Genomic DNA, 53,970 nt, shown 5'->3' with positions numbered 1-53,970 from the left:
CATCATCCACGATTGAAAAAAATAAGAGTACAACTTAAATAAGCAACTTGAAAAGGAGAAAGAGTTTATGAAAGAACACGGATTATCTGAACGACAACTATTCAGCCTAACACGCAAAAACTTGGAAAAACGCATCAATCACTATTATCACGATACGAATGACGGCAATGGCGCGATCGAATTGTTGGTAGCGCTTCAGGTACGAGATGAACTATGCGAAAAGGATTTTTCTTTTATGCTGCCTGAATTGGTGAAGCACATCTTTATGCACACACGTTCAACCGCTGTGTTACGGGAGCTTTACATGTATTTCGCGGAGTATTTCGAGAAGAAAGAATGGCGGTTATTGCAAATTAAGCTATTCCCAGCGAAAACTTATTCGGCGATCACTGAAAAACTGAAGGGGCTGTTTACCCAATTTATCGAGGTACCGTTAACAGGATTGGCTGGCTCGCTCCAGTGAGTTGAATAGGGAAAAATACGAAAGAAAGGAAGGAATTCTATGAAAGTCACAGCATCAGCACTGGCACTCGATGCCGAATTCGGCAGAAGCGATGGCAGAGCCCATCATTTGCGCTTCAAAGATTTTGATCCGACGAAAGACGTGGATGAAATCAAAGCCTCATTATCGAAATTGACCAAGCTGAGTATTTTCGATAAGAATGATATCAGCCTATTTGATAAAGTCCGTCATGCGACGGTGATCGAAAAGAAGGAAAGAATAATTTTTGACAAAAAAAAATCAGCGAAGAAGGGCGTAAATCAAACGCCAATCACTTCGTTTGTGGTGGAAGAACCAACACCCGTGCAAGTAGTACATGAAAAATCAGACCCAATTGAAGCAAGTCCCATTCCACAGGTGCAAGAGCCTGTTAATTATATAGAATACACAGAAGCGATCGAAGATATTCACGGTCCAGAAGAATTGAACATTACGAACGAGTTTCCGAAACCGGGCTGGTTGATCCAGACCATTGAATTGCCAGCGAATGTCCATTCGTGGGATTTAAGTAAAGAGTATGTTGTTCTCCTGTTGAACGCTTGTTTACCCGCGCGTACGACACTGGAGGATATTGAAGCGGATGATCAATCCGTTCCAGCAAAGCTGATTGTTTCTGCAACAATTGAAGAAGCGTCAGCAAAAATAGAACAGGTGGATGTTCCAAACAAGGAATCGCCACCAGTAAATCCTAAGAAAAAACGTAAGCGGCTGCTAGAACGCGTCCGGAAACGCGAGTAGCGAGCTGAGTCTGTTTGATCAGAAATCCAACGTTGGTATGATACGGATCAGCAGGCAATTCAATTGAATATTTTTTAAGCCCGTTTAACCAGCGGGCTATTTGGCTTGTTCCAATATAGAGAAACGCTGTAGACGTAAGGAACACGTTACGATTGACCGGCGATCATACTAATTGACAGCTCCTCCAACAAGCTATTAGAATTCGATTATCACGTTATCGAATTTTTTGAAAAAACTGGGGGATTTTGAAATGGAATTAGGCTTATCAGGAAAACCAGCGTTGGTCACTGGTTCAACTAAAGGAATCGGCAAGGCCATAGCATGGGAGCTGGCAAAAGAAGGGGCGAATGTCATCGTAAACGGGCGACATGGTCAGGCGGTCGATGAAGTCGTGTCAGAAATAAAATCGGTATTTCCACAAACAACCCCGCAAGCCGCCGCTTACGATCTATCCAAGGAAGGTGAGCGGGAAAAGCTGTTTGAGGCTTATCCAACAGTTGATATTTTGATCAACAATATGGGGATCTTTCAGCCGACAGATTATTTTGACCTCACGGATGAGGTTTGGCAGCATTTTATTGATGTGAACTTTTATTCGGGAAATGCCCTCGCTAAATTTTATTTGCCAACGATGCTGGAGGAAGATTTTGGTCGGATTATCTTTATCGCCAGTGAAGAGGCGATCATGCCTTCGGGTGAGATGCCGCAATACAGCATGACAAAAACGATGAATCTTTCGTTGGCGAAAAGTTTGTCTAAGTTAACAAAGGGCACTAATGTAACGATCAACACAATCATGCCGGGCTCTACCTTAACTGAGGGTGTGCAGCAGATGCTGGTGGACATGTATAGCGAGACCGATATCCCAGAAAGCGAATGGGAAAGTGACTTCATGAAAAATCACCGCCCGCTTTCGCAAATCCAGCGTTTGATCCGCCCAGAAGAGATCGGACGCTTCGCTGCTTTTGTCTCAAGTCCCTATGCGCGATCCTTTTCTGGAGCGGCATTACGTTTGGATGGCGGATTAGTTCCAACGATATTTTAATAGTAAAAACGAATTGCCAGCTTATGGGTCGGCAGTTCGTTTTTTTGTAGCCTATAAAAGAGTTTTGATAAGGATTCACTTTTTTCATCCTATTGACAAATCGGGTGAATACGATTAGTTTTACACTATAGTGGATTTTATCCAAGATAGTAATTTGGAGGTTTCAATGATTTCAGCAAATGAAATGATCAGTCGCAATATCAAACGAATTCGGCAGGAACGAAATTTAACGTTGGATGATTTGGCGCGTTTGTCGGGCGTGAGTAAAAGCATGCTGAGTGAGATCGAGCGCTGCACCAAGAGTCCAACAATCTCAATGCTGGAGAAAATTTGTACTGGGACCAATATTCCATTAGCGCAGTTGACGTATATGGAGACGCCTGAAGTCTCGGTGATCAAAAAAAGTACGACGAAGCATTATTCGACTTCGGAGGGTTTTGATACCTACAATTTATTCGAGTTTGATCCGGATAAAAGGTTTGAGATTTTGCGCCATGTGATCGCGCCGCATTCAGAGCGGATGTCGGAATATCATGAAGCGGGGATTCGGGAATACATTATCTGTACGCAGGGAGTATTAGATATTCAAGTTGGGGAAAAAAGTTTTGTGCTGGAGGAAGGCGAAGCGATCCAATTTTTAGCGAATTGCAATCACAAGTATATGAATACGACGGATGAAGAGACGAGAATCTTGATGCTGATGTTTAGAGAATAGAAAGAAGGGGTCAAATGAAAGGGTATAGTGTTCGGCTGGTGAGGCTGATATTCGGGTTGTTTTTATTTGCGTTAGGGTCGTTTTTGACGATTCAGGCAAATATTGGTTTGGCTTCTTGGGAGGCCTTTAGTATGGGGGTCGCGAATCTGACAAATCAAACGTACGGAAATATTTTGATTATCAGTGGTCTATTTATTTTAGTTATCGATGTTTTGTTAAAGGAAAAGATCGGCTTCGGCACGATTCTCAACACGATCTTGATCGGGGTATTTGTCGATATGATCCAAGCCTTCGATATTATTCCCCAGATGAACAATTTCTTTTCGGGGGTATTCATGCTTCTGCTGGGTCAGGTGTCGATCTGTGTCGGCAGCTACTTTTATATCGGAGCATCAATGGGTTGCGGTCCGCGGGATGCGCTGATGGTGGCACTGGGCAAACGACTGCCGAATGTACCGATTGGGATCGTTCGCGGGGCCATCGAAGGGACTGTCCTGTTGATCGGCTGGCTGCTTGGTGCGAGGGTGGGGATCGGAACGGTTATTTCGGTCTTCGGCATCAGCTTTATTTTGGAAACGACCTTCAAGTTGCTGCACTTTGATGTGACAAATGTAGAGCATGAAAGTGTTGTTGATACGGTGAAGAATTTTCAGCTTTTAGCTGGAAAGAAAAGTGAATCCTCAAAATAGTTTCATGTAGGTTCAATCCGAACGCTCAACAGTTTCTTGTTGGGTGTTTTTTTCAATTATCGTTTCCGATTATACGGCAGAAAACTGGATGAAACGTAAAGGAAAATAACTAAATAACCGACAAGACCAAAACAAATCTTTCGTTTTGGTCTTATTTCTTTTTCTTTCAACTCCATTAATTTTATGGGCTTAGACTATTGTTATTTAGTCAATTCTTGGATTCTTTTCCTTTAAAATAAAAATAAGAGGAATTGTATGTTGGAAACTGGGCCATTAATGGGGGAATACATATGAAAAAAACGTGGAAAAAGAAAATATTTCAGGGGTGTTTCAGTACAAAAAACGGCAGTCGTCGATGGTTTTGTTTTATACTTTTAGTTGTTTTATTATTGGGGAATTATCTGGTGGTTCCTATGATGGCTTTTGCGGAAGATACGGCAGCTTCAACCATTGAAAAATCGGGAGAAATAGACACGACCTTAACCACTATTTCAGACGAACCAAGAGTTCAATCCGATTCAAAAACCACAGGTGCTTCTCTTAGAAACGAAACTTCTTCATCAGAAAAATCAGTTCCTAAAACAGAGGATTCGTCAGTTAAAAGAAATAAAGACGATCAAACGGATTTGCCAGCAAATTCTGGTGATTGGACTGGGGTTGTTTTTGAGGGCAGAGTGCAGCTTACTGCATATTCAGGTGATCCGACACATATTAAGGTTCCGGCTAAATACAATAATATGCCCGTTCAGATTGACTTAGAGGACGTACTCGGTGATCATCTACAAAAAACAACTGAGACATTTGAGATTGAGCAAGCAGAATCTGGCGAACTTCCTGTGAAAATCACGGGTACTTTTCACGGATTGTTTGCTAAGGTAAATATCTATGATGAAGTAGAGGGGGTTGCCCCGATTGAGTCGGTTTCTTTTGGCGATGCGGATACTTCGGCGATTACGGATATGAGTTACATGTTTGCGCAATGTGATTCGTTAGAAACATTGGATATTCGCTCTTTAGATACTCAAAATGTGACCACTATGTATCAAATGTTTAGTACCTGTAAAGGATTGACGGGGTTAAATCTGACGAACTTTGTTACGGATAATGTAACGACGATGGCTCGGATGTTTGAAAACTCTAACAGTCTAGTGTCTATTGATATGTCAAGCTTCAATACAGAAAAGGTAACGGATTTTTCCTATATGTTTAGAAATTGTTTGAGCGTTTTATCGTTAGATCTTACACATTTCAACACTGCGAAGGCTGAAACGATGCGAAACATGTTTGATCGCTGTCATGCGATGACTACCTTGGATTTATCGAGTTTTGATACGAGTAATGTGACGACGATGGAGTATATGTTTGGCAATTGTAAAGAACTTACGACGATTAATATGAAACAGTTTGATACGTCGAAGGTCACAACCATGTATTTTATGTTTGCCAACTGTTCTAAACTAGCTTCTTTAGATCTTTCGAACTTTGATACGAGTAATGTGACGACCATGTCCTATATGTTTGCCGGTTGTAAGTTATTGTCAGAGGTAAAAATCAGTCATTTCGATACTAAAAAGGTTACGAATGTTTCCTACATGTTTCATCAGTGTTTAGCGCTTACAACTTTGGATCTGGCAAGTTTTGATACTTCCAGTGTTCCTAAGTACTATGGCTCCTACATGTTTGCAGGATGCAATAATCTGAATCGTTTAAGGATCAGCAACGCCTTTAAATTTCAGACAGATTTTGGATTGTTAGAGCTTCCTGCTTCTAGTAATGAAGGAAAAACACTCTCTCATTGGATTCGAGATGATGGGGAAGAGAGATACGATTCAACAACGGCTTTTATTGCGGCGCATAACGAGCTGGCTCAAACAGCCGTTCACATTTATTCGATTCAGAAGAGTCATCTTGTCAGCTTTGACTTGGCAGGCGGCAGCGGCGATCCGATTTCAAATCAAAGAGTATTGGAAACGAAGACTGTTGTTAATCCGAATTATCAGGGAACAAAAGCACATCATCAGTTCAACGGCTGGACTTTAGGAGGTGAGCCATTCGATTTTCAAACGAAGGTATCTGCACCGTTGGAATTGACGGCGGATTGGCTAATAAACACTTATGAGGTTCGATTTCATGGGAATACAGGGCAAGGTGCAATGTCTAATCAATCATTTGACTATGACGAAGAAAAAACACTATCTCCAAACCTCTTTTCAAAAGTAGGCTATACCTTTAAAGCGTGGAATTCTAAAGCGAATGGGACAGGAGAGCATACCTATCAAGATGGACAATTAGTAAAGAATCTTTCTATTGTAGATGGGGATATAATTGATCTTTACGCACAATGGCAACCCAACAGCTATCAGATACTTTTTGATACGAATGGTGGAATAGGAGACATGGCTCCATTAGAAATGACTTATGACAAAGAGGTCATTCTGCCAGAGAACATATTTACTAGAAAAGGCTATCAATTCCAGGAATGGAACACAGATCAGGCAGGTGGGGGAAATGGGTACAAGGATCAGGCGCCAGTAAAAAATTTGACTGCGATGAATAATAGTACCGTTTCGTTATTTGCACAATGGCGACAAATCAACTATACAGTGACATTTGATAGTCAAGGCGGCGACGCGATTTCTGATCAAACGTATACAGTGGAACAAGGGATAAAAACCTTCCCTATACCAAGTAAGCAAGGCTTCACGTTCCTTGGGTGGTATGAGGGTGAGACGAAAATCGAGACCATCTTGGATGGCGAAATCGGGGATCGAAAGCTGAAAGCGAAATGGAAAGCAATCGAGTACAACGTTGATTATGATAGTGACGGTGGTTCTACTATTGATTCGCAAAAGTATACGATTGAACGGGGAATCGATTCTTTACCTACACCAAGCAGATTAGGCTATTCCTTCGATGGCTGGTACGAGGGCGAGAAAAAAATTGAGCGTATCTCTGTTGGTGAAGTGGGGAATCGTTTGTTGAAGGCAAGGTGGACGCTTGTTGACTATCGAATTACTTTTGACGACCCAACACTCTCAGCGATTACCTATACAGTGGAGTCAGATACGATTAAACTGCCGATCAGAACAAGGACTGGCTACACTTTCTTAGGCTGGCTGATAGCAGAGGACACCATTGCCGGAGTGCTTAGTGAGCAACCAATGATTGTACAGGAAATCAAATCAGGTACAACTGGGAATCTTAAACTTAGTGCTCAATGGAAAGCCAATCAATACACGATCACCTTTGATCCAAATGGTGGAAGCGGTGAACTGTCGCCACAAACATTGAACTATGACGAATCAGTGAAGCTGTCTGCGAACAAGTATACTCGCGTCGAGCATGCGTTCACAGGTTGGAACACGCAAGCAGATGGCAAAGGGGCAGACTTTGCTGATCAACAGGAAGTCAAAAATCTACTTGCGGAGGCAAATGGCAATCTCACCTTGTTCGCGCAATGGAAGAAGACGAAGTCAGCGTTGGAGGAACTCGTCAACAAAGAAACCGGAGCGAAGCGCAACAAAAATGACTACACCCAAGAGAGCTGGAAAAAGTATGAGGAAGCCTTGAAAAAAGCACAAGAAGTGATCGCAAACCCGAACGCGACTGAAGACGAAGTCAAAACAGTATTGTCTGAGTTGCAAGCAGCGATCGCGAATTTGAAACCGATCAAGAACAACGATCAGATCGCGCCAACTAGTACACGCAAAGCTTATCCGACAAGCGCAGCCAAGAGTTATCCGAGGACAGGTATGCTGGCAGGTTTTGGGTTAATGATTCTAGGAGTCGCTTCAGTCGGAACGGCGCTGGCTGGTTGGCTGAAACGAAACGGAAAATAATTGATTCAAGCAGATCCCAAAATACGTATAGGAAGCAATGAAGACCAAAACGAGTTCGTTCGTTTTGGTCTTTTTTCTAAGCACGCAATAATTGAAGGAAACGAAGTGATTCTTTTACGGTCATTCGATATTCAGGGAAATTGTCATCGTTTCTTTTTTGCAGTGCTCATCTTTTGATGCCTCTATTGATGATTATCTATTGAGAAGGGTGATTTGACTTGTTTACTAACAAGTTTAACAGAAAAGTTATTTGTAATTTAAGCGTTAATTAATTTTACATAACTTATCCTCAATATAATGTCAAACAGGACGCTTAAATAATGTGAATTTGGATATTATGAGCAAAATGTTGTGAAAATAATACAAAGGGCGTTAGGATATAATTAGAAAGTGAGGAAGATAATTTATGAAACCAATTTTAAAAGATCCTAGAGAACTATTTTACGGAGGGACCTTTGCGAAACAGGATCAGAAAACTCCCGCACTGCAAACCGAAATGAAGCCGCAACCCGATTGTGGCGAAGAAAGCTATGTTGGTAGTGGAAAATTAGAAAATCGTCGTGTATTAATTACTGGAGGAGATTCTGGTATTGGTCGTGCGGCAGCGATTGCCTATGCACGAGAGGGAGCAGATGTCGCTATCCAATTTTTCCCTGGTGAAGAAGAGGATGCACAAGAAGTCGCAGAACTGATCGAAGCAGCAGGAAGAAAGGCATTATTACTGGCTTATGATCTACGCCATGATGATGCGCCGCAGGAAATGGTGAAACGTACGGTCGAAGCGTTTGATGGGTTAGATACCTTAGTGTTGAATTCAGCGCAACAGATTTCTCAGGAATCGATTGAAGAGTTACCGATTAAACAAGTAGAGGACACCTTTAAGGTGAACATTATTTCGATGTTTGCACTTGTTCAGAAAGCTTTGCCACATCTACCTGCTGGAAGCAGCATTATCACAACAACTTCTGTTCAGGCGTTTAATCCTAGTGATCATCTAATGGATTACGCAGCGACAAAAGCCGCGATCGCGAACTTTACTGTTGGCTTGGCACAACAATTGGCGAAAAAAGGGATTCGGGTAAACGGCGTTGCACCAGGTCCTATCTGGACACCATTGCAATTGGATCAAGGTCAACCGAAAGATGCACTGCCTGAATTTGGACAAGATTCACTTCTTGGCAGAGCGGGTCAACCGGCAGAATTAGCTCCAGTATATGTCTTCTTAGCGTCAAATGATGCAAGTTATGTTACTGCACAAATTTATGGTGTTACTGGTGGAGAAGCAATTAATCTCTAAGGAGGGATTGTCAATGATCCATTTGATCGAAGCACTTGGTATTTCATTAATCATCAATATGGTTGCTCTGGTGTTTAAAAAGCGGCAACCAGCTGCTGCAATGGCACGTGTGAAAAACCGTTAACAGCTTATCACAGCTGCTAACGAGATGTCCTTTAAAGGAGGTGCACCTATGAACCGTGGAGTAAAAACCATCGGAATCGTTCTTTCCCTGATTTTGATGTCTGTTCTATTAGTCATTATCGCATTTACTTCGCCTTATTTAAATTTACCGTTTGGCATCGGTCGAGGAGAGTTTTTACGAAGTACGCTAACCAATTATATGTTTCGGCAATACCTGTTTTGGGTAGCGCTCGTCTTTGCGGTTGTCCTTTTGATTGGTATTTTGGTTCTAATCTTCTATCCAAAGGTCAAACAAACTTTTGTTTTAAAGGAAGAAAAGGGACGACTATCTTTAGATAAAAGAGCCATCGAAGGGTTTGTTCGTTCGAAATTACAAGGGATGGGCTTCGTAGCATCACCCAACGTTAAGGTACGAGCAACAAAAAGACAGATAAAAGTGAAAGTGAAGGGTCAATTGACTCGGACCTCTTCATTAATCGGGAAAACGAATGCCTTGATGGCAGAGATCCAGCAGGAGCTGCAGGAGATTCTAGGCAGTCAAGAAAAGGTAAAAGTAAACGTTGCGTATACGTCTTATGAGGAAGACAAAGAGCCAACAGAAAATCGCTCACGAGTGGAATAGGAGGGAGTCCCATGAAGGATTTATATCATCAATACAAGCTCCCGATTATTTTCGGGGCATTAGGCTTGATTCTAGCGATATTGTTTGTGTCGATCGGTTTTTTTAAAACACTGTTAATCGTTTTATTGACAGGTCTAGGCACAGCACTTGGTTATTATTTTGAACAAACAGGCATGCTGGATGAACTTTTTAGTGATAGAAAGAACTATTAAAGGTTTTTTCCGCAGAAGAGAACGAACAACTATTTTTATACAATCAGGAGGATTTTACTATGGAAAACAATTTTGAAAACAAAAACTTTAATGAGAAGGCAGTTACACCAAACTCAAATCAAACAAACACAAATGCTGATGAAACAGTCAAAGGTGATTTAGTTTATGATGACAAAGTGATCCAAAAAATTATCGGTGTCGCGATTGAAAAAATCGATGGGCTCCTAAGAGTTGACGGCGGATTTTTCTCAAACGCAAAAGAAAAATTGGTCAATACAGACGATGTGACTGCTGGGATCGAAACAGAAGTTGGCAAAAAACAAGTTGCAGTTGATATGGATATCGTGGTGGAATATGGCAAAGATATCGAAGAAGTTGCGAATAAAATCAGAAAAGTGATTCGCGATGAAGTTCAAAAGATGACTCATCTGGACGTGATCGAAGTAAATATTCGTGTGGTAGATATCAAAACCAAAGAAGAATTTGAAGCAGACAGCGAAACCGTGCAGGACAAAGTAACCAGTGCAGCGAAAACGACTGGCGAATTTGCCTCAAAACAAACAAACAAAGCTAAAGATGCGATGAGTAATGGCGCAGATAAGGCACAAGAAAAAATCGAAGAAAATCAAGAATCACGCGTAAAATAATTACACAAACATTTACAACATAGGAGGAATTTATCATGGGTTTATTATGGTCATTAATTATCGGAGCAGTCATCGGTGCAATCGCCGGAGCAATTACAGGTAAAGGAAGCAGCATGGGATGGATCGCGAATATCGTAGCCGGACTAGTTGGTTCAGCATTGGGACAAGCATTGTTAGGTTCTTGGGGACCTTCATTAGCCGGTATGGCGCTAGTGCCTTCAATTATCGGTGCAATCATCCTAGTCTTGATCGTTTCATTCTTCTTGGGCAGATCAAATAGGTAAGCACGATGCTAGTGATTGTGGATATGCAAAAACGTATCTTGGACGAAAAGGATGAGAACTTCGTTGCAGGTGCAAATACGATCATTCCAAAGATACAGCAGCGTCTGAAAAAGGCGCGCGCATCTGACGAGCTGATCCTTTTCACCAGAGATATTCCGATCGAGCATAAAAATGAATCCGAAGAACTGGAGAGGCTGCAGATCGTTGAGGACTTGACTCCTTTACCAGAGGAATACGTCTTCAAAAAGAACTATTACGCCTTGCCGCCGGAATCTTTGATCCGTGTTCGAGGATTAATAGAAGAACGAAAAGAAGAAAAAAGCCGCATCGAAGTCGTTGGCGTGGAATTAAGCTTATGTGTGTTAGCCAATACCTTGGCATTGCAGGGAGCTCTTCCAGAAGCCAACTTCTACGTGGACTCAGAGCTTGTCGCAAGCAACCAATTGCACGAAGCGACCTTAAATCTGATGCGTAGCTTTAATATTGAAATCGAGTAATCATTGACTCTAACTTTGTGGCTAAAGTTAGAGTTTTTTTGTGATTAAATTGGCGTTTTGGTGAAGTTGTCAATAGATTTATTTTTTCTAAATAATTAGTTTTTTTTACTATTGTGTTTTCTCTAGTCAGCCGGCTTTGACGCCCTTATACTAATAGAAGAAATCTGCAGTAAAAAGTGCGAAGCGTCATACAAAATTATGAAAGCGGTTGGATTGCTTTTTCTACTATTGAAATAGACAGATTGAAGTGGGAGATTGATAGATGAAGATAAAATATGTAAAGAATAAGCACCCTTTTGGCGAGTATCGTGCGACTCGGGTCGTTTGGATCACGACATTAGATAATCAATCATTGTTCAAATGCGATGTTGTGGATAAGGAGGGCAATATCCTTTATCGGATCTTAGAATTGCCAGATGAGGAGGAATTTGAAATTTTCGATAATGATCTGACAGTAGAGGAACTCAAAGAAATCACAGCATTTATAATGGAAGGGGACGGCGAGCTTGAGGAGGAATGGCAAGATTATTTTGATTACGAGAATGAAAAAGATATGTCTATCGTGCTAGGATATTTTTCTTATAGACTGGCTACATGCCATTCATTGGCGCGTAAAAGTAATAAAACTGAGGATGTCATTATAAAATTCGGTTTTGATTCCAGTAAAGGATTAGATGGCGAGAATTTTTCTGAAACAGTCCATTTTAAAAAGGATGCGACCGAAGATTATGTGATTGAGGACTACTTACTACCAAAGCTTCTTGAACGGGAGGATTGTGACCGGTTCCGTGTATATATAGCTAAAGCTGGTGTGGTCAATAGTTATTTAGTGACGATCCAGGAATGAGTCTTAAAAAAAGGGATTTACTGACTAAAGCTTGAAAATATTGGAATTAGCAAAGCTTGTTGGAGGAGTTTTTGCAGCTCCTTTTTTACGAAACGCGCGAAGTGGTCAATTGATTTGTTTTTTATAAATAAAAAGCGTTTTTCTTACGAGTCCTTCTCTAGGCAGATGGCGTACTTTAAATTATACTGAGAAAAAGGACGAAGGTTTGGGAGGTGGTCAGTATGAGAGTCAAGTATCAAAAAAGACGCCAGCTATTCGGGGAGTATCAAGCGAGTCACGTGATTTGGATCAATACGCTGAAGGACGAGGTATTGATCAAGTTCAATATTTTGGATCAGGCGGGGAACCTGCTCTACAAAATAATGGAGCCGCCAGAAAGTGACAATTATGAGTTGACCCAAGCGAACATCAGCGCGGAACAGATCAATGAGATCCAGCAGCTTTTAATGAAAAATGATCCTGATTTCGATTGGCAATACGATGCAGATGTTGCGTTGATACTAGGCAGTTTTGGCGAAAGTCTGGCCAGACGTCATTGGCTAATTAGAGACAGCAAAAAAGAAAGCGATGTCATCGTAGATTATATATTTGAGTCTGACGCTGAACACGCGAATGAAGAAATCTTTCAGACCGATTATTTCGAGAAGGGGATCACCGAAGAGGAAGTAATCGAACAATATTTACTGCCGAAAATGATCGAACGTAAAGATGTCGATACCGTTCAGGTTAATATCGCAGAAGCCGGAGTGGTCAACAGCTATCGGGTGACGATTCAGGAGTGTGATTGAGGGTTATTATTGAGGAGCTCGAATTCGGGCTTCTTTTTGAAACAATGTATACGAGTTATTAAAAAAATGCTTATAAAGCCAAACAACCAAATACCATTCAAAATCAACTGCACCTCAAAAGTTAGATTTTTTCGGAGTAGAGAAATCTACTCCGTTTTTTGTTGTTAAATTAAACGATTATGCCGCTTCCTGTGCTGTTTTTCGAAACTGAACAGGGCTTTTTCAGTTCCGTTTCTGTTTCATCCGATGATTGTTGTAAAAGTAGATAAAATCAGCAACCGCGTAGCTTATCTATAGATTCGTACTGTTTTTTTATATTAAGATGAGAAGATGCTGCAAATCTTTTTGAAAACATGAGAAAATCTAACTGTGAGTTATACCTATATTTCAAAGTGTAATATTATAAGTCTAAATAAAAAAATAATTTCACAAACTATTCTGAGTCTTTCTCAAAATATTATTAGCATGAGTCTATTCATTACCAATATGAAAGATAGATTTGATTGCATTCAGAAAAAGCTCGGCTGCTGGAGAAAATATCTGATATTTTTTCCAAATAATATGTAATCCAGATTCTAACTTAGGTTCCAAAGGTCTGAATGTTAACTCGGAATTTGGCATCGTATTTATCATTTTATCGAAAGATACCAGATATCCAAGCCCCTCTCTGACCATAATTGCAGGATTAAAACCTAGTGAAAACGTTGTAACAACATTCAGGTGCTCGAAAGATTTTCCAAACCATTCGGAAAACTCATTTTTTGATAGGGTCTGTTGGCTGGCTTGTCTGGACAAAAGTAGAGGCACATCCAATAGATCTTTTACTGTAACAGATTGCTTCTCTGCTAGTGGGCTATCTTTGCGCATTACGACTCCCCAAGTATCTTTGTTTGGTAACGTTAAGTAATCATATTTTGATAAATCGACCGGATCAACGACGATTCCAAAGTCATCTAGCCCCCGATCAAGACGCTCCATCACATCTTGAGAATTCCCACTAAATAGGTGATAACACATATCAGGATATTCATTCTGTAAACTGACAGCAGCTTGGGCAAAAAACTTAAAAGCATCTGTTTCAGCACCGCCAATATAGACATCTCCGCCAGTCATGTGGTCCATTGTTAAAAACTCTGTTTTGGTTTTTTCAAACATTTCAATGATGTCTTCAGCTCTTTTTCTTAGGAGCATTCCTTCATCTGTCAATTTGACACTATAGTTACTACGCGTAAATAACTTTTTCCCTAACTCATTTTCCAATTCTTTCAGTTGTTTGGATAAGGTCGGTTGCGTAACGTGTAAAAATTTTGCGGCACCAGTCATGCTTCCTTCTCTTGCGACAGCTAAAAAATATTTCAGAACTCGAATATCCATCGTGACACCATCCTTTTTAAAATTATAATAGCACGATCAGATATTCCTTTCAAGAATACCTAGTTATAAGATATAAGTATTTGATATTTTTGTGTTCCTGAAATAGAATGAAAATGTAAACAAAAGTGATAGCTTACTTGAAGTATTGGAGAGAAAAAATCAATTAAGTTCAGAGGTTATTTCAATGGATGTTCTTGGGACTCAAGGTGGTGAAGGTATGGCGAAAGCGACAGATTTGAATGAACAGATAATTCAAAATCTTGAGGATTCTGGTATCAATTCTGAAATGATCACTCAGTTTTTTAAAGCTTTCCAGAATGGAGACATTGATAGTCAAAGGAATTTGCTGGTAAAACAAAAATGTCGATTAATCGATCAATTACATACAAAACAAAAGCAAATTGACAGTCTTGATTATTTAATCTTTAGATTGAAACTTTAAGATTAAAGTGAACTTAATCAAAAAGGAGAGACAGGAAATGGCAGTAACAGACAAAGTAGTTATTATTACAGGGGCATCATCTGGAATTGGTGAAGCAACAGCAAAGCTCTTAGCTTCAAAAGGGGCAAAAATCGTTTTGGGTGCTCGCCGAGAAGACAAACTTAAGCAAATTGCGAAAGATATTAAAAGTAATGGTGGAGAGGCTGTATACAGAGTTACTGATGTGGTGAACCGAGATGATAATTCAGCACTTGTCCAACTCGCAAAAGATACATTTGGGAAAGTCGACGTCATCTTTCTAAATGCTGGAATCATGCCGAACTCTCCTATGTCAAAACTGAAAGTCGATGAATGGGATGCCATGGTCGATATTAATATCAAGGGCGTTCTTAATGGAATCGCAGCAGTTTTGCCTATCTTTACTGAACAAAAGTCAGGCCAGATCATCGCGACTTCTTCTGTAGCCGGCTTAAAAAATTATCCCGGCGGTGCTGTATATGGTGCGACCAAATGGGCAGTACGCAACTTGATGGAAGTATTGAGAATGGAATCCGCTCAAGAAGGAACGAATATTCGTACAGCAACGATTTATCCAGCCGCTATTAATACGGAATTGCTAGATGCTATCACCGATGAAAATACTAAGATTGGCGCGACAGAATTATACAAACAATACGGAATTACTCCGGATCGAGTAGCGAATGTGATTGAATTTGCCATCAATCAACCTGAAGATACAAATGTCAATGAGTTTACCATTGGGCCTACTAGCCAGCCTTGGTAAAATAGGGTGAGTTTTTAGGATTTAGTTTTCCTAATTGAATAAAAATGAATGAACATTTCAATATTTATAGTTTCATTAGAACGTAATCAATGAGGGTCACTCTTCGGAGGCTTTACCACTGATACGATAAAGCCTCTTTGCTTTTTTGTATGGTGAAGCTTTCGGAGTTTTTTTACAGAATAACTGATAAGGGAATGATTAACATGTTTGGCTTTTTAAAAAAGAATGGATCTGAGGAACTCCTTTCTCCAGTTACTGGGAAAATGATTCCACTTGAAAAAGTGAAGGATGAAGTTTTTTCTTCTAAAATGATGGGAGAAGGAGTGGCCTTTGAACTTAGTGAGAATACGGTATGTTCTCCAGTGGATGGGGAAATCACCATGATTCCAGAATCGTTACACGCTTTTGGCGTAAAATCCGATCAAGGAGCGGAAGTATTGGTTCATGTTGGGTTGGATACAGTGAACTTGGGTGGTCGCGGATTTACTAAATTAGTCAATCAAGGCGCGAAAGTCAAAAAGGGCACACCTATTTTACAGGTCGATAGAGAGAGACTACTTGAGGAAAACATGACATTAACGACGCCGATGATTGTAATGAACACGAGTGATTTTGAGGTTGCTTTATTGGAAGCAGAAACCGTTTCGTCCGGTGAAACAAAGGTAATGATACTTAAAAAGAACTGAGGAGGGATGAACACCGTAGTGGGTAAATGCTCTGATTAAGTTTATCAGTATGTGAGAAAGTAGGGAGAAGAAGTGGAAGTAGTCAAGCATATTAACAATAATGCGGCAATGGCGAAAGATAATCATGGCAATGAAATTATTATTTTAGGTGCAGGAGTAGGCTTTAAAAAGATGCCGTATGAGCTGACAGATCTTTCAAAAATAGAACGGTCATTCTATGATGTCGATAATAAGTATGTAGATATGATTACAGCATTACCACAAGCAATCATTCTGGCGAGTGCAGATATTATCGAGCAAGCTGAAATAAATCTGGATTGTGATTTCAACCCTAACTTAACATTCACTTTAGCTGATCATATCAATTTTGCCATTGAAAGAATGAACAAAGGCTTAGATATTACGGTCCCGTTAGCATATGACGTACGGCATTTATATCCCGAAGAATACGAGCTAGGAGTCTTGGCATTAGATATTATTGAAGACTTTTCAAAGATCCGATTACCAGATAATGAAATCATTAATATTGCCTTGCATTTAATTACTGGTCAATTAGAAACAGGAGACATGCATTCAGCTATGCTAACAATGAAAACGATTTCTGAAGTAAAAGCAATTATTGAAGAAGAGCTCGATCTTGACATTGACGAAAATGGGCATCCTTATTCTAGACTAGCAACACATTTAAGGTATTTGATTCATCGTTTAGCCACCGGAAAACAGATCGAGCAGTCCAGTTCAAGCATGCTGCGATCGATGATGAGAGAATATCCATGTATATATGTCTGTGCCAACAAGGTTTCGGATTATTTCAAGGAAGAAAAAAATTGGATTTGCGGTGAAGACGAGCTGTTGTATCTGATGCTGCATATTAATCGATTGAAACAAAAAAATGAAGAATAGATTTTGCTAGCTGGAGTGTTACCCTTAATCGGAGCATTACCCACAGCAGACCGAATCCTAAAAGGGATTGGTTTGTCGTGGGTTTTTATTTACCTCAAAATCAGCTTTTTCCCATTATTGGAGGGATAGATATGGCGAATAAGGATTCATTATCGGAAATAACAGAGCTTTGTGGTGGTCCGAAAAATATTAAAACCGTAAAAGAAAATGGGAAGGTACTTAACATAACTATAAAGGATCGCAGTTTAGTCCAACTCAAGGATTTAGAACAGCTTGTGGATGTAAAGTTGGCGCAATTAAAAAATAGTCGGCTTAAAGTTACATTTATTAATCACGATATGGAGGAAAAGAAAATGGCAAAAGCGAAAAAGAGTTACACCAATATCGCACAAACAATTGTTGAAAATGTTGGGGGACAAGAAAATGTTTTGGGAATGAGACACTGTATCACGCGTGTACGATTTCGTTTAAGAGACGAAGCAATTGCAAATGATGACGTATTGAATAATACAGATGGGATTATTTCAGTCGTTAAAGCTGGCGGAGAATACATGGTCGTTATTGGTAATGAGGTAGGTGAGGTCTATGAGGCTGTGAGTAAACAACTTGGTCTAACGGATGATGGTGCCGTTGTTTCTGAGGATAAGAGTGAGAAGAAAGTTAACCCATTAGTTCGTGTATTGAATACAATCGTTGGCAGTATTAGTCCGGCTTTAAATTTCATTTGTGCGGGTGGGGTCTTGAAAGGGTTACTGACCGTTTTAACAATGACTGGGGTTTTGGCCGAAACTAGTGGACTATATATGTTAATGAATGCAATGGGGGATGCAGTATTTTATTTCCTCCCAGTGATTCTAGGCTATAACTTAGCCAGACACTTAGGTGGAGAACCATTTTTAGGTTTAGTCATTGGTGCAATTCTTTGTTATCCGACCGTGAACGCCGTGGATATTCCATTATTTGGGCAGGTTGTTAATGCAACTTATACTAGTTCATTTTTGCCTGTAGTGGCAATCACAGCGGTTGCAGTGCCATTATCAAAATTTCTGAAAAGATATATTCCAACAGCAGTCGAGGGATTCCTAGTACCAGTGATTACTTTGCTAATTGTTATTCCGCTAGGTTTCTTGATCATCGGCCCAGCAGTGACAGCCGTTGGGGGAGCTGTAAATAGTGGGATCACCTTCTTGTTAAACACGGTGCCACTAATTGCTGGTGTGGTCTTTAGTGGAGCCTATCAGATTATGGTTCTGTTCGGAGTTCATAGTGCTATGACTTCCTTTTCGTTCATGAACGTTTTAGCAGGAAATCCCGATCAAATCATGGCTTTGGCTATGTTTCCAAGTTTTGCACAAATCGGAGTTGTTTTAGCAGTGTATCTTAAGACAAAAGATAAGAAGCTAAAAAGTATTGCGTTGCCAGCATTTATCTCAGGTATTTTCGGAGTAACTGAGCCAGCCATTTATGGGGTAACTTTGCCTCGCATTAAAATGTTTGTCATTTCATGTATTGGAGCGATGACTTCTGCGATCGTAGTGATGCTCTCTGAGACGACTATGTACAATTTTACTGGAATGGGTGTAGTAGCCTTATTAGGCATGGTTTCACCTGAAAATCCAAATTTCTTTTATCCGATTTTAGCAGCAGTTGTTCCGTTCGTCGTGTCATTCATTATAGCATTTGTAGTATTTAAGGATAAAGAAGCGGAAGCTAAATAGGAGAGGTTGAGATAAATGAGTATATTTCCAAAGAATTTTTTATGGGGTGGAGCCACAGCCGCCAATCAAATAGAAGGGGCTTGGCAAGAAAAGGGAAAAGGTATTTCTACAGCGGATATCTGTACAGGAGGATCACATAAGCAAAGCAGAAGAATTACCACTATACTTGAAGAGCAAACATTCTATCCTTCACACGACGCCATCAATCATTACTATCATTACAAAGAGGATATTGCATTATTTGCTGAGATGGGTTTTAATGTGTACCGTTTTTCGATCGCATGGACACGTATTTTTCCAACCGGTGAAGAACTAGAACCGAATGAAGCTGGATTGAAATTTTATGATAAAGTGATAGACGAATGTTTGAGTCACGGGATTGAACCCTTGATTACCATTTCCCATTTTGAGATGCCTTTTCATTTGACTCAAAAATACAATGGGTGGGTGGATCGCCGATTAATCGAGCTGTTTGTTCGTTATGCGGAAGTGCTGTTTAAACGATACGCTGGAAAAGTGAAGTATTGGCTTACCTTTAATGAAATTAATTGTGCGACAATGGCGCAAGGAAACTTGCAAGGAACTGGTATCTTCAATGGAGAGTCAAATGACTTCATGAAGCAAGCAGATGATCCCCAACTTCGCTTTCAAGCGCTACATCATCAATTTTTAGCAAGTGCACTAGCTGTCAATTTGGGACATTCGATTGATCCAGATTATAAAATCGGGTGTATGCTGGCAAACTTTACGAGTTATCCATTAACTCCTAGTCCAGAAGATGTGCTGGAGAATCAAAGAGCTATGCGGATGTCCAATCATTTTTGCGGAGATATCCAAGTTCGTGGTGAATACCCTAGTTTTTCAAAGCGTTACTTTGATGAGCATAACATTCGCATCGATAAGCAGTCTCAGGACGATGAGATTCTAAAAGAAGGAACAGTCGATTATTACTCTTTTAGTTACTATACCTCTTTTTGTCAAACCACCGATCCTAAAGAATTAGCTGCTGGAAATGTTTTTGGCGGAGCACCAAATCCATACTTAAAAGCAAACGACTGGGGATGGCAGATTGACCCATCCGGACTACGTTTTGCCTTGAATGAGATTTACGATCGTTATCGGATTCCGTTGATGGTGGTAGAAAATGGATTAGGTGCTAAAGACATCGTAGAAGCAGATGGATCAATTAATGATGATTATAGAATCGACTATTTGAAACAGCATATTGAGGCGATGAGTGAAGCGATATTGGATGGCGTAGATCTGATTGGTTATACGCCTTGGGGCTGTATTGATTTAGTTTCTCTATCTACTGGTGAAATGGCTAAACGATACGGGTTCATATATGTTGATCGTCATGATGATGGAACGGGTGATTTTTCACGAAAACGTAAGAAGAGCTTTTATTGGTATAAAAAAGTAATTGAAACAAATGGAAGTGACTTATCGAACACTATTGAGGAAGTAGAAAGTAAATAGTGATTACCACACCTTGAAAGGAAATGGATTGAACTTAATGATGAAAAATAAGAAACAACTGATTATGTTGATTGTAGGAGTACTCATTATCAGTTTAGGAACAGTACTATGTAAAAAAACTTCTCTAGGGATTGATCCATTTAACGCCTTTTGCGTAGGAATTTCAGAAACAATCTCACTTAATCTAGGAACAACTACTTTGTTGATCAATGCCGCTCTGATCAGTGTAATTTTGCTGACGGGTCGTTCATTTATTGGAATAGGAACAGTTTTAACCATGGTTAGTATCGGCTATTTCATTAGCTTTTTTGACAGGATTCTTCCGAATGTAAGCTTTGATTTGTTCGCGATTCCTAATATTTTACTATTCGTAGTTGGGATGTTAATAATGTGTTTTGGTGTTTCTCTTTATATTGAAAGTCATTTAGGAATGGTTCCCTATGATTGTTTCTCATTTATAGTTTCTAAACGTTTTGGTGGGAAAACCTTTGTTTATCGAATCATGCTGGACAGTTTAACTTCTTTGATTGCTTTCATTTTCGGAGGACCAATCAGCGTTGGAACCATTATTTTAGCTGGCGGTCTTGGTCCTTTGATTGATTTTTTTAGAGAATTAATCCAGAAATATCGTGGACTGGAAGGAAATAGAAATCTTGAAAAAGTAGATTAATTTCGCAAAAGGTGTTCATTCAATGAACGCCTTTTCGAGCAAAAAAAAAGGATTCTATAAACATTTTGATATCAAATGGCAGTCCAAGACTGAATGGTGTGACTTCGACTATAGTTGATGTTTTGTAGAAGAAGCCAAACTGTTAGATCATACAGTTTCAAGCAACCAAATTGGACAAATGAATATTCGAGGATGTCAAAATTGTGATGCTTGTCGCGTGGTATTGAATGGAGATGTTGTTCATGCAGTCGATTCTTCCTCGGATGTGTGAATGTAAAATGTTGGTTATTGCATCGCCTATCTATTACGTTACATTAGTTAGGAAAATGCTTTGCTATTGAAAGAAATGTATTCCTTTGAACGACTCCCCAGGATCCAAGAGGACGCATTTTTTTTGACAGACGCAGGCGTAGTATTTAGCTCAGCGATTAAAAATTATCGCGAGGCAATTACTCTTCATATGGAGGCACAAGATATGGGAGTTATTCAGACAGTTGGACAACAATCAAGAAGCCATTCTGTTCAAGAAAAGGTAGGTAAGATCGCAAGAAAACTCTAAAAAAGGGTGAGATACAATGAAAATAAAAATAGTATTGTTGTCGCTTGTTACTTTATTCCTAGTTACTGCTTGTGGAACTTTGAAACAGGATACTTCTCAAAATTTTAGAGATTCATTCTCAGGGGAAAAACATACAGACAGTCTCGACTCAAGAAAGGAACAAGATAAAAAGATGAAGAAAAGAATATTTGATTTTGATAGCAAAACAGTACTGCTGAATAGTGGTTACAAAATACCGTTAAATGGGCTTGGAACATACAGTTTATTGGATGATACGTGTGTGAAATCAGTGTCCGAAGCTTTAGATAGAGGTGTTCGGCTGATTGATACAGCATTTATGTATAATAACGAAGAAAGTGTTGGCAAAGCAGTTCGGGATTTAGGAATTCCGAGGGATGAACTATTTGTTATCACGAAACTTTATCCTAATCAGTTTGATAATCCAGAAGCGGCTATCAAAGAAGCACTAGAAAAGTTGGATATTGAGTATATTGATCTGATGCTACTGCACCATCCAGGAAAGGGTGATGTTCAAGCATATAAAGCAATGGAAAAAGCTGTCGAACAAGGGAATATACGTTCTATTGGTCTATCGAATTGGTACATTAAAGAACTTAAATCATTTTTGCCGCAAGTAGACACCATTCCGGCACTCGTTCAAAATGAGATCCATCCTTATTATCAAGATACTGATGTGATCGAATATATTCAAGGTCTAGGGATAGTTGTCCAGGGCTGGTATCCACTTGGTGGAAGAGGGCACACCGCTGAATTACTAGGAAACGAAGTAATAATGGAAATCGCAAATAATCACGGGAAGTCTGCAGCTCAAGTAATTCTTCGATGGAATCTGCAAAAAGGAGTCATAATAATTCCTGGATCTAGTAATCCTAAGCATATCCAAGAGAATACTGAGTTGTATGATTTTGAGCTTTCTCAAGAAGAAATGGAGAAAATTAATGCGCTTGATCGAAATGAAAAGCATGATTGGTATTAGCAATTAAATATTTCGAGAAAGAGTAAAGAGTCTGAGTGGAGTGTAAAGGTCTTAGAAGAAAAAACGTCATTTATATATTAGCAAACTAGATATTAAAAACTTGAAATGAAATACTATCATTCTTTTCTGTTCATTTTTGGATCGGCAGTGGACCAATGAATTTCTTTTAGATTTGGAGCTCAAAACTTCAATGTCGCCGTTGTCGACCATGGATTACGTGAAGAGCTGAATGATGAAAAATTATTCGATTTTTTGAAGGTGGCGGCACATTTTATCATTATCGAAAGAAAAGCGATGATTTTGCGGACATGAGTGATCCTTCTCCAAAGAAAACATCGATTTAGCCGTTCAAACTTTCGCCGTAATAACCCATGATCGAAGTAGAGAGAACATAAAACAGGGCAGCTATTATTTTGATGAAGCCTTCAGTTCGCAATATGAGAAATCCTTCTATCATTTAATTCAGAGATTGGAGTTTCTGACTGAATAGTTGAAGGTATAAACGCATAATGGAAACAGCAGTCGATGAGCGGCTGCTGTTTTTTTGCTGTCTTGCGAGTGAAATCCATTTTCATTATCTATCACTGATTTTGAAAGCGCTAACCTTTCTGCTGGTTATTCATCGAAACAGGGATACTTAGGTGATATGGTTGACCTGTACCAATCAGCTGATGGTTTTCGTTGGTTTGTTACTGCAGAAACAGCTAGCGGATGAATAAACTGTTGAAATAGGAGGGAACGGGTATGTTAGTCATTGCCTATATTGGTTTTGGGAACAGTGTTTGCCAATATCATTTGCCGTATGTAGAAGCACGAAAAGACAGAATGAAAGTAAAATATATCTATCGCCGCGAAGAGGATCGCGTGGGCGATTTGGAACGAGAAAGCTGGTATCCGGAGATTCAGTTTACTTCAATGATTGAAGAAGTGATGCAAGACACAGAAGTGAATCTGATCGTGGTCAATACACCAGACCAGTTCCACGTTGCCTATACCAAAATGGCGCTTGAATGTGGAAAGAATGTTCTGACGGAAAAACCGTTTGCCATGACTAGTGAAGAAGCAAAAGAAGTTTTTGCTTTAGCTAAAGAAAAAGAATTGTTAGCGATGGCGAATCAGAATCGCCGTTTTGATGCCGATATGCGAACGGTGCGCAAAGTGATCGAGTCAGGTGTTTTAGGCGAGCTGATCGAAGTGGAGTCTCATTATGATTATTATCGTCCGGGTATTGCGGAACACAAGGGAATGGGTGTGCTTTATGGCTTAGCGGTTCATCCGGTGGATCAAATTATCGGCGAGTTCGGTGTTCCCGAGAAACTGGTCTATGATGTGCGCAGTATCGATAATCCGGGGATTTCAGATGATTATTATGACATCGACTTTTTCTATCCAAATGGACTGAAGGCGATTGTAAAGACCAGCTATTATGTGAAGCTGGATTATCCTAGTTTTACGGTTCATGGCAGAAAAGGGAGTTTTTTGATGCCCTCTCTTGGACACAATTCGTCTAAAGCAAAACCAAATGGGCCATATCCATTACCAACAGAAGAATATCCAGAAGAACTGTGGGGAACCTTGTCTTACTTGGATGAAGAAGGACAAGAAGTGGACATGAAGGTTCCAGTAGAAAAGGGCGATTACGGATTGATCTATGACAACATTGCCGAAGTTCTAGCTGGAAAAGCCGAAAAAATTGTTAAGGATGAAGAAGTAGTCGCTGTTCTGGAAATTATTGAAGCCGCGATGAATGTCGCGAAGGAGGCGAAGGTATGAAAGTAGGGTTATTAGGAGCGGGGATGATCGTTCATGATCTGTTAAGTTTTGCCAATGAGGTTGCTGATATGGAGCTGGAGGCAATCTGTGCGACACCTGACGAAGAAACGGTGATCCAGAAATTGGCAGAAGAGCATGGAATCAAAAATTGTTACACCGATTTTGAGGCGATGTTGGAAAATCCTGAGATCGACACGATTTACGTAGGTGTGCCAAATCATCTGCATTATACATTTACTAAGAAAGCTTTATTAGCGGATAAGCATGTGATTTGTGAGAAGCCATTTACTTCAAATTATCTTGAAGCTGTCGAACTAGCTAAGTTGGCGCAGGAACGCAATTTGATTACCTTGGAGGCTGTATCAACGCGCTTTTTACCAAATGTGTTGAAGATCAAAGAACTATTGCCAACTTTAGGGGAGATTAAAATCGTTTCAGCTAATTACTCACAGTACTCTTCCAGATATGATGCCTTCAAACAAGGCGTGGTTCAGCCGGCTTTTGATCCAGAAAAATCCGGCGGAGCACTGATGGATCTTAATATCTACAACATTAATCTGATGGTCACCTTGTTCGGAGCGACGGATAAGGTCAACTATCAAGCGAATATTCAAAAGGGGATTGACACTTCCGGCATTTTGAATCTGGATTATGGTGATTTCAAAGCGGTTTGTATCGCGGCCAAGGATTGCAAAGCACCGATCGTTACCTCGATCCAAGGAGACAAGGGCTGCATCGTGATTGAAGATTCCGCCAATGTCGTTGCGAAGTTCAAAGTGTTAATGAATGATTCAGCGACTGAACAGGTTTATGAGTTAAATCAGGGCAAACACAGAATGTATCATGAATTTGTCGTCTTTCGCGATATTATCGACAATCGGAAAATCGAAGTGGCGAATGAGTTAATGAACGTCTCGCTAGAAACGATGAAAATCCAGACACAGGCTAGAAAAACGGCTGAAGTGATTTTCCCAGCTGATGTCATCGCCAGCAGCAAGTAATATACCGTAGTTAATTAGGGATTACGAACAAAGAAGTACGTGATCCCTGAGAACGACTACTAAAAATAGGAGGGTCTAAAATGGATAAACAGAAAAAAAGCATCATGGATCGAGTAATGGATTTTACGACGAAGATTTCCGGACCGCTGGGCAGATTTGCGAATACTGATATTATTTCATCCGTTGTTTCTGGTCTAGTGTCAGCGATGCCGATTATTATGATTGGCTCGATCTTTCTGATCTTGTATGTATTGGGTTCACCAGATATTGGCACCAGCGGAAAACCTTTGATTGGTTTCTTAGCACCTTTGGCTGCAAAATTTGCTTGGATGAATAGCTTGACCATGAACATGATGTCCTTATATTGTGCGATTTCGATTCCTTACCATTATGCACAAAAGAAAAAAATGAACACCTTGACCTGCAGCATGTTGGGCCTAGCCACATTTTTGATTTTTACTATCAATGGCTATGATGAAGCCGGCGGTATTTCAGTGGCTTCCTTCAGTGCCAGCGGATTATTTGTCTGTATCGTTACGAGTATCGTGGGTGTTCAAATTTTGAAATTCTTCTTAGATCGCAATATCACGATCAAGATGCCGGATTCTGTACCGCCGAATATTGGGAATGCCTTTGGGGCTTTACTGCCATATGCGACCGTTTTTTCTTTAGCGTGGATCATTCGAACAATTCTTGATTTCGATATGGTTACTTGGTTGAATACGTTATTAGAACCGATCATTACCTCTTCGGATAGTCTTTGGATGGCGATGTTGGTGACGTTTGTTTGTCTATTACTTTGGAGTGTCGGTCTTCACGGCGACAATATGTTTTTAGCTTTATTCACACCATTTGGCCTAACGTGGGTTGATCAAAATGCAAGCGTTTTAGCGAATGGTGCTTCAAATGTAGATTTGCCGAATATTTTAGCCGGACTTGGAAATACTGGGCTTCTTCGATTAACCATTTGGACCGCAGCGGTTTGGCCATTGCTGCTTTTGATGCTCATTTCCAAGAAAAAACAATTTCGTACGATCGGTGTTACCGCACTGGTACCTGGGATCTTTACAATCGTTGAACCGGTAATCTATGGACTGCCAATCGCACTGAATCCTTACTTGATGATTCCATTTATTTTAAGCGGAACAATTTCGACTGGCGTTGGTTATCTTTTGATGTCAACCAGCTTCATTGGTAAATTTTATGCGGTCGTCCCTTGGGCAACACCACCGTTTCTATTAGGACCACTAGGAACTGGCGATATTAAGACAGCGCTGATTCCAATTATTTCCTTTGCCATTGGATTGGTCATCTATCTGCCGTTCTGGAAAGTCTATAATCAAAGCTTGGATGTGGAAGAAGAGCAAAAAGCGGAGGAAGCAGCCTCTGTGGAAATGATCCAAGCGAATGAAGCGTAGATAGGCCATCATATAGATGGAAATTTTCAAAAGCAAGCGATTTTTCTCAGACTAGGATGCTATAATTAATAAAATGGATCCGGTTTCATGGAAAATGATCCGGATCCATTGCACTTTACAATGATGGGTGCGGCGATCATCCTAAACTGAGGAGTGAAAACATGATTATTCAGCAACTAAAAAAGGGGACAAACTTTACCCATCAAGAACAAGCCATTGTTCAATACATTTTAGAAAATCAAGAATCTGTCTTGGATAAACCGGCGAAAGAGTTAGCGCTGCTGACCTTGACTAGCCCAGCGACCATCAACCGTTTGTGTAAGAAGTTGGGGTTTACAAGCTATCATGAGTTTCAATTGCAGTATGTCAGCGAGCATGCACAAAATAAGAAAAATGATCGGACAAAGCTGGATGTCACGGCTTCAAATATCGAATTATCAACCACCGTCGAGGGGCTGTACCAAGAAACAGTCCGCCATACGCAGCAAATGATCAAAAAGGATTCCTTGAATCGGATCATCAATCGATTGGTTCATTCAAAAAGGATCGATTTTTATGCCAGCGATATGAATTACACCCGCGCACAAGGAATCTGTTTAAAGCTGAGCAGTTTAGGAATCAACACACAGGTCTTTAATACCTATAACGATTTTTATATTGGGACATTATCGGATAACGACAGCATCGCGATCATCATAAGTCATACAGGGAAGAATCCAGTGATGGTCAACGCGGCCATGGAACTGCGCCGCAAAAATATCTATACGATTGCTTTGACCGGTAATCTAGATCGCAAGCTGGATTTGTTATGCAATGACAGTCTTTATATTTATTCTGGTACCTATGAACTGACCTCGCTGCAATATGGTGTCTCTGTTGATTATTTGTTGGATGTGATATTCACTTGTCTGGTTGCCCGAAAACGCAAAGACCCTTTTGATTATGTGTAGTTCGTGAACAGTCCGGTTTAAAAAGAAAGGAAAAAAGAAAATGAAAACGATCATGTTAGTCTGTGCCGCTGGAATGAGTACCAGCCTATTGGTCACAAAAATGGAAAAAGCTGCGGAAGCGCAAGGAATAGAAGCGAAGATTTTTGCTTTATCTGCCTCGGAAGCCGATCCTGAGATTGAAAAAGGTGAAATTGATGTCATTTTATTAGGGCCGCAAGTCCGTTTCATGTTGAAGCAATTTGAAGAAAAGGCCGCGAGCATCAATGTACCGGTAGAAGTCATCAACATGCAGGATTACGGCATGATGAATGGCGAGAAGGTCTTTGCGACAGCACTTAAGCTGATCGAAGAAGGAGCTTAAGTGAGTGGATTACCGGAGTTAGATAGTCAGTAATCAATCCAGAAGAACTGAGCTAATCGCTGAATCGACTCTATAATCGGTATTAACTCCCGCTGTTTATCGTAGAAAATGGCTTTGGTGCGATCGATGACCTAGAAGAAGACGGCTCTGTTCACGATGAAACGTTAGTAAGAAGGATTCCTTTGGCTGGGTAAAAGAAGTTCATTGGAGCTGTAGTAAAGCGAAAAGAAAATCTCTGAAGATCCGTTAGACGATCATTGGAGATTTTTTTGTTCGGAAAAAAATCTCTTGCCTTGAAGCGAACTCCAAGGTGTATGATTTAAACATCGGGAGTGATCGCAGTGATTCCAAAATCAGACCGAACTGGTCAGAAAAACAGGTTAAGAAAGGGTGAAACGAATGAATATCAAAGAAGTCAGTGAAAAATACGAGCTTTCGCCAGATACCTTGCGCTATTACGAGCGCATCGGCGTGATCCCGCCAATCACTCGGGACAAAAACGGCTATCGGGATTTTTCTGAAAAGGATTTGAACTGGGTTTATTTTGCCAAAGTTTTAAGAAACGCTGGTGTCTCGATTGAAGGACTGATCGATTATGCTAGTCTTTCACGGGAAGGCGGCGAAACTTTAGGGGCACGCAAAGCGATCTTGCAGGAACACTTGGACGATGCCGAAGAAAAGATTAAAGCTTTAGAGGAAGCGCGGGATTATTTGAAATACAAATTAGATAATTTTGATACCCATATGGTCAATTACGAAAAGGAAAAATTGCTGATCGATAATGAGTTGAAGGAAGAGTGAAGATCTAGCCAACCTGGGAAGGTGGAAAACAAATGAAAAAACTATTCGGGATTTTAGCAGCCATTTTTACAATTACAGTATTGTCGGCTTGCGGCAATACGGAGAATGAGACACAAGCTTCAAGCTCTAGTGAAAGCAAGTCAGAAAGTTTGGCGCCGGTCGCCCCAGAGCCAGAGAAATTTAGAAAGTCCTTGGTGGTCTATTTTTCAATGCCGGAGACAGCTGATCCGGAAAACATGACCGAAGAAGAGGAAAACAGCGTGGTGGTAATTGATGGCAAAATGCTTGGCAATACTGAATATGTGGCACAAACGATTCAAGAGCGAGTCGGAGCGGATATTTTCCGAATCGAACCTGAAAATGCCTACCCAACTGATCACGAAGAGCTGGTTGATCTGGCTAGTAAAGAGCAAGAAGACGAGGCTCGGCCAGCACTGAAGGAAAAAATCGAAAACATCGATCAATACGAAACGATTTTTCTCGGCTATCCCAATTGGTGGGGCGATATACCCATGATTCTTTATAGCTTTTTGGATGAAACGGATCTGACTGGGAAGACGATCATTCCTTTTAATACCCATGGCGGCAGTGGTTTTTCCGATACGATCAATTCGATCAAGGAAGCAGAGCCTGATGCAAAAGTAATTGAAGACGGCTATTCCGTCAATCGTGATGACGCCGCCGACAGTAAAGAAGCGGTCATTGAATGGCTGAATGATTTGAAAATCTAAGAAGATTTGGTCGTTGCGGACACAACTTGCAGCGACCGACTTTTCATGAAACGGAGCGATAAAATGAAAACGATCTATTTGATGCGTCATGGGGAGACGCTGTTTAATCAACAGAAAAAGATTCAAGGCTGGAGCGATTCGCCGTTAACCGAACTAGGGAAGAAACAAGCGTTGGTCGCGCGGGATTATTTTGTCAGAAACAAGATTGAGCTGGATAGTGCCTACGCTTCTACCTCAGAAAGAGCCTGTGATACGTTGGAATTGGTGACGGACTTGGATTATTCACGCGTAAAGGGTCTAAAGGAATGGAATTTTGGCGATCTGGAGGCTGAACACGAGTACCTGAATCCGCCGTTGCCTTATGGCGAATTTTTCACTGCTTTTGGTGGCGAAGGAGAGCAGGAATTTCAAGATCGAATCGGTGAAACGATTTTAGAATTAGCCCAAGCGGATGAGGGGAAGAATATTCTGATCGTATCCCATGGGGCTGTCTGCGGACAATTTGTTAAACGCTGGGAACATACCAGCAAGGTGGAGCGCAAGGGGAGAATCAAGAATTGCTGTATCTTAAAATTCGCTTTTGAGAATGATCAATTCGAGCTACTGGAAATCATCAATCATGATTTCACTTGCATTATGTAAAGCCAAAAGGGATTCTACTTTCTGTTTGTTAAGTAGAATCCCTTTTTACTTTACTATTTTATTCTATTTTAGGATTATCCGATAAAATGCCGTTTTCGATCCATTTGTTTTTCTTCTTGAAATCAGCCAGGTTTTCTTGATAGTTTTTCGCATATAAAAGTGAAAAGAGTGTATCTAAAATATACTCAAAAGCAATCTGAGACGAGAAGGTACTGACTTTGATAAAGTCCAGTTCTTCTTGGCTGAATACGATCGACTGGGTAGCGAGGGGAATCAAGTTTGAAGAGCTATTGCCGGTCATTAAAATCGATGGCACATTTTCATTTAAAAAGTGCTTCAGCATCCGTTCGTATTGAGGCACGCGCGCACGATAAGTAATAAAGATGGCGCAATCTCTGCTGGTGAGACTGGCGGCATTCCAATCCTCATCCGCGTATTCATCGGCAATGATCAGGAATTTATTGATTTTCACCAGTTTATTTTGAAAGCTGCGGGCGCGAATCTGCGAATCTCCTTGAGCAAATAGAAAAATCCGCTCAGCATTTGCCAACAAAGCCGCCGCCTCATCAAGAATCTGATCATCCAATTGGGCATAGGTGCGTTGTACGGTATTGATCGTCAGATCCGCGATTTTCTTGGCGATCTCTTTGGTTGAATCCTGTGGCAAAAAAGGAAAATTCGCATCGACTGGATTCGAACGATACAAGTCACTGTGGGCGATCTCAGAAACAGCGACACGAAAATCACGAAAGCCCTCGTAGCCCATCTTTTGCGACAAACGGATCACCGAAGAGTGGGAAGTATAAGTATTCTTGGCGAGGTCCGCCACATTAATCGCCGGAATCTCCGCTAAATTCTCTAAAATATAGTCCGCGATTCGTTTTTCAGTATTGGTTAAATCCTGCTGCAAGCGCAGTTTGTCGATTAAAAGCATGTAATCAGCTCCTTCTTCATATTAATGTATTCATTTTTCTAGCTTGAATTGTCACATCAAGTGCAACACTTTACGAATGGAAAGTTTCTCGTGACATTTCTTTATGTTTTGAAAGTATTATTCGGATCAGCTTTATACTCTGCTAAAATTGAAAATACGTTCGACATCTTATCTATCATACCGTAATTTCACTGATTTCAGAAGAAATGTCCGCCTATTGGCCCATTTTCTGGTATAAATGTTCAGAAATCACGTCTGATGAAACGAATGCTTGGATCAAATGACCTGTTTTGCTGGAAAGGCTTCTCAATAAGATGGTGTCTTCTATAATAGAAGTATCAAAGAAAACTTGGAGGAATTTATTCATGTTAACTATCGCATATATCGGCAACGGAAAGAGCACCAATCGCTATCATTTACCCTTTTCAACAAAATTAACCGACAAAATCAAGGTTAAAACCATCTATTCACCCAGCGGCAAGATTACGTGGGAGAAGAATCCGGGCACACATTATACCTCTGATATCAACGATATTTACGCTGATCCAGAAATTCAGCTGGTTGTCGTAACGACACCAAGCCCGCTGCATTTCAAATTAGGCAAAGAAGTTCTGGAACACGGAAAAAATGTTCTGATCGAAAAGCCTTTCACAGAAACTTCCGCAGAGGCCAAGGAATTATACCGTTTGGCAGATGAAAAAGGCTTGTTTATTCAATGCTACCAAAATCGCCGCTACGATTCAGATTTCTTAACCGTGCAAAAGGTGATCGAAAGCGGTGTGCTGGGAGATTTGCTGGAGGTAGAGATGCACTATGATTATTTCCGTCCAGAAGTTCCTGAGAGTGTAGAGCATTTTTCGATTGGAACAAGTTATCTATACGGACATGCTTGTCACACCTTGGATCAGGTAATCTCATATTTCGGCGAGCCGGACGATGTGCATTATGAAGTGCGCCAGCTTTTAGGGGATGATCGGATGAACGATTATTTTGATTTGGATCTGTTTTATGGTCGCATGAAGGTTTCGGTGAAATCCAGCTATTTCCGTTTGAAGGAGCGTCCAAGCTTCGTGGTTTATGGCAAGAAGGGCGTCTTTGTCAAAGAAACCAAGGATCGTCAAGAAGAGCACTTGAAAATGTTCTATATGCCGGAAAACAAGGATTTCGGTATTGATTTGCCAGAGCACTATGGTACGCTAACTTATATAGACGATGAAGGCGTTTTTCATGAAGAAAAGGTTGTATCAGAGATTGGCGATTATAGTCGTGTCTACGAGGATATCTACGAAACGCTGATCAACGGCAAACCAAAATCCGTCAAAGATGAAGAAACGCTGCTGCAAATCGTGATGCTGGAAAAAGGCATCCAGCAGGTCGCAAAATAGCATAGAAAGAAGGAGTAGCAATGAAATTAGCCATTTTTGGTTCCGGCAAGATCGTACAGGAATTCTTGGCGATCACCAAAGATTTACCTGAGATTGAATTAAAGGCTATCTTGGGAACGAAGCGAAGTCAGGAAAAAACAGAGAAAATCCAAGCAGAATATGGGATCGAATCCTCTTACACAGATATTGATGAGTGCCTGCAAAGCGACGCTTTTGATACGGTTTATGTGGCGGTGCCGAATCACCTCCATTACAGCTTCGCGAAAAAAGCCTTGGAAGCTGGCAAGCACGTGATCTGTGAAAAGCCATTCACGTTGAGGGCCTCCGAATTGCTGGATTTGGAACAAATTGCTTTGGAAAAAGAGCTAGTATTGGTTGAAGCCATCACCAACCAATATATGCCAAACTATCAAGGGATCAAAGAAGCAGCACAAAAAATCGGCAAACTAAAAATCATTGAATGCAACTACTCACAATATTCTTCACGTTATGACGCCTTTAAAGAGGGCACGATTTTACCAGCCTTCAACCCGAAGATGGGCGGCGGGGCATTGATGGATATCAATATCTACAATATTCATTTGGTTGTCGGTTTGTTAGGAAAACCGGAACGTGTTCAATATTATGCGAACATCGAGCGGGATATTGATACATCTGGCATGCTGCTGCTGGATTATGGCGATGTCAAAGTCGTCTGCATCGGTGCGAAGGATTCAGAAGCGACGATCCGTTCAACGATCCAAGGAACAGAAGGCTCAGTGATTGTCAATGGACCGACCAATACTTTGGATAGCTACAGCACTCAAACGCTAGCGGGGGATATCGAAACCTTTGATCATAAGGACCATCCACATCGGATGTACGATGAATTCAAGCTTTTCAATCAAGTGATTGAAACCAAAGATATGGACTTTGTTAAGAAACAGCTCGATCACAGCAAGACCGTGATGGAGATTGTCGAAGCAGCGATCAAGGATGCAGGAATCGTATTAGGTTAACGAATAGAAAATAAAACCGGCAGAAACTTTATGAACGTAAAGTCTCTGCCGGTTTTTGCTTATTGAGCTAGTGATGAACATGGCATAGTGGCGATGGCACAATATCACTAAAAATACTTGTCTAACATAGGTCTTTTATTTTTTTGCAGGCTTTCTACTAAACTAACTTGACTTAAAGTACACTTCAACCCTTATGCTAGTACTAAAGCAAACGGAGGTGGAGAAAATGAAAAAGTTAATCTGGTTACTGGCTGCTGTAATCTTTTTAGGTGCCTGCGGATTGGGAAGTTCAAATTCTGATGAAACGAGTACCGACGAATCAGACAGTCAAGCAAGTGAACAGTCGGAGGCGAAAAAGGGTGAAGGAGTTGGAGACATGGGGAAATCGCTGATTGTGTATTATTCATTAACTGAGAACACGAAAGCAGTCGCTGAGGAAATTCAAAAACAAGTAGGCGGAGAGATATTAAGGATTGAAACGGTGGAACCTTATCCAGAGGTTTACGATGAAGTTTTAGATATTGTGCGTGATCAGAGGGAAGCAGATGAATTACCGGAAATTACGAAGCAAGAGGTTGATTTATCTGAGTATGACCATATTTTTCTTGGAACACCGATTTGGTTTGGTGAACCTGCTTTACCGGTAGACAAGTGGATCAGTGAAAATGATTTATCGAACAAGAGCATTTATCCATTTTTCACCAGCGGCAGCAGCTCCATCAATGAATCCATGAGTCATTATGGAGAACTGCTGGATCAATCGACACTTGGTGAGGGATTAGGCATCACCTCTTCGGATAGAAGCAACACATCGAAGCTGGTGAAAGATTGGTTAACGGAAATTGCCAACTAGAAAAAAAAATCAGAGAGTGCCGAACGACTTGGACTATCGTAATTTTGATAGAAAATTGCTCGTTCGGTTTCCTTTTGTTAAGTATTTTTTGAAGGGACTTTACGATCGGAAAGTTTTATCGCGATTCTCTATACATAGACACAGCTTAAAGTTCACTTTAAATCGATGGAAAAGCCTGCTAAAATTGATTTGAGTAGAAAAGGAGTGGAATTCATGAATATATCAGAGGTAGCAGCACAGTTTGAAATGACACCAGCGACCATCCGCTATTATGAAAGAGAAGGCTTGATTCCGCCGATCACTAGAAATGAATCTGGGACCAGAGATTTCCAAGAGGAGGACCTGAACTGGGTTGAGTTTATCAAGTGCATGCGGGATTCGGGACTATCAATCGATTCATTAGCAAAATATTCCGAGCTGTATCAACAGGGGGATGGCACTTTAGTTGAGCGCAAACAGATATTATTGGATGAGTATCAAAAGCTGTTGGAAAAGCAAAAGCTGATCAATGGAACGGTCGCTCGTTTAGAACAAAAACTCGACAACTATGACCAGATGATCCAAGAATGTGAGCAGCAAATGTTTTCCAGTAAAGCGGCGCCAGTGAAAGTGTCGGAAGAGGTGTGAGTCATGTATTTATTTCAAAGAATTGAGGAAGCGGCTTTCAAGCAAAATGATGCGCGGCGCACGATTGGCGAATTCATTTTGGAAAATCGCGATCAGCTGCAGGAGTTAAGCATGGATGAAATCGCCAAACGAACTTTTACTTCGAAGCCAACACTGGTTCGTTTTGCTAAATACTTTGACTATTCCGGCTGGAAGGAATTCATGTACGCTTTCTCCCATGAGGTTGCTTATTATGATGAGAATGCCTATGACGATGTTGATCCGAATTTTCCCTTTACCGCCGAAGATGATTCGCTGCAAATTATCGAGAACCTGATGACTTTGAAAATGCAGAGCATCAAGGATACGGTCTCCCACATAGCTGTGGAGGATCTGAATCAGGCCGCGGAACTTATCCAAAAGGCAGAGAACATCGTCATCTACGGAACCAGCCCGAATTATTATTATGGTGAATTATTCAAACGGAATCTATTAACGATCCAGAAGAAGGCATTCATGTCGAAGTCAGGGGAAAATGGACTGATTTCTCATTCCTTGACCAGTAAAGATTGTGCCGTCATAATTTCCTATTCAGGCAATAATCCCGACGAAAATCCTACCAGCAATGTGAAGCTTTTGAAGCGCTCGAGTGCGCCGATCATTAGTATTACCAGTGGCGGGAAGAACTACCTGCGTGATTATTCTGATGTGGTGCTGAATATTTCCAGTAAAGAAAAGCTTTATTCCAAGATCGCCAATTTCGCCACGCAGGAGTCAGTTTTGTTCTTATTAGATATTCTGTTTGCGAAAATCTATTCGCTTGATTATGAAGCCAATAAGAAAAATAAAATCGCCAATGCGAAGGTTTTAGAATCGAACAAACGGCAGACCACTCTCAAAGATTTATCAGAACAATTTTAACTAAGGACATTCATTGTGGAATGTTCTTTTTTTGTGAAATGTATTCCACAAATGCGGAGCCTAATTTTAGAAAAATCGGAATACGTTTTGAGCTGTTCACAAACTATTGGAAACGCTATCTAAGCATGGTAAGGTTCAGATACAAGCAAGACTTGATTAACCGGTTAGATCAAAAAAATCATCTTGTTCCGTTGAAAGGAGAATCCCATGAGTAAGAAATATGCAGGTTTGGCTCATGATATTGTTGAAAAGCTGGGTGGCAAAGAAAACATTACTGAAGGGTACCATTGTCAGACCCGTCTGCGTTTTAAGGTTGTTGATGAAGCAAAAATCGATGTCAAAGGATTAGAAGATCTAGACGGTGTCACGAAATATATTTTTAACGCAGGTGTCCATCAAGTTGTGATCGGTACCCATGTAAAGGATGTTTTTGAAGAAATCGAAAAAATTATCGAGCTTGATCCCAACAAGGAAGTGCAAACTGAAAAGAAAGGCATCTTGACTTCGATTATTGAGTTTGTCGCGGGAACCTTCCAGCCGGTTATTCCAGCGTTGTCTGGGGCAGGGATGGTCAAAGCGGTACTAGCCTTACTAATCGTTTTCCAAGTGATTTCCCCTGAATCACAGACGTATTATTTGTTAAATATGTTTGCGGATGGTGTTTTCTTCTTCCTGCCGATGATTTTGGCTTTTACAGAAGCGCAAAAATTACGCTGTAACCCGATTTTAGCCGCGTCTGTGGCGGCAATGATGATGCACCCAAACTGGGGAGCGTTAGTAACCGCAGGAGATCCAGTTCGATTTTTTGAAATTATTCCCTTCACTCTGGCTACTTATACTGGTTCGGTTATTCCGATTCTGTTAGTCATTTTCGCTCAGTCCTATGTTGAAAAATTCTTGAATCGCGTGATTCCTAAATCGGTCGAGCTCGTGTTCGTACCAATGCTGACCTTCTTAGTAATGGGAACCTTGGCATTTTCTATATTAGGTCCGATTGGCAGTATACTTGGCGGCTATTTAGCAACATTCTTCACCTTTTTAAGTGTTAACGCCAGCTGGGTGCCAGCTGTTCTGATCGGCGGCTTTTTACCGATTATGGTGATGTTCGGTCTGCACAATGGCGTGGCTCCGCTGGGTGTCATGCAGATGGCAGAGCTTGGTTATGATAGTATTTTTGGACCTGGCTGTGTTTGTTCAAATATCGCGCAGGCGACCGCATCAGCTGTTGTTGCCTTTAGAACAAAGGATAAAAAAATCCGCCAACTGGCAACCTCTGGTTCGATCACAGCTTACATGGGCATTACCGAACCAGCATTATATGGGGTGAACTTACCGAAAAAATACCCATTGATCTCTGCCATGATTGGTGGTGGCTTAGGTGGTCTATACGCTGGCTTGACCAATACTCATCGATTCGCGACCGGTTCATCGGGACTTCCCGCGATTCTGCTTTATATCGGTGATGATACCATGCGCTTTTTCTGGAATATCGTGATCGCGCTGATCATTTCGGCGGTATCGACTGCGATATTGACCTATATTTTAAGCTTCAAGTTTGAAAAGGAAGAAACGATTCCTGAAATAAAAGAAGTCATTTTAGAAGATACTTTGATGATCAGTCCAATTAGAGGACAAGTCATCCCATTGAAGGATGTCCATGACGAAGCCTTTGCTTCCGAGGCATTAGGGAAAGGCTTTGCGATTGAGCCAATCGAGGGAAAAGTTGTCGCACCTTTTGATGGTAAAGTCGTTGCGATTTTTCCAACGAAACACGCGATTGGTCTGGTGTCTGAATCGGGGGTAGAAATTCTGATCCATGTGGGCTTGAACACGGTCGAATTAAAGGGGCAGTATTTTGAAGCGTTAGTTAAAGCGGATGAGTCGGTCAAAAAAGGCCAGCCAATCTTGACCTTCGATTTAGCAAAAATTCAGGCTGCGGGCTATGAAACACAAGTACCAATCGTTGTGACCAATACACCGCAATATTCATCGATCGAGACGATCAGCGTCGGTCAAACTGATTGCGATCAAGATATTTTAGCTGTCAGAGTTTAGAAATTGGAGGAAAATCAACATGGCTTTAGATAAAAACTTTTTATGGGGCGGTGCGACCGCAGCCAATCAAACCGAAGGCGGTGTCCTGGAAGGCGGGCGGAAATTGGCTAATATCGACGTCCTGCCTTATGGTGAAGATCGAAAAAAAGTCGCAGCCGGCGATTTGGAAATGCTGGAATGGCAGGAGGGTTATTATTATCCCGCCAAAGAAGCGGTGGACATGTACCATCATTATATGGAAGATATCCAACTTTTTGCTGAGATGGGCTTCAAGGTCTATCGGATGTCCCTGTCATGGTCACGGATTTTTCCGAATGGCGATGATCAAGAACCGAATGAAGCAGGCTTGAAATTCTATGAAGATATTTTTCATGAATTAAAGAAGCATAATATCGAACCGCTGGTGACAATCACACATTTTGATATCCCGATTCATTTGGTCAAGGAATATGGTGGCTGGAGAAATCGGAAATTAGTCGAGTTTTATACCCGCTACGCGAGAACCGTTTTGACTCGTTATAAAGGCTTAGTCAAATATTGGCTGACCATCAACGAGATCAATATCCTGCTTCATCAGCCTTTTGTAGGCGGCGGGATCGTTTTTAAAGAGGGCGAAAATAAAGAAGAAATCAAGTATCAGGCAGCACATCATCAATTGGTCGCCAGTGCCTTGACCACAAAGATCGCCCACGAGGTTGATCCTGAAAATCAAGTCGGCTGTATGCTAGCGGGCGGTAGTCACTATCCTTATACTTGCCGCCCAGAGGATTATCAAGAAGCGATCAAGCGTGATCGGGAAGGCTATTTCTTCATTGATGTGCAAGCGAGAGGGAAGTATCCCAATTATGCGCTGAAGAAATTTGAACGGGAAGGCTTAACGATTCAGATGGAGCCGGAGGACAAAGAAATATTAGCCGCATCACCTGTCGATTTTGTGACCTTTTCTTATTATTGCTCACGAACCGTCAGCGCTCATCCCGAAGACTATCAGCAGGCAACCGGAAATCTCTTCGCTTCGATCAAAAATGACAATCTTCCTTCAACAGAATGGGGCTGGCAGATCGATCCATTAGGGTTGCGAAATTCCTTGAATCAGCTGTATGATCGCTATCAAAAACCGCTCTTTATCGTGGAAAATGGTCTGGGAGCTGTCGATATTCCCGATGAAAATGGCTATGTCGCCGATGATTATCGGATCGATTATTTGGAAAAACATGTGCAGGCCTTTATGGATGCGGTGGAGATCGACGGCGTCGAACTGATGGGTTACACCACCTGGGGCTGCATTGATCTGATCGCAGCCAGTACTGGACAAATGAGCAAACGTTATGGCTTTGTCTACGTCGATCGCGATGATCAAGGCAATGGTACGATGAAACGGACCAAGAAAAAATCCTTTGATTGGTATAAGCAAGTGATCGCATCCAATGGAGAACTAGTGAGGAAACAATTAGTTTCAAGCGCTAAATGATCGTAAAGTACTTTTGAATAATACTTAACAAACGTAAAGCCGAATGCCTATTTCACTTTCCGAAAAGAAAGTAAATAGTTATTCGGCTTTTTTAATTTGGATTGAATTAGTTGATTTTCTTCTTGATCAGATCAATCAACTCTGCACAGTGAAGACTATATTCCAGCGTCATGATTGGATTTTCGATTTCTTTTCTATTAAAAGAAGTGTGCATCGCTTCGATCTCTGAATAAAAATCATCATGATCGTAGGGCAGATCGAATTCTTTCGTCTCGTTTTCTGTAGTCAAAGTAAAGCTAGCTGCTCGATGGAAGTTCGGCATTGTAATCGTACCTTTTTTTCCAGTAATTACCGCGACAGTTTCAGTGTTTCGATCAAAACCGGTTTCGATGATCGCTTCGAACTGGTCATGAATCAGCGAAGCCTTAACATATAGATCGATTTGATTTTCATGAAGCTTGTATTCAATCGCACCAACTGTTAGATCAGCCGGACTGAAATCCTCGATCAATGAAAGATTATAGATTCCCATATCCAGCAGCGCGCCACCTTGTTTCGGCATGTAGTGATAGTGGGTCTGATCTTCGGGCATTTCCCGACAAAGCGAGGTGAATACTTTGGTGATTTCACCGATTTCTCCAGCCGTAATCAACTCCTGAGCTAGGCGATAAGCTGGGACAAAACGGCTTTTCATGGCTTCCATAAACAAAATATTTTGTGTTCGGGCGGTTTCCGCAACATCCTTCATCTCTGTTGCATTCATAGTAGCCGGTTTTTCACATAAAACACCTTTGCCCGCTTCCAAGGCCTTGATGATCCATTCGTGATGATAAAGGTGGGGCAAAGCGATATAAACCAAATCAATTTCAGAATCATCCAGCAGCAGCTGGTAATCATCAAAAATCTTCTCACAAGGATGATTGCTTTGAAACGCCGCTGCCTTTTCCATCGTACGACAAGCAACCCCATATAGCTGCGCCTCAGTAAAATTCGTTAAGCTTTCCGCAAAACGATTGGCAATGTTCCCAGCGCCAATAATTCCCCAGTTGATCATAAAAAAACTCCTCTTTTCCTTTGAATTTTCAATTTACTTCAGGATTCGCCAATATTCCGGTTTCCATGATATCGTGCTTCTTTTTCAGATTGACTAAGTTCTTTTGATACTCCTTGGCGTAAACAATCGAGAACAAGGTATTCAAAATATATTCAAACGCGACCTGCGATGAAAACGTACTGACCTTCAAAAAGTCCAATTCATCATGATTGAAGACGATCGGTTGGGTCGCTAATGAGGCCAAATTCGAATTTCCGTTTCCCGTTAATAAAATGGATGGTACATTTTCATTTAAAAACAGCTTCAGCATTCGCTCATACTGCGGCACTTTGGCGCGATAGGTAATGAAAATCGCACAATCCTTGCTCGTTAAGTTGGCCGCATTCCAATCACCATCGCCGTATTCATCGGCAATAATCAAAAATTTATTGATCTTTACCAGCTTATTTTGAAAGCTGCGGGCGCGAATTTGGGAATCACCGGTAGCAAATAAGAAAATCCGTTCTGATTTTGTCAGCAATCGCGCGGCTTCTTCCAATGCTTCATCACTTAGCTGCGCATAGGTCCGTTTCACCGTATCAATCGTCAAATCAGAGATTTTTTTAGCGATTTCGGTAGCGGTATCATTTGGATGAAAGGGAAAGTTGGCATCAACATCGTTTAATCGGTAGAGTTCGCTATGGGCAATTTCCGAGATGGCGATCCGAAAATCCCGGAATCCATCATAGCCCATTTTCCTAGCTAAGCGGCTAACAGACGAATGAGAAGTGTAGGTATTTTTTGCCAGTTCGTCCACATTAAGTGACGGGGCAGTGGTCAAATTATCCAATATGTAGTCCGCGATCCGTTTTTCTGTATTAGTCAGCCCTTGTTGCACTCGCAATTTATCAATTAAAAGCATTCAAATCACCTCATGATAATCATAACTTACTTCCAGTATAAGCAGAAGTGAATTTCAGTTTTGAGTCCGATTCTGGTAAAAACTTTCAGGATTTACATGTAAAAGGGTGATTAAGTGAAAAAAGTACCCGTTTTGATTGAGTTACTCTAGCTCAAAAAAGCCTTGCCTTGAAGTGAACTCCATAGTGTATGTTTAGGTTTAGATGAAAGATAGTACGAAAAACACTAACTATTGAGAGGAAGCCTACCAGATAATTCGTGTTGCTACGCAATTTAGGAGGGAATCAACGTGAAAACCAGACTGTTTAAAGAAAAAAACAAGCACAAGCTGTGTATCTTGATCTGTTTTGTTCCATTGCTATTGTTGCTTACATCCTGTAGTTCAGATAGTTCAACTAAAAACATTAATAGTTCAGAGCTCCCCAATACCAATAAAGCCAAAAATAAGGGAAATAGTACTCTGACAGAAAATTTAGCTCAAACGGGTACTACGATTTCTGTACCCTCGACGTATAGATTACCAGCGAAGCAGCAAGGAACAGTAGTACCTTTCGAGTATCAGACAAAAGAATATGCGGGAGATGGTTCTGCTACCGAAAAGACAGTCTACGTTTACCTTCCATATGGTTACGAAGAAAAGGATACCGAAACACGATACGATATTCTTTATCTGATGCATGGTTGGGGCGGTTCTGCGGGTGAGTATTTAACTGGTGGGAACGGACGGCTCAAAAATATGTTTGACCAGATGATTGAGCGTGGTGATCTCTCGCCTACGATCATTGTTTCAGCTACTTTCTATACGGAAAATAGTTCAAAAGATTTTAGCAGCTCTGTGGATGAGCTGCGGGAATTCCATCAGGATTTTGCCAATGATTTAATGCCTGCTGTTGAGAGTAAGTTTCACACCTATGCTAAGAGCACGTCTAAGGAAGATTTAACAGCTTCTCGTGATCATCGTGCATTTGGCGGTTTTTCGCTTGGATCAGTCACTACTTGGATGGAGTTTTGCTACGACTCTGATTATATCCGCTATTTCTTGCCTATGAGCGGCTCATGCTGGTATTACGGCGGTTATGGCGATTATTACCCAGAAAAGACGTGTGACTTTTTTGAAGAATTGATTGAGGAGAAGGACTTGAATGAGCGTGGGTACTTTATCTATGCGGCAACAGGTACGGAAGATGCAGTGCGGGATCAAGTGGAAGTACAAATGGAGGAAATGCTCAAGAGAAACGATGTGTTTACCTCTGACCATGTTGTTTACTATCAAAAAGAAGGTGGCAGACACGATTTTGAAGCGGTTGAGGAATACATCTATAATGCACTGCCGCTTTTCTTTTAAACAATTAGAGGAAGTGAGGGACCGATTATGAATGTAAAAATGAGAAGAAATTTGTGGCGTATGTTCCTCCTCTTTCTATTTTTTTCATTGGTTGGCTGTTCTAGCGATGGTGAAGATACAATGCAAAGATCAAATGAATCAGAGATAAATGAAGAGACGAATGTCCCTCAAAATTACACCTTAAAGACTAAAGTTGTTGATGTAATCAATGATCCAGCTTTTGAGGGTTACGGTCGATTGATATTTCCCGCTGATAAACAAATAGATGCGTCTCTAGCGCTGGAGGATGTGGGTGATATTCTCACATGGTACAACAATGTAAATCCAGACAGAACGGTAGAAATCGCAAATTATTTGAAAAGTCAGGTGCAAAAAGGTGAAAAAATCTTTTACGATATTTATACAGCAGAAGAAAAGCAGGAAGATCCAGATAAAGAAAATACAGGGTTATTCTTATTTCGCGGCAATCCAAATGAAAAATTTGCCGTATTAAATGCTGGTGGAGGATTCTCTTATGTTGCAGCTATGCATGATAGTTTTCCTCATGCGCTTGAGTTGTCTAAGAAAGGCTACAACGCATTTGCGTTAATTTATCGTCCAGAAGCTAGAAGTGCGGCGGAGGATCTGGCAAGAGCCATTGCCTTCCTTCACGAGAATGCAGAAGAGCTACAGGTTGATGTTTCAAATTATTCTCTTTGGGGCGGATCGGCAGGTGCAAGAATGGCTGCCTGATTAGGGGCAAATGGAACGGATAGATATGGAGAGAAGGATTATCCGCGACCGGCAGCTGTAATTATGCAGTACACTGGATTGTCAGAAATTACAGGAGATGAACCAGCGACCTATGCTAATGTCGGAACCAATGACGGGATTGCTTCTTATCAAACAGTAGAATCATATATTAATCGTATAAAAGCCCAAGGACAAGATACCGAAATTGACGTTTTTGATGGCCTGTCTCATGGGTTTGGATTAGGTGAGGGAACAGTTGCGGATGGCTGGATTGAAAACGCAATTGACTTTTGGGAAAGAAATACGTGATTTAGACTAAGTCATTAGATTCATGGATGAATTTATCTCTTCAGCCTAAATATATAGTGCTTCATCTTTCCTTTTTACTTTGTTATGATTGAGAAAATCGTCATTTGACTAAACAACTGTACTCAAGTTATTTAAGCAGTAGTAATAGTTGATTTGCTTATTGAGAAGGGAACGTATTATGGAAATTGATATCTTAAAGCAAAAAGATTTGGAGTCATATAAGGAACTGATTGATGAATGTTTTGGCACAAGCAATGATTTAGAGAAATATCAAAAGTATAGTGAAAATACAGCCTATCAAATTTTTGTTGTTAAAGTGGAGAATACAATTATTGCTAGTGCCACTCAATATTCGATTGATTTATTTACATTTGATTTTCAGCCCTGTCTTATGCTGTTTAATGTTGCAGTAAGGACTGATTATCGCGAAAAACAAATTGCGAAGGACCTTTTAACACATATTATTAAAAATGCAAGAAATGAAGGGTATCGTTCAATTTCATTAACATGTTTAGATACTGCTTATCCCGCACATAGGCTTTATGAAAGTGTCGGATTTAAAAAGGCAGATAGCATTAAATACGCACTGGTTCTATAATCGATATATCATCTAATCAGCAAATAGGTCGGTGATAAATTTCAATTTCTTAATTATAGAAAAACTGTGAGGTAACAGCCTATCTAGGATTGCTGTTAACCTCACAGTTAGTCTTATGTTCTCTTTGAGTTTATCTAAATATTCCTATTCGGTATACAAAACCAAAAACTAGTCACACCATTTGCAGAGGTTACTCCATAGGTCATATTATGCGCAGATAATATCGTACTGACGATGGCTAACCCAATACCAGTTCCTTCTTTATGTCCCCCTTGATGCTGCACGCGTTGATATCGTTCCCATATTTCATCGATTTGTTCGGGCGGTATATCTTGACCAGGATTCGTAATCGATACTCTGATAGAAGAATCCTCATTAACAATATCAACTAAAATCGTTTCACCGCCTGGGGTGTGGTTTATGGCATTGTTTAACAGATTTCGGAGTACTTGGCTCATTTTTAACGTATCCATTTCTAAGGGGATAGACGAACTGAAGCTGCGCAGGACAATCGAGATATCGTATCGTTGCCCAACTTCATTTGCGTATAACACGCAGGATTCAATGAGACTAAATAGATTTGATACTTCAAGGTTTAGATCTGAGTAGCCCGCCTGCATAATCGAATAATCCATAATATCATCGACCATTTGACTGAGCCGATTCGCTTCTGAGATGATCAGATCCATGTTGTTTCTTCTCTTTTCCTCGTCGCCACCTGTAACATCTCTTACCATTTCTCCATAACCAGTGATTAGTGCGAGAGGGGTTCTTAACTCATGGGAAATATTTGCGATAACTTCTTTTCTCAGGACTTCTACTCTTTGCAGCTCTTTACCAAGCTCATTCACCGATTCGGATAATTCACCCAATTCATCATTTCGTTTCACATCTGTCGTTGAATCAAGTTTGCCGAGAGTCATGTCAGTGACGGAGTTTTTAATCTTAGTAATCGGCTTTGAAAAGTAAATCGATAAAAGAAAAGAGATGATTGAAGCTACAAGCGTTAGGACGAGACTGAAAATAAGTAATTGCCTTCTGTTCAAACGTTGCAAACTATCCGTCTGTGTGATGGTGTTGTACATCAGTAAAGCGACTGGTTTTTCCTTAAATGAAGATTTGACGCCAACGATGATCGCGGAGGTTTTTGAAAATTTCTCTACAAAGGAAAGATTTGTTCCAGAAATGACCTCCGCTGACCGATCGGTAAGCCACGAATAATCATGTTCAAGTGCTGATGGCTCCATTTCACGGCCATTGTTGTAGGCATATAGAATATTTCCATCCTTATCAGTAAGGAAGACTAAACCGATGATCGTCTTGCTAAGAAACTTTATTGGATTATCGCTATCATTAGGGTCGATTTTATCTAGTTTCGATAAATCCTTGGCGTTTTGCTCTACCCGAACAGTTAGGTCCTTCATCGTGGTATCAACATAATTTGGCTCAAAAAGCCAAATTTGCATCACCCATAAAAAGGCAATCGCAACAATCACTAAAAACATGTTCGCCAGCCAAAATTTTAGTAGTAATTTACTTTTAAGGTATTTCCTTATGGATGTTTTCTTCGATGTATTCAAATTTATAGCCTACTCCCCATACTGTAGTAATAAGATCGCGACAGGATCCTAAGCGATCCCTTAATGACTTGATATGAGTGTCTACCGTTCTAGTGTCTCCGTAATAGTTATAGCCCCAAACATTCTTTAGGATCGTTTCCCGATCCAATACGATCTGATGATTCTTGGTTAAGTAGATCAGCAAATCAAATTCCTTTGGTGTCAGCACAATCGGAATTGAATCAACAGCTACAGAATGAGATTTTTCATTGATATGTAGATTACCAAAGGTGACTCCCGAACTGTTGGAAGTATTGCTTCTTTTCAGAACCGCTCTGATTCTAGCCATTAATTCTTTCGGACTAAAGGGCTTGCTCACATAATCGTCAGCTCCCAAATTGAAACCTAGCAGCTTATCATATTCCTCGGTACGTGCTGAAAGCATGATTACCGGAGCTTGCGTGTATTGCCGGATTTCGGCTAACCCCTCAAAGCCATCTTTTCCAGGCATCATAACATCAAGGATAATGATATCGAAATCGGTATTCTCAACCAGCTGCAACGCTTGCCCGCAATTTTTAGCTTCAGTGCAATTAAATCCCTCAATATCTGCGTACGTTTTAACCAACGCTCTAAGATGAAGATCATCATCAACGATTAATAGTTTTCTTATTTCATTCACCATAAACACCCCCAAAACCCGTTCTTTTTTTGCAGTATAGCATAATTATGAGTCATTTTTTTAAGTAATAGCCAATGTTCTGTAAAACCTGTTAAATCTATCACAAAAACCTCACAAATTCTTTCTAAGATTAAGTTACAAATGGATTCTACAACGAAGGAAAAGGAGATGGGAAATTATGAAGAAGGTTTTCGGTATTTTATGCGGGATATTATTTGCAGTAAGTTTAGGGGCATGCGGTTCCGATAATGAGGAGGGAGCGAGCTCCAGTTCGAACGCTTCATCGGCGCAAAATGTAAAAATTGAGGGAAAAACGCTAGTTGTCTATTTTTCAGAGCCAGAAAAATCAGGAACAGATGCCGTAGCTGGAGCCAGTCGAGTGGTGGAAAATGGCGAAGTCGTCGGAAACACCCAATTTCTGGCTGAAACGGTCAGTGAAGAAACCGAAGCAGAATTATTTAGAATCGAAACTGTCAAAGCTTATCCTTCTGACCACGATGAGCTAGTTGATTATGGCGAGCAGGAACAAAATGAAGAGGCTCGACCTGAATTGAAAGCCAAGGTCGATGATTTGGATGACTATGACACAATCTTTATCGGCTATCCAATTTGGTTCAGTGATTTGCCGATGCCGCTTTACACCTTCTTGGATGAACATGATTTTTCAGGAAAAACAATCATTCCATTTTCTACCAATGGAGGCAGCAGTATGTCAGGAACCATTACAACTATAACAGACATGGAACCCGGTGCCGAAGTATCTGACAATGGGATTTCCATTTCACGAGATAACATTTCAGGTTCGAAACAAGAGGTCATCGATTGGGTGAATGAGTTCAAATAGCTATAGAGAGTCTAACTAAGGAGGAAACTATGGTAAAGCCATATACAATTTGTCATATTCTATCGGCATTAGACGGAAAGATATCAGGCGATTTCTTTCAGACAGAATCTGGCAAAAGCGCCAGCGGAGAATACGCCAAGCTCAGAAACGAGTTCAATGCTGAAGCATGGTTATTTGGAACAACTACGACTAAAACCTTTACTCATTTCAAAAAGCCGGATTTGGCTACATTCCAAGATGATGGATCGAGCAAAGATCACCTAGCAGTGAATAGCGCCAAAATGTTCTATGTGTCTTTGGATACGAAAGGTGAGATTGGCTGGGATTCGGGAACATTTAAGAAAGAAGGCAGACCAGATGCCCATATTATTGAAATAATTCTAGAAACTACTGATCCTGCTTATCGAGCCTATTTAAAAGAGAGAGGTGTTTCCTACATAACTGCAGGGAAGGATTCATTGGACTGCAAGGTTGCAATGGAGAAGTTGTATCATCTGTTTGGCATTCAGAAAGTACTGATTTGTGGCGGTGGATTAGCAAATTGGTCCTTTCTATCACAAGGAGTCGTGGATCAATTGAGTATCGTATTAACACCTGCCGTTGATGGGAGTTCTGAGACACCGTCGATCTTTGAACGGGGAATCAGCAATGCATCACGTCCATTGGATAGTCTGACAAAAGAATTCAAGTTGGAGGATATTAATATTTTGACAGGTAACAGTATCTGGCTGAATTATTCTGTAAAAAATTAATAGGTAATCATTTGGCTGCAGACAAAGTTTCATGATTGTATCTGCAGCCTTTTTATATAGAAAGAAAAAAACAAAGGAGTCATTATGGAACGTATTCTGGTTGTTTGCCTTTCAGGCTATAGCGCCGGCTTATTATCTTCTAAAATGAAGAAAAATGTCACTGAAAGGAAGCTAAATGTAAGGATCTTTTATTGTGCTTTGTGCAACATTGAAGCTTCAATAAAAAAGTTCAATATAACAAAGGTCTTACTGGCACCACAAATTTCATGGAAATATGAACTAAGAGAGCAGTCTTCTTTTAAGAAAAAGGATGTGATAGTAATTCGGATGGCTGATTACGGAATAATGAATAGTGAAAAGATATTGATAGATTCGCTAAAAAAATAAATAAAAAAAGCAGATCACGTTTAACAATGGATAAGGGTGGTATCCATCATTATTGACATTGATCTGCTTCTTTGAAAAAGAGAATAAATAAAAAGGTTTTACTTGTTAGGGTACTTTTATAGTAAAGGGAAAAAGTGATGGATTTGTGAGGTATCAGTGCAAGTTTTGAAAAATGTCAAAGTAAAAGATCGAATCCAAAAAGGATATTTGAATAAATTTCTTTGTTGCTTAAACTTTGCTAGTTCTATCACAAGGCCAACACATTTTTCTTTTACCATAAACTACATAAAGATAAAGGAGTGTGTTATGAAGAAAATCTCAGCTTTGTTTATTGTGATCTTGACCGTTTTGCTATCCGCCTGCGGGACGACAACAGACAGGGGAAACGCAAATAATGCAGTCTCTTCAGAAGCAAGTACTGAAAGGAGTTCAACAGGAGCGAAGAGTTTACTTGTCTATTTTTCAATTCCAGAAACAACCAAAGCAGATACTGTTTCTGGCGCTAGTCAGGCTTCTGAAGATGATTTAACAACGGGAAATATTCAGTCTATTGCCGAAAAAATCGAGTCTATAACCCAGTCAGATATCCTGCGCTTAGAAGTCAAGGAGCCTTATCCAGAAGATTACGAGGAAACTGTGGCTCGTGCTAGAAAGGAGATAAATCAGGAAACGTTACCTGAACTAGAAACAAAACTTCCTGATCTTGCGCCTTACGACACAATCTACCTTGGTTATCCGGTATGGGTGACGACAGTTCCTCCTCCAATCAAAACGTTTCTAGATGAGACTGACTTAACGAACAAAACCGTTGCCTTGTTTGCAACTCATGCAGGCTATGGTCTAGGGGATAGCCAAGAGAGAATTGAAGAAATGATCCCAAATAATACCTTTGTGGATACATTAGCGATTGAAGATGAAGAAGTAAAGAATGCCGATGAAGTAGTCCAAAATTGGCTCTCAGAAAATGAGTTGATTAAGTAAATTTTTAAAATAATAATATGGAGGTTTTTTATGAAAAAAGGAAAGCTGCTGCTATCTGCATTATTGTTAGCAATTTTATTGGCTGGTTGTTCGCAAGAAAGTGAACAAGATGCTCAGCCTGCTCAAACACCAGAAATCACGAGTGGAACGGTTCCGAAACGAGCGACAGCAGGAACCGATGATCAGAAAAAGAGTAGTGGCGGAACGAATGGAAATGTCCTGATCGCGTATTTCTCTGTTCCAGAAGCGGTAGGAGTTGATGCGGTTGCGAGAGCAAGTCGTGTTGTCGAAGACGGCGAGGTCGTTGGAAATACCCAATTCGTAGCAGAAACGATTCAACAAGAAACTGGTGGAGAGATATTCCGCATTGAAACAGTTCAAGAGTATCCAGGAGATCATGATGAACTAGTAGATTTTGGTGAAAATGAATTAGCAGAAGATGCACGCCCAGATTTAAAAAATCAAATCGAAAACCTTGAAAATTATGATACAATTTTTATCGGATATCCTGTATGGGCGGGTGATTTACCAATGCCTCTTTACACATTACTCGAGTCTACTGATTTTTCAGGTAAGACGATAATACCTTTTTCAACTCATGGAGGAAGTGGTTTTTCCGGTACGATTGGTACACTAGAAGATTTACAACCCGATGCTACTATTAATACAAATGGACTTACAGTTTCTAGAGAAGATGTATCTGAGTCTAGAGAAGACATAGTTCAGTGGGTTAATAGTTTATCCGTAAAACAGTAAAAATATATAATTCTATACTAGAAGTCTTTTGGGAGAAATCTCAAAATGTCTTCTAGTTTTTTTGCGGATAATACTTGAAATAGACTGAACTCTAGGGTGTAAGATTAAAAATAAGAGAGGAGGAAATATTGTGACAAAGCCAATCGTTATTTGTCATATGTTGAGCGCTCTAGACGGAAAAATTTCAGGAGATTTTTTTCACTCTAGTTTAACTAGTAATGCTAGTACAGAGTACGGGAAAATTAGGAATGAATATACCGCTGATGCTTGGCTGTTTGGTACTACAACAACAAAAGAATTTGTAAATTTCAAAAAGCCTAATCTTGAGAATCACAAAATGAATAATGCATTCGCGGAAGATTTCATTGCTGAACATGATGCCAAACTATACTTCATTTCGGTAGATACGAAAGGAGAAATTTGGTGGGATTCAGGATGTTTCAAAAAGAAGGGTCGTCCCGATTCTCATATTATTGAAGTGCTTTTGGAAAATACATCTTCTTTGTATAAATCCTATCTCAGAGAAAAAGGTGTGTCTTATATAATAGCTGGTCATAATCAGCTCGATTGTAAGTTAGCCTTAGATAAATTAAAACAACTCTTTGGTATTCAAAAAGTTCTTCTTTGTGGTGGTGGATTGATTAATTGGACTTTTGTAAGTCAAGGTGTTGTGGATGAGTTAAGTCTGGTGCTTGCACCAGTTATTGATGGAAGTTCTGAGACTCCAACACTTTTTGAAAGAGGTATTAAATTAGATACGGACGGTATGGATACCAGTCTCATAGAATTCAGCTTGAAAAGTATAAGAATACTACAAAATAGCTCGATTTGGCTGAATTATTCAATTAAAAACTAGAAGGTAATAATAAAACTAGAGAAATTATTATCGATAAAAAGGAGAAGAAATGAATAAACGAAAACTTGGGCAAAATGATTTTACTACTTCAGAAATAGGATTCGGTTGTATGGGTTTAAACCATGATAGAGGTCCAGCAAAAGATAGACAACAGATGATACAACTTATTCACAGAGCAATCGATTTAGGTATCACAATGTTTGATACGGCGGAAGTTTATGGTCCCTATACAAATGAAGAATTAGTTGGTGACGCTTTAGAAGGAAAGAGAAAAAATGTAAAAATTGCTACAAAAGGTGGATTTGATATCTCTAGTCCTGAACTATCACTTGACAGTCGCCCAGAAAAACTAGTGCAATCTATTGAAGGATCACTAAAAAGATTGAAAACTGATTACATTGACCTTTACTATATTCACAGAATTGATCCTAAGGTTCCTATTGAAGAAGTTGCAGAAACAATTGGTAAGATGATCAAAGAAGGTAAAATTCTAAATTGGGGATTATCAGAAGCAGATGCTCAAACAATTCGTAAAGCTCATGCAGTACAACCCATTACAACAATTCAAAGTGAATACTCACTTTGGTGGAGAGAACAGGAAAAAGAAGTTTTTCCATTACTTGAGGAATTAGGAATAGGTTTTATAGCATACAGTCCTCTAGGAAGAGGCTACTTAACGGGAAAGTTGAATTTGGATACTGATTTTTCTCAGAATGATAATCGTGGTAATTTGCCTAGGTTCCAAAAAGAAGCGATGATTGAAAACCAAAAACTACTCGGATTTTTGAAGAAAATCGCTGAAGAAAAAGGGGCTACCTTAGCTCAAATATCACTTGCGTGGGTTTTAAGTCAAAAACCTTGGATTGTTCCTATACCAGGAACAACTAAGGAATTTCGATTAAGGGAAAATATTGAATCATCCTCCTTCACTTTTTCAGAATTAGAACTAAAGCAGATTAATGATAGCTTGAGTAAAATAGATATTTTCGGCGATAGATATTAAATAAAGAGAGAGGATCTTGATTCGATCCTCTCTTTTCTAACATATACTTTTAGATGAATATTTTTAAATCTTAACCTTTGATATTTTAGAATCCTTTCTCTTCTTACTTCTTTTCTTTGATAGTTTTTGTGTTAATAGGAAAAGATGATGACCTAATGCAATACCGCCAGATAAGATTAGTAAATAATCAATAAAAAATAGTATGGGGTGTTCATTGTAATCATGAAAGGGAAAGTCAATTTGCCAAAACATTTTTTGAAAGACTTGTCGTTTAGTACACAAGTAAACTGAAGTGATGATAAGAATTTTCGGCAAAAAACTTGAGATAAAGTGAGGGAAAGTAAACTTTTTCCGTTTTATTTTACTCATCACTAAATTCCAATGCATACCCATATGTGTAGCAATTAAGACAAATGCCCAGGATGAACCTAACATGTGTAGTTTTCTACCGAAATCTCTATGCGACAATCCAATATTACTAGCAGTTGAGGAGAGTAAGAACCCACTAAGTATCAATGTAAAAAAACTAAATAATAGCAGAAAATTGAGAACGATTTGAAGCTTTCTATTTAGGTTGTATTTCCCCTTTGGGAGTGATGTGAACCAATTTCTATTTAGAAATTGATGAAATAGAAAAAGCAAAATTAGAATTGTGCCTATAATTTTGTGTAGATCGATTCCAGTAATGGGTGCAGCCATGGTGATAAATAGAAAGACAGTCATTGCTATGTTAATAGCCCTTTTTTTCGATTTCATTTTGTCATCCTTTCGAATTCATTTCAATTATCTTTTAGGGGATACTCAAAGAATAAATGGACGTAAAACTTTAAAGCGTAAAAGTATTGTATTCGCTAATATACCAATTATAATTCCGGATAGAATACCAAGAAGAGATAGGACTGGTAGATAATTCATTACTGACCAAGATTGAGCGATTAGAGATGCTATTATGAGTTGCCCTACATTGTGCAAGAAACCACCTATTGCACTAATGCCAATACAACTAACTCTATTATTCCCCATTTTTTTGATAAAAATCATACCGACAAAACTCAGTAAAGCACCACTGATACTATATAAAAACGTTGAAACAGTTCCACCTAAAAGAGTGGATAAAAGAACTCGGAGCCAAATGAGGAAAAATACTTCTTTTTTCCTCATTATAAATAGTGATAAAACAGTGGTTATATTAGCCAATCCCATTTTTGCTCCTGGAGCAAATGGAAAGGGATAGGGAATTGTACTTTCGACTAGACTAATTGTCACGCCTTGAGCAACTAATAAAGAAATAAAGATGATCTTTTTTGTTTCCGGCATTTTTGAGTTCACTTTTATTTCACTGACTCCTTTCAGGTGCTAGTATTGGTTATTTCTATGACAAGTTTATGTGGTAAACATACAATTGTTTCACTCTCATTAGATATCCACCCCCGTTTTACACAAGTTTGATCTGTACAGCTAGCTTCTTTGATTCTAATTTTTTTTCCAGAAATTTCGATCAAGTTATAATCACCATCTGAATCCACATACCTGTAAGTAAACGATTCATTCCCTTTTATTAAATCAAAATGTTGAACCTCCTTACCGTCAACTCTGATGACTGCTTGGGTATCTGCACTTTGAGAAATAGAAGAATTATTAATTGAAAAAATGACAAGCGGAAAGATTGACATTAAAACTAGGAAAAAGAGGATAACAATGTCCCAAGGCTTCCAAAAACTATCTTTAAAGAAAGATATTCCTTTAATTTGAGTCAACTGCAGACGGCGTTCTCAAAGAGCCACAAAAACGCTGTTTTTGCGCCAGACAAATCGCGTTTTTGTGAGCCAGTTAAATCGGAGAAAAGAGAGCCACT

General features: G+C 40.1%; 58 protein-coding genes. 49 read left to right on the top strand and 9 right to left on the bottom strand.

Annotation, left to right across the window (positions count from 1 at the left end):
* The first annotated feature begins 67 nt into the window (after positions 1–67).
* From E6139_RS19885 to E6139_RS19820, 14 genes are all read left to right on the top strand, one after another.
* A complete protein-coding gene (locus E6139_RS19885; protein WP_316405282.1) occupies positions 68–463 on the top strand; it encodes a hypothetical protein in 396 nt (131 codons plus the stop codon).
* A 39-nt stretch (positions 464–502) separates the two neighbouring features.
* Positions 503–1,240, top strand: a complete 738-nt coding sequence (locus E6139_RS19880) for a hypothetical protein (RefSeq protein WP_316405281.1) — start codon at positions 503–505, stop codon at positions 1,238–1,240.
* A 250-nt stretch (positions 1,241–1,490) separates the two neighbouring features.
* Positions 1,491–2,285, top strand: coding sequence for an SDR family oxidoreductase (locus E6139_RS19875; RefSeq protein WP_316405280.1), 795 nt, complete (start codon positions 1,491–1,493; stop codon positions 2,283–2,285).
* Between the two features lie 166 nt (positions 2,286–2,451).
* Complete coding sequence (locus tag E6139_RS19870; protein ID WP_316405279.1) at positions 2,452–3,000, top strand: XRE family transcriptional regulator; 549 nt, start codon at positions 2,452–2,454, stop codon at positions 2,998–3,000.
* A 14-nt stretch (positions 3,001–3,014) separates the two neighbouring features.
* Positions 3,015–3,689: a hypothetical protein gene (locus E6139_RS19865; protein WP_316405278.1), complete on the top strand. Its 675-nt coding sequence runs from the start codon at positions 3,015–3,017 to the stop codon at positions 3,687–3,689.
* 290 nt (positions 3,690–3,979) lie between these two features.
* Positions 3,980–7,528 carry an InlB B-repeat-containing protein gene (locus E6139_RS19860; protein ID WP_316405277.1) on the top strand — a complete coding sequence of 1,183 codons (3,549 nt, stop codon included), beginning with the start codon at positions 3,980–3,982 and terminating at the stop codon, positions 7,526–7,528.
* Between the two features lie 406 nt (positions 7,529–7,934).
* Positions 7,935–8,825, top strand: a complete 891-nt coding sequence (locus E6139_RS19855) for an SDR family oxidoreductase (RefSeq protein WP_316405276.1) — start codon at positions 7,935–7,937, stop codon at positions 8,823–8,825.
* Between the two features lie 172 nt (positions 8,826–8,997).
* Positions 8,998–9,570, top strand: coding sequence for an alkaline shock response membrane anchor protein AmaP (gene amaP / locus E6139_RS19850; protein ID WP_316405275.1), 573 nt, complete (start codon positions 8,998–9,000; stop codon positions 9,568–9,570).
* 11 nt (positions 9,571–9,581) lie between these two features.
* Positions 9,582–9,782 (top strand): DUF2273 domain-containing protein, encoded by a 201-nt coding sequence (locus tag E6139_RS19845; protein WP_316405274.1) that lies wholly within the window; start codon positions 9,582–9,584, stop codon positions 9,780–9,782.
* A 59-nt stretch (positions 9,783–9,841) separates the two neighbouring features.
* A complete protein-coding gene (locus E6139_RS19840; protein WP_316405273.1) occupies positions 9,842–10,429 on the top strand; it encodes an Asp23/Gls24 family envelope stress response protein in 588 nt (195 codons plus the stop codon).
* A 35-nt stretch (positions 10,430–10,464) separates the two neighbouring features.
* The gene (locus tag E6139_RS19835; protein ID WP_316405272.1) at positions 10,465–10,713 is read left to right on the top strand and encodes a GlsB/YeaQ/YmgE family stress response membrane protein; all 249 of its coding nucleotides are present in this window, start codon (positions 10,465–10,467) and stop codon (positions 10,711–10,713) included.
* A 5-nt stretch (positions 10,714–10,718) separates the two neighbouring features.
* The gene (locus E6139_RS19830; RefSeq protein WP_316405271.1) at positions 10,719–11,210 is read left to right on the top strand and encodes an isochorismatase family cysteine hydrolase; all 492 of its coding nucleotides are present in this window, start codon (positions 10,719–10,721) and stop codon (positions 11,208–11,210) included.
* Positions 11,211–11,472: 262 nt separating this feature from the next.
* Positions 11,473–12,057 carry a hypothetical protein gene (locus E6139_RS19825; protein WP_316405270.1) on the top strand — a complete coding sequence of 195 codons (585 nt, stop codon included), beginning with the start codon at positions 11,473–11,475 and terminating at the stop codon, positions 12,055–12,057.
* 221 nt (positions 12,058–12,278) lie between these two features.
* The gene (locus tag E6139_RS19820) at positions 12,279–12,845 is read left to right on the top strand and encodes a hypothetical protein (protein WP_316405269.1); all 567 of its coding nucleotides are present in this window, start codon (positions 12,279–12,281) and stop codon (positions 12,843–12,845) included.
* 471 nt (positions 12,846–13,316) lie between these two features.
* On the opposite strand, the gene E6139_RS19815 is transcribed toward E6139_RS19820, so the two are convergent.
* Positions 13,317–14,219 (bottom strand): LysR family transcriptional regulator, encoded by a 903-nt coding sequence (locus E6139_RS19815; RefSeq protein ID WP_316405268.1) that lies wholly within the window; start codon positions 14,217–14,219, stop codon positions 13,317–13,319.
* A 184-nt stretch (positions 14,220–14,403) separates the two neighbouring features.
* Between E6139_RS19815 and E6139_RS19810 the strand changes: the two genes are divergently transcribed.
* The 17 genes from E6139_RS19810 (at position 14,404) to E6139_RS19725 (ending at position 30,134) form a co-directional block, all read left to right on the top strand.
* Positions 14,404–14,661 carry a hypothetical protein gene (locus E6139_RS19810; RefSeq protein WP_316405267.1) on the top strand — a complete coding sequence of 86 codons (258 nt, stop codon included), beginning with the start codon at positions 14,404–14,406 and terminating at the stop codon, positions 14,659–14,661.
* A 37-nt stretch (positions 14,662–14,698) separates the two neighbouring features.
* Positions 14,699–15,445 (top strand): SDR family oxidoreductase, encoded by a 747-nt coding sequence (locus E6139_RS19805; protein ID WP_316405266.1) that lies wholly within the window; start codon positions 14,699–14,701, stop codon positions 15,443–15,445.
* Between the two features lie 203 nt (positions 15,446–15,648).
* The gene (locus E6139_RS19800; protein WP_316405265.1) at positions 15,649–16,131 is read left to right on the top strand and encodes a PTS glucose transporter subunit IIA; all 483 of its coding nucleotides are present in this window, start codon (positions 15,649–15,651) and stop codon (positions 16,129–16,131) included.
* Between the two features lie 72 nt (positions 16,132–16,203).
* Positions 16,204–17,034 (top strand): PRD domain-containing protein, encoded by an 831-nt coding sequence (locus tag E6139_RS19795; protein ID WP_316405264.1) that lies wholly within the window; start codon positions 16,204–16,206, stop codon positions 17,032–17,034.
* Between the two features lie 131 nt (positions 17,035–17,165).
* On the top strand, positions 17,166–18,752 hold the full coding sequence (locus E6139_RS19790; RefSeq protein ID WP_316405263.1) for a PTS transporter subunit EIIC: 1,587 nt from the start codon (positions 17,166–17,168) through the stop codon (positions 18,750–18,752).
* 15 nt (positions 18,753–18,767) lie between these two features.
* Positions 18,768–20,231 carry a glycoside hydrolase family 1 protein gene (locus E6139_RS19785; protein WP_316405262.1) on the top strand — a complete coding sequence of 488 codons (1,464 nt, stop codon included), beginning with the start codon at positions 18,768–18,770 and terminating at the stop codon, positions 20,229–20,231.
* 37 nt (positions 20,232–20,268) lie between these two features.
* Complete coding sequence (locus E6139_RS19780; protein ID WP_316405261.1) at positions 20,269–20,901, top strand: YczE/YyaS/YitT family protein; 633 nt, start codon at positions 20,269–20,271, stop codon at positions 20,899–20,901.
* A 394-nt stretch (positions 20,902–21,295) separates the two neighbouring features.
* Positions 21,296–21,460 carry a hypothetical protein gene (locus E6139_RS19775; protein WP_316405260.1) on the top strand — a complete coding sequence of 55 codons (165 nt, stop codon included), beginning with the start codon at positions 21,296–21,298 and terminating at the stop codon, positions 21,458–21,460.
* Positions 21,461–21,476: 16 nt separating this feature from the next.
* Positions 21,477–22,457 (top strand): aldo/keto reductase, encoded by a 981-nt coding sequence (locus E6139_RS19770; protein WP_316405259.1) that lies wholly within the window; start codon positions 21,477–21,479, stop codon positions 22,455–22,457.
* Positions 22,458–23,201: 744 nt separating this feature from the next.
* Positions 23,202–24,230 (top strand): Gfo/Idh/MocA family oxidoreductase, encoded by a 1,029-nt coding sequence (locus E6139_RS19765; RefSeq protein ID WP_316405258.1) that lies wholly within the window; start codon positions 23,202–23,204, stop codon positions 24,228–24,230.
* The gene (locus tag E6139_RS19760) at positions 24,227–25,231 is read left to right on the top strand and encodes a Gfo/Idh/MocA family oxidoreductase (RefSeq protein ID WP_316405257.1); all 1,005 of its coding nucleotides are present in this window, start codon (positions 24,227–24,229) and stop codon (positions 25,229–25,231) included. The genes E6139_RS19765 and E6139_RS19760 overlap by 4 nt, the downstream gene beginning before the upstream one ends.
* 80 nt (positions 25,232–25,311) lie before the next feature.
* On the top strand, positions 25,312–26,649 hold the full coding sequence (locus E6139_RS19755; RefSeq protein WP_316405256.1) for a PTS sugar transporter subunit IIC: 1,338 nt from the start codon (positions 25,312–25,314) through the stop codon (positions 26,647–26,649).
* A 161-nt stretch (positions 26,650–26,810) separates the two neighbouring features.
* The gene (locus tag E6139_RS19750; protein WP_316405255.1) at positions 26,811–27,599 is read left to right on the top strand and encodes a MurR/RpiR family transcriptional regulator; all 789 of its coding nucleotides are present in this window, start codon (positions 26,811–26,813) and stop codon (positions 27,597–27,599) included.
* Positions 27,600–27,639: 40 nt separating this feature from the next.
* On the top strand, positions 27,640–27,960 hold the full coding sequence (locus E6139_RS19745) for a PTS sugar transporter subunit IIB (protein ID WP_316405254.1): 321 nt from the start codon (positions 27,640–27,642) through the stop codon (positions 27,958–27,960).
* 399 nt (positions 27,961–28,359) lie between these two features.
* On the top strand, positions 28,360–28,761 hold the full coding sequence (locus tag E6139_RS19735; protein ID WP_316405253.1) for a MerR family transcriptional regulator: 402 nt from the start codon (positions 28,360–28,362) through the stop codon (positions 28,759–28,761).
* 32 nt (positions 28,762–28,793) lie between these two features.
* Positions 28,794–29,492, top strand: coding sequence for a flavodoxin (locus E6139_RS19730; protein ID WP_316405252.1), 699 nt, complete (start codon positions 28,794–28,796; stop codon positions 29,490–29,492).
* Between the two features lie 63 nt (positions 29,493–29,555).
* Positions 29,556–30,134 carry a histidine phosphatase family protein gene (locus E6139_RS19725; RefSeq protein WP_316405251.1) on the top strand — a complete coding sequence of 193 codons (579 nt, stop codon included), beginning with the start codon at positions 29,556–29,558 and terminating at the stop codon, positions 30,132–30,134.
* A gap of 58 nt (positions 30,135–30,192) precedes the next feature.
* Here E6139_RS19725 and E6139_RS19720 read toward each other — a convergent pair whose 3' ends face one another.
* A complete protein-coding gene (locus E6139_RS19720; protein ID WP_316405250.1) occupies positions 30,193–31,068 on the bottom strand; it encodes a MurR/RpiR family transcriptional regulator in 876 nt (291 codons plus the stop codon).
* A 365-nt stretch (positions 31,069–31,433) separates the two neighbouring features.
* Between E6139_RS19720 and E6139_RS19715 the strand changes: the two genes are divergently transcribed.
* The 7 genes from E6139_RS19715 to E6139_RS19685 all read left to right on the top strand — a co-directional run bounded on the left by E6139_RS19715 (position 31,434) and on the right by E6139_RS19685 (position 39,357).
* Complete coding sequence (locus E6139_RS19715; protein WP_316405249.1) at positions 31,434–32,453, top strand: Gfo/Idh/MocA family oxidoreductase; 1,020 nt, start codon at positions 31,434–31,436, stop codon at positions 32,451–32,453.
* Positions 32,454–32,473: 20 nt separating this feature from the next.
* The gene (locus E6139_RS19710; RefSeq protein ID WP_316405248.1) at positions 32,474–33,451 is read left to right on the top strand and encodes a Gfo/Idh/MocA family oxidoreductase; all 978 of its coding nucleotides are present in this window, start codon (positions 32,474–32,476) and stop codon (positions 33,449–33,451) included.
* Between the two features lie 226 nt (positions 33,452–33,677).
* Complete coding sequence (locus tag E6139_RS19705; protein ID WP_316405247.1) at positions 33,678–34,304, top strand: flavodoxin; 627 nt, start codon at positions 33,678–33,680, stop codon at positions 34,302–34,304.
* Between the two features lie 213 nt (positions 34,305–34,517).
* A complete protein-coding gene (locus E6139_RS19700; RefSeq protein WP_316405246.1) occupies positions 34,518–34,931 on the top strand; it encodes a MerR family transcriptional regulator in 414 nt (137 codons plus the stop codon).
* Positions 34,932–34,934: 3 nt separating this feature from the next.
* On the top strand, positions 34,935–35,831 hold the full coding sequence (locus tag E6139_RS19695; protein ID WP_316405245.1) for a MurR/RpiR family transcriptional regulator: 897 nt from the start codon (positions 34,935–34,937) through the stop codon (positions 35,829–35,831).
* A 207-nt stretch (positions 35,832–36,038) separates the two neighbouring features.
* Positions 36,039–37,886 carry a beta-glucoside-specific PTS transporter subunit IIABC gene (locus E6139_RS19690; RefSeq protein WP_316405244.1) on the top strand — a complete coding sequence of 616 codons (1,848 nt, stop codon included), beginning with the start codon at positions 36,039–36,041 and terminating at the stop codon, positions 37,884–37,886.
* 19 nt (positions 37,887–37,905) lie between these two features.
* On the top strand, positions 37,906–39,357 hold the full coding sequence (locus E6139_RS19685; protein WP_316405243.1) for a 6-phospho-beta-glucosidase: 1,452 nt from the start codon (positions 37,906–37,908) through the stop codon (positions 39,355–39,357).
* Between the two features lie 106 nt (positions 39,358–39,463).
* On the opposite strand, the gene E6139_RS19680 is transcribed toward E6139_RS19685, so the two are convergent.
* Together E6139_RS19680 and E6139_RS19675 are read right to left on the bottom strand one after the other, a co-directional pair.
* Positions 39,464–40,411, bottom strand: a complete 948-nt coding sequence (locus E6139_RS19680; RefSeq protein WP_316405242.1) for a Gfo/Idh/MocA family oxidoreductase — start codon at positions 40,409–40,411, stop codon at positions 39,464–39,466.
* Between the two features lie 28 nt (positions 40,412–40,439).
* Positions 40,440–41,312 (bottom strand): MurR/RpiR family transcriptional regulator, encoded by an 873-nt coding sequence (locus E6139_RS19675; RefSeq protein WP_316405241.1) that lies wholly within the window; start codon positions 41,310–41,312, stop codon positions 40,440–40,442.
* 288 nt (positions 41,313–41,600) lie between these two features.
* On the opposite strand from E6139_RS19675, the gene E6139_RS19670 reads away from it, so the two are divergent.
* From E6139_RS19670 to E6139_RS19655, 4 genes are all read left to right on the top strand, one after another.
* Positions 41,601–42,656, top strand: coding sequence for an alpha/beta hydrolase (locus E6139_RS19670; RefSeq protein WP_316405240.1), 1,056 nt, complete (start codon positions 41,601–41,603; stop codon positions 42,654–42,656).
* 27 nt (positions 42,657–42,683) lie between these two features.
* Positions 42,684–43,388: an alpha/beta hydrolase gene (locus E6139_RS19665; protein WP_316405239.1), complete on the top strand. Its 705-nt coding sequence runs from the start codon at positions 42,684–42,686 to the stop codon at positions 43,386–43,388.
* 63 nt (positions 43,389–43,451) lie between these two features.
* Positions 43,452–43,697, top strand: coding sequence for a hypothetical protein (locus E6139_RS19660; protein ID WP_316405238.1), 246 nt, complete (start codon positions 43,452–43,454; stop codon positions 43,695–43,697).
* Positions 43,698–43,875: 178 nt separating this feature from the next.
* Complete coding sequence (locus E6139_RS19655; RefSeq protein ID WP_316405237.1) at positions 43,876–44,295, top strand: GNAT family N-acetyltransferase; 420 nt, start codon at positions 43,876–43,878, stop codon at positions 44,293–44,295.
* A 134-nt stretch (positions 44,296–44,429) separates the two neighbouring features.
* Here the strand turns inward: E6139_RS19655 and E6139_RS19650 are convergent, their stop codons facing one another.
* Complete coding sequence (locus E6139_RS19650) at positions 44,430–45,800, bottom strand: HAMP domain-containing sensor histidine kinase (RefSeq protein ID WP_316405236.1); 1,371 nt, start codon at positions 45,798–45,800, stop codon at positions 44,430–44,432.
* A 34-nt stretch (positions 45,801–45,834) separates the two neighbouring features.
* Positions 45,835–46,539: a response regulator transcription factor gene (locus E6139_RS19645; protein WP_316405235.1), complete on the bottom strand. Its 705-nt coding sequence runs from the start codon at positions 46,537–46,539 to the stop codon at positions 45,835–45,837.
* 175 nt (positions 46,540–46,714) lie between these two features.
* Between E6139_RS19645 and E6139_RS19640 the strand changes: the two genes are divergently transcribed.
* The 7 genes from E6139_RS19640 to E6139_RS19610 all read left to right on the top strand — a co-directional run bounded on the left by E6139_RS19640 (position 46,715) and on the right by E6139_RS19610 (position 52,115).
* Positions 46,715–47,380 carry a flavodoxin gene (locus E6139_RS19640; RefSeq protein WP_316405234.1) on the top strand — a complete coding sequence of 222 codons (666 nt, stop codon included), beginning with the start codon at positions 46,715–46,717 and terminating at the stop codon, positions 47,378–47,380.
* Positions 47,381–47,409: 29 nt separating this feature from the next.
* A complete protein-coding gene (locus E6139_RS19635; protein ID WP_316405233.1) occupies positions 47,410–48,132 on the top strand; it encodes a dihydrofolate reductase family protein in 723 nt (240 codons plus the stop codon).
* Between the two features lie 84 nt (positions 48,133–48,216).
* Positions 48,217–48,519, top strand: a complete 303-nt coding sequence (locus E6139_RS19630; protein WP_316405232.1) for a hypothetical protein — start codon at positions 48,217–48,219, stop codon at positions 48,517–48,519.
* 306 nt (positions 48,520–48,825) lie between these two features.
* Positions 48,826–49,500, top strand: a complete 675-nt coding sequence (locus E6139_RS19625) for a flavodoxin (protein WP_316405231.1) — start codon at positions 48,826–48,828, stop codon at positions 49,498–49,500.
* A gap of 30 nt (positions 49,501–49,530) precedes the next feature.
* A complete protein-coding gene (locus E6139_RS19620; RefSeq protein WP_316405230.1) occupies positions 49,531–50,256 on the top strand; it encodes a flavodoxin in 726 nt (241 codons plus the stop codon).
* A gap of 130 nt (positions 50,257–50,386) precedes the next feature.
* Positions 50,387–51,112 carry a dihydrofolate reductase family protein gene (locus E6139_RS19615; RefSeq protein WP_316405229.1) on the top strand — a complete coding sequence of 242 codons (726 nt, stop codon included), beginning with the start codon at positions 50,387–50,389 and terminating at the stop codon, positions 51,110–51,112.
* A gap of 49 nt (positions 51,113–51,161) precedes the next feature.
* Positions 51,162–52,115 (top strand): aldo/keto reductase, encoded by a 954-nt coding sequence (locus E6139_RS19610; RefSeq protein WP_316405228.1) that lies wholly within the window; start codon positions 51,162–51,164, stop codon positions 52,113–52,115.
* Between the two features lie 63 nt (positions 52,116–52,178).
* Here the strand turns inward: E6139_RS19610 and E6139_RS19605 are convergent, their stop codons facing one another.
* From E6139_RS19605 to E6139_RS19595, 3 genes are read right to left on the bottom strand one after another with little or no spacing between them, the layout of a single operon-like run.
* Positions 52,179–52,871, bottom strand: a complete 693-nt coding sequence (locus E6139_RS19605; RefSeq protein WP_316405227.1) for a DUF4405 domain-containing protein — start codon at positions 52,869–52,871, stop codon at positions 52,179–52,181.
* A 45-nt stretch (positions 52,872–52,916) separates the two neighbouring features.
* Entirely contained in the window at positions 52,917–53,432 is a 516-nt protein-coding gene (locus tag E6139_RS19600) for a Gx transporter family protein (protein ID WP_316405226.1), read from the bottom strand.
* A gap of 32 nt (positions 53,433–53,464) precedes the next feature.
* Complete coding sequence (locus E6139_RS19595) at positions 53,465–53,863, bottom strand: NusG domain II-containing protein (protein ID WP_316405283.1); 399 nt, start codon at positions 53,861–53,863, stop codon at positions 53,465–53,467.
* Between the last annotated feature and the right edge of the window lie 107 nt (positions 53,864–53,970).

This window comes from Enterococcus sp. (genome assembly GCF_032555305.1).
In the GTDB taxonomy this organism is placed as follows: Bacteria; Bacillota; Bacilli; order Lactobacillales; family Enterococcaceae; genus Enterococcus_A.
This window is presented reverse-complemented; position numbering and strand designations above follow the sequence as displayed.

Excerpts from the sequence above, each read along its gene's own strand:
- E6139_RS19885 (WP_316405282.1), top strand. The coding sequence starts at position 68 with ATGAAAGAACACGGATTATCTGAACGACAACTATTCAGCCTAACACGC.
- E6139_RS19880 (WP_316405281.1), top strand. The coding sequence starts at position 503 with ATGAAAGTCACAGCATCAGCACTGGCACTCGATGCCGAATTCGGCAGA.
- E6139_RS19875 (WP_316405280.1), top strand. The coding sequence starts at position 1,491 with ATGGAATTAGGCTTATCAGGAAAACCAGCGTTGGTCACTGGTTCAACT.
- E6139_RS19870 (WP_316405279.1), top strand. The coding sequence starts at position 2,452 with ATGATTTCAGCAAATGAAATGATCAGTCGCAATATCAAACGAATTCGG.
- E6139_RS19865 (WP_316405278.1), top strand. The coding sequence starts at position 3,015 with ATGAAAGGGTATAGTGTTCGGCTGGTGAGGCTGATATTCGGGTTGTTT.
- E6139_RS19860 (WP_316405277.1), top strand. The coding sequence starts at position 3,980 with ATGAAAAAAACGTGGAAAAAGAAAATATTTCAGGGGTGTTTCAGTACA.
- E6139_RS19855 (WP_316405276.1), top strand. The coding sequence starts at position 7,935 with ATGAAACCAATTTTAAAAGATCCTAGAGAACTATTTTACGGAGGGACC.
- amaP (WP_316405275.1), top strand. The coding sequence starts at position 8,998 with ATGAACCGTGGAGTAAAAACCATCGGAATCGTTCTTTCCCTGATTTTG.
- E6139_RS19845 (WP_316405274.1), top strand. The coding sequence starts at position 9,582 with ATGAAGGATTTATATCATCAATACAAGCTCCCGATTATTTTCGGGGCA.
- E6139_RS19840 (WP_316405273.1), top strand. The coding sequence starts at position 9,842 with ATGGAAAACAATTTTGAAAACAAAAACTTTAATGAGAAGGCAGTTACA.
- E6139_RS19835 (WP_316405272.1), top strand. The coding sequence starts at position 10,465 with ATGGGTTTATTATGGTCATTAATTATCGGAGCAGTCATCGGTGCAATC.
- E6139_RS19830 (WP_316405271.1), top strand. The coding sequence starts at position 10,719 with ATGCTAGTGATTGTGGATATGCAAAAACGTATCTTGGACGAAAAGGAT.
- E6139_RS19825 (WP_316405270.1), top strand. The coding sequence starts at position 11,473 with ATGAAGATAAAATATGTAAAGAATAAGCACCCTTTTGGCGAGTATCGT.
- E6139_RS19820 (WP_316405269.1), top strand. The coding sequence starts at position 12,279 with ATGAGAGTCAAGTATCAAAAAAGACGCCAGCTATTCGGGGAGTATCAA.
- E6139_RS19815 (WP_316405268.1), bottom strand. The coding sequence starts at position 14,219 with ATGGATATTCGAGTTCTGAAATATTTTTTAGCTGTCGCAAGAGAAGGA.
- E6139_RS19810 (WP_316405267.1), top strand. The coding sequence starts at position 14,404 with ATGGATGTTCTTGGGACTCAAGGTGGTGAAGGTATGGCGAAAGCGACA.
- E6139_RS19805 (WP_316405266.1), top strand. The coding sequence starts at position 14,699 with ATGGCAGTAACAGACAAAGTAGTTATTATTACAGGGGCATCATCTGGA.
- E6139_RS19800 (WP_316405265.1), top strand. The coding sequence starts at position 15,649 with ATGTTTGGCTTTTTAAAAAAGAATGGATCTGAGGAACTCCTTTCTCCA.
- E6139_RS19790 (WP_316405263.1), top strand. The coding sequence starts at position 17,166 with ATGGCGAATAAGGATTCATTATCGGAAATAACAGAGCTTTGTGGTGGT.
- E6139_RS19785 (WP_316405262.1), top strand. The coding sequence starts at position 18,768 with ATGAGTATATTTCCAAAGAATTTTTTATGGGGTGGAGCCACAGCCGCC.
- E6139_RS19780 (WP_316405261.1), top strand. The coding sequence starts at position 20,269 with ATGATGAAAAATAAGAAACAACTGATTATGTTGATTGTAGGAGTACTC.
- E6139_RS19770 (WP_316405259.1), top strand. The coding sequence starts at position 21,477 with ATGAAAATAAAAATAGTATTGTTGTCGCTTGTTACTTTATTCCTAGTT.
- E6139_RS19765 (WP_316405258.1), top strand. The coding sequence starts at position 23,202 with ATGTTAGTCATTGCCTATATTGGTTTTGGGAACAGTGTTTGCCAATAT.
- E6139_RS19760 (WP_316405257.1), top strand. The coding sequence starts at position 24,227 with ATGAAAGTAGGGTTATTAGGAGCGGGGATGATCGTTCATGATCTGTTA.
- E6139_RS19755 (WP_316405256.1), top strand. The coding sequence starts at position 25,312 with ATGGATAAACAGAAAAAAAGCATCATGGATCGAGTAATGGATTTTACG.
- E6139_RS19750 (WP_316405255.1), top strand. The coding sequence starts at position 26,811 with ATGATTATTCAGCAACTAAAAAAGGGGACAAACTTTACCCATCAAGAA.
- E6139_RS19745 (WP_316405254.1), top strand. The coding sequence starts at position 27,640 with ATGAAAACGATCATGTTAGTCTGTGCCGCTGGAATGAGTACCAGCCTA.
- E6139_RS19735 (WP_316405253.1), top strand. The coding sequence starts at position 28,360 with ATGAATATCAAAGAAGTCAGTGAAAAATACGAGCTTTCGCCAGATACC.
- E6139_RS19730 (WP_316405252.1), top strand. The coding sequence starts at position 28,794 with ATGAAAAAACTATTCGGGATTTTAGCAGCCATTTTTACAATTACAGTA.
- E6139_RS19725 (WP_316405251.1), top strand. The coding sequence starts at position 29,556 with ATGAAAACGATCTATTTGATGCGTCATGGGGAGACGCTGTTTAATCAA.
- E6139_RS19720 (WP_316405250.1), bottom strand. The coding sequence starts at position 31,068 with ATGCTTTTAATCGACAAACTGCGCTTGCAGCAGGATTTAACCAATACT.
- E6139_RS19715 (WP_316405249.1), top strand. The coding sequence starts at position 31,434 with ATGTTAACTATCGCATATATCGGCAACGGAAAGAGCACCAATCGCTAT.
- E6139_RS19710 (WP_316405248.1), top strand. The coding sequence starts at position 32,474 with ATGAAATTAGCCATTTTTGGTTCCGGCAAGATCGTACAGGAATTCTTG.
- E6139_RS19705 (WP_316405247.1), top strand. The coding sequence starts at position 33,678 with ATGAAAAAGTTAATCTGGTTACTGGCTGCTGTAATCTTTTTAGGTGCC.
- E6139_RS19700 (WP_316405246.1), top strand. The coding sequence starts at position 34,518 with ATGAATATATCAGAGGTAGCAGCACAGTTTGAAATGACACCAGCGACC.
- E6139_RS19695 (WP_316405245.1), top strand. The coding sequence starts at position 34,935 with ATGTATTTATTTCAAAGAATTGAGGAAGCGGCTTTCAAGCAAAATGAT.
- E6139_RS19690 (WP_316405244.1), top strand. The coding sequence starts at position 36,039 with ATGAGTAAGAAATATGCAGGTTTGGCTCATGATATTGTTGAAAAGCTG.
- E6139_RS19685 (WP_316405243.1), top strand. The coding sequence starts at position 37,906 with ATGGCTTTAGATAAAAACTTTTTATGGGGCGGTGCGACCGCAGCCAAT.
- E6139_RS19680 (WP_316405242.1), bottom strand. The coding sequence starts at position 40,411 with ATGATCAACTGGGGAATTATTGGCGCTGGGAACATTGCCAATCGTTTT.
- E6139_RS19675 (WP_316405241.1), bottom strand. The coding sequence starts at position 41,312 with ATGCTTTTAATTGATAAATTGCGAGTGCAACAAGGGCTGACTAATACA.
- E6139_RS19665 (WP_316405239.1), top strand. The coding sequence starts at position 42,684 with ATGAATGTAAAAATGAGAAGAAATTTGTGGCGTATGTTCCTCCTCTTT.
- E6139_RS19660 (WP_316405238.1), top strand. The coding sequence starts at position 43,452 with ATGCAGTACACTGGATTGTCAGAAATTACAGGAGATGAACCAGCGACC.
- E6139_RS19655 (WP_316405237.1), top strand. The coding sequence starts at position 43,876 with ATGGAAATTGATATCTTAAAGCAAAAAGATTTGGAGTCATATAAGGAA.
- E6139_RS19650 (WP_316405236.1), bottom strand. The coding sequence starts at position 45,800 with ATGTTTTTAGTGATTGTTGCGATTGCCTTTTTATGGGTGATGCAAATT.
- E6139_RS19645 (WP_316405235.1), bottom strand. The coding sequence starts at position 46,539 with ATGGTGAATGAAATAAGAAAACTATTAATCGTTGATGATGATCTTCAT.
- E6139_RS19640 (WP_316405234.1), top strand. The coding sequence starts at position 46,715 with ATGAAGAAGGTTTTCGGTATTTTATGCGGGATATTATTTGCAGTAAGT.
- E6139_RS19635 (WP_316405233.1), top strand. The coding sequence starts at position 47,410 with ATGGTAAAGCCATATACAATTTGTCATATTCTATCGGCATTAGACGGA.
- E6139_RS19630 (WP_316405232.1), top strand. The coding sequence starts at position 48,217 with ATGGAACGTATTCTGGTTGTTTGCCTTTCAGGCTATAGCGCCGGCTTA.
- E6139_RS19625 (WP_316405231.1), top strand. The coding sequence starts at position 48,826 with ATGAAGAAAATCTCAGCTTTGTTTATTGTGATCTTGACCGTTTTGCTA.
- E6139_RS19620 (WP_316405230.1), top strand. The coding sequence starts at position 49,531 with ATGAAAAAAGGAAAGCTGCTGCTATCTGCATTATTGTTAGCAATTTTA.
- E6139_RS19610 (WP_316405228.1), top strand. The coding sequence starts at position 51,162 with ATGAATAAACGAAAACTTGGGCAAAATGATTTTACTACTTCAGAAATA.
- E6139_RS19605 (WP_316405227.1), bottom strand. The coding sequence starts at position 52,871 with ATGAAATCGAAAAAAAGGGCTATTAACATAGCAATGACTGTCTTTCTA.
- E6139_RS19600 (WP_316405226.1), bottom strand. The coding sequence starts at position 53,432 with ATGCCGGAAACAAAAAAGATCATCTTTATTTCTTTATTAGTTGCTCAA.